The sequence below is a fragment of the Corynebacterium sp. 20-84 genome, from assembly GCF_053479455.1.
In genome coordinates this window covers 115,344-171,418 of record NZ_JBRBCB010000003.1, presented here as the reverse complement: position 1 = coordinate 171,418, position 56,075 = coordinate 115,344, and the positions used below count along the sequence as shown (strand labels likewise).

At 63.7% G+C, this 56,075-nt stretch carries 57 protein-coding genes and 1 pseudogene (2 of these 58 cut by a window edge); 9 read left to right on the top strand and 49 right to left on the bottom strand.

Annotated features, from left to right (window positions below):
• On the top strand, positions 1-704 hold the 3' portion of the coding sequence (locus ACUY2Y_RS03490) for a PspC domain-containing protein (RefSeq protein ID WP_448324819.1). Its footprint begins 475 nt before the window's first position; only the last 704 of its 1,179 coding nucleotides appear in the window; the start codon falls outside the window, past its left edge; it ends in the stop codon at positions 702-704.
• 90 nt (positions 705-794) lie between these two features.
• Here ACUY2Y_RS03490 and guaA read toward each other — a convergent pair whose 3' ends face one another.
• Positions 795-2,399, bottom strand: coding sequence for a glutamine-hydrolyzing GMP synthase (gene guaA, locus ACUY2Y_RS03485; RefSeq protein WP_448324818.1), 1,605 nt, complete (start codon positions 2,397-2,399; stop codon positions 795-797).
• Positions 2,400-2,518: 119 nt separating this feature from the next.
• On the opposite strand from guaA, the gene ACUY2Y_RS03480 reads away from it, so the two are divergent.
• The gene (locus tag ACUY2Y_RS03480) at positions 2,519-3,205 is read left to right on the top strand and encodes a metal-dependent transcriptional regulator (RefSeq protein WP_448324817.1); all 687 of its coding nucleotides are present in this window, start codon (positions 2,519-2,521) and stop codon (positions 3,203-3,205) included.
• Here the strand turns inward: ACUY2Y_RS03480 and ACUY2Y_RS03475 are convergent.
• From ACUY2Y_RS03475 to guaB, 5 genes are all read right to left on the bottom strand, one after another.
• Entirely contained in the window at positions 3,155-4,054 is a 900-nt protein-coding gene (locus ACUY2Y_RS03475) for a metal ABC transporter permease (RefSeq protein ID WP_448324816.1), read from the bottom strand. The two genes, ACUY2Y_RS03480 and ACUY2Y_RS03475, sit on opposite strands and share 51 nt — an antisense overlap.
• Complete coding sequence (locus ACUY2Y_RS03470; protein ID WP_448324815.1) at positions 4,051-4,731, bottom strand: metal ABC transporter ATP-binding protein; 681 nt, start codon at positions 4,729-4,731, stop codon at positions 4,051-4,053. Before ACUY2Y_RS03470 ends, ACUY2Y_RS03475 begins: the two co-directional genes overlap by 4 nt.
• Before the next feature lie 101 nt (positions 4,732-4,832).
• Positions 4,833-5,711, bottom strand: coding sequence for a metal ABC transporter substrate-binding protein (locus ACUY2Y_RS03465; RefSeq protein WP_232745304.1), 879 nt, complete (start codon positions 5,709-5,711; stop codon positions 4,833-4,835).
• A 273-nt stretch (positions 5,712-5,984) separates the two neighbouring features.
• Positions 5,985-7,199 (bottom strand): GuaB3 family IMP dehydrogenase-related protein, encoded by a 1,215-nt coding sequence (locus ACUY2Y_RS03460; RefSeq protein ID WP_448324814.1) that lies wholly within the window; start codon positions 7,197-7,199, stop codon positions 5,985-5,987.
• Between the two features lie 48 nt (positions 7,200-7,247).
• On the bottom strand, positions 7,248-8,771 hold the full coding sequence (guaB, locus tag ACUY2Y_RS03455) for an IMP dehydrogenase (protein WP_448324813.1): 1,524 nt from the start codon (positions 8,769-8,771) through the stop codon (positions 7,248-7,250).
• 177 nt (positions 8,772-8,948) lie between these two features.
• Here guaB and ACUY2Y_RS03450 point away from each other — a divergent pair, with 177 nt between their 5' ends.
• Positions 8,949-9,320, top strand: a complete 372-nt coding sequence (locus tag ACUY2Y_RS03450) for a DUF5319 domain-containing protein (protein ID WP_259900255.1) — start codon at positions 8,949-8,951, stop codon at positions 9,318-9,320.
• Positions 9,321-9,332: 12 nt separating this feature from the next.
• On the opposite strand, the gene ACUY2Y_RS03445 is transcribed toward ACUY2Y_RS03450, so the two are convergent.
• A complete protein-coding gene (locus ACUY2Y_RS03445) occupies positions 9,333-10,265 on the bottom strand; it encodes a hypothetical protein (RefSeq protein ID WP_448324812.1) in 933 nt (310 codons plus the stop codon).
• Positions 10,266-10,296: 31 nt separating this feature from the next.
• Positions 10,297-10,911, bottom strand: coding sequence for a sigma-70 family RNA polymerase sigma factor (locus ACUY2Y_RS03440; protein WP_448324811.1), 615 nt, complete (start codon positions 10,909-10,911; stop codon positions 10,297-10,299).
• 559 nt (positions 10,912-11,470) lie between these two features.
• Between ACUY2Y_RS03440 and ACUY2Y_RS03435 the strand changes: the two genes are divergently transcribed.
• Entirely contained in the window at positions 11,471-11,782 is a 312-nt protein-coding gene (locus ACUY2Y_RS03435) for a WhiB family transcriptional regulator (protein ID WP_259900421.1), read from the top strand.
• A 144-nt stretch (positions 11,783-11,926) separates the two neighbouring features.
• On the opposite strand, the gene groL is transcribed toward ACUY2Y_RS03435, so the two are convergent.
• The 11 genes from groL to glmS all read right to left on the bottom strand — a co-directional run bounded on the left by groL (position 11,927) and on the right by glmS (position 21,734).
• Positions 11,927-13,534: a chaperonin GroEL gene (gene groL, locus ACUY2Y_RS03430; protein ID WP_448324810.1), complete on the bottom strand. Its 1,608-nt coding sequence runs from the start codon at positions 13,532-13,534 to the stop codon at positions 11,927-11,929.
• 21 nt (positions 13,535-13,555) lie between these two features.
• Positions 13,556-13,858: a co-chaperone GroES gene (gene groES, locus ACUY2Y_RS03425; protein WP_076599172.1), complete on the bottom strand. Its 303-nt coding sequence runs from the start codon at positions 13,856-13,858 to the stop codon at positions 13,556-13,558.
• 194 nt (positions 13,859-14,052) lie between these two features.
• Entirely contained in the window at positions 14,053-14,502 is a 450-nt protein-coding gene (locus ACUY2Y_RS03420) for a hypothetical protein (protein ID WP_259900259.1), read from the bottom strand.
• A gap of 54 nt (positions 14,503-14,556) precedes the next feature.
• On the bottom strand, positions 14,557-15,642 hold the full coding sequence (gene tsaD / locus ACUY2Y_RS03415; RefSeq protein ID WP_448324809.1) for a tRNA (adenosine(37)-N6)-threonylcarbamoyltransferase complex transferase subunit TsaD: 1,086 nt from the start codon (positions 15,640-15,642) through the stop codon (positions 14,557-14,559).
• The gene (rimI, locus tag ACUY2Y_RS03410; RefSeq protein WP_448324808.1) at positions 15,639-16,187 is read right to left on the bottom strand and encodes a ribosomal protein S18-alanine N-acetyltransferase; all 549 of its coding nucleotides are present in this window, start codon (positions 16,185-16,187) and stop codon (positions 15,639-15,641) included. The genes tsaD and rimI overlap by 4 nt, the downstream gene beginning before the upstream one ends.
• A complete protein-coding gene (gene tsaB, locus ACUY2Y_RS03405) occupies positions 16,188-16,937 on the bottom strand; it encodes a tRNA (adenosine(37)-N6)-threonylcarbamoyltransferase complex dimerization subunit type 1 TsaB (protein WP_448324865.1) in 750 nt (249 codons plus the stop codon). It abuts the gene before it with no gap.
• A 20-nt stretch (positions 16,938-16,957) separates the two neighbouring features.
• On the bottom strand, positions 16,958-17,494 hold the full coding sequence (locus ACUY2Y_RS03400; RefSeq protein ID WP_448324807.1) for a hypothetical protein: 537 nt from the start codon (positions 17,492-17,494) through the stop codon (positions 16,958-16,960).
• A 10-nt stretch (positions 17,495-17,504) separates the two neighbouring features.
• Complete coding sequence (tsaE, locus tag ACUY2Y_RS03395; protein WP_448324806.1) at positions 17,505-18,005, bottom strand: tRNA (adenosine(37)-N6)-threonylcarbamoyltransferase complex ATPase subunit type 1 TsaE; 501 nt, start codon at positions 18,003-18,005, stop codon at positions 17,505-17,507.
• Positions 18,002-19,123 carry an alanine racemase gene (gene alr / locus ACUY2Y_RS03390; protein WP_448324805.1) on the bottom strand — a complete coding sequence of 374 codons (1,122 nt, stop codon included), beginning with the start codon at positions 19,121-19,123 and terminating at the stop codon, positions 18,002-18,004. The genes tsaE and alr overlap by 4 nt, the downstream gene beginning before the upstream one ends.
• A 25-nt stretch (positions 19,124-19,148) precedes the next feature.
• Positions 19,149-19,808 (bottom strand): hypothetical protein, encoded by a 660-nt coding sequence (locus tag ACUY2Y_RS03385; protein ID WP_448324804.1) that lies wholly within the window; start codon positions 19,806-19,808, stop codon positions 19,149-19,151.
• Between the two features lie 54 nt (positions 19,809-19,862).
• Positions 19,863-21,734 (bottom strand): glutamine--fructose-6-phosphate transaminase (isomerizing), encoded by a 1,872-nt coding sequence (gene glmS / locus ACUY2Y_RS03380; RefSeq protein WP_448324803.1) that lies wholly within the window; start codon positions 21,732-21,734, stop codon positions 19,863-19,865.
• Between the two features lie 111 nt (positions 21,735-21,845).
• Here glmS and ACUY2Y_RS03375 point away from each other — a divergent pair, with 111 nt between their 5' ends.
• Entirely contained in the window at positions 21,846-22,697 is an 852-nt protein-coding gene (locus tag ACUY2Y_RS03375) for a poly(ethylene terephthalate) hydrolase family protein (protein WP_448324802.1), read from the top strand.
• 36 nt (positions 22,698-22,733) lie between these two features.
• On the opposite strand, the gene ACUY2Y_RS03370 is transcribed toward ACUY2Y_RS03375, so the two are convergent.
• The 10 genes from ACUY2Y_RS03370 to eccCa form a co-directional block, all read right to left on the bottom strand.
• Entirely contained in the window at positions 22,734-22,982 is a 249-nt protein-coding gene (locus ACUY2Y_RS03370) for a hypothetical protein (protein WP_210573876.1), read from the bottom strand.
• Entirely contained in the window at positions 22,982-24,475 is a 1,494-nt protein-coding gene (locus ACUY2Y_RS03365) for a hypothetical protein (RefSeq protein ID WP_448324801.1), read from the bottom strand. Before ACUY2Y_RS03365 ends, ACUY2Y_RS03370 begins: the two co-directional genes overlap by 1 nt.
• A complete protein-coding gene (locus tag ACUY2Y_RS03360; protein ID WP_448324800.1) occupies positions 24,468-24,770 on the bottom strand; it encodes a hypothetical protein in 303 nt (100 codons plus the stop codon). The genes ACUY2Y_RS03365 and ACUY2Y_RS03360 overlap by 8 nt, the downstream gene beginning before the upstream one ends.
• 110 nt (positions 24,771-24,880) lie before the next feature.
• Positions 24,881-26,224 (bottom strand): phosphoglucosamine mutase, encoded by a 1,344-nt coding sequence (gene glmM, locus ACUY2Y_RS03355; protein WP_448324799.1) that lies wholly within the window; start codon positions 26,222-26,224, stop codon positions 24,881-24,883.
• A 180-nt stretch (positions 26,225-26,404) separates the two neighbouring features.
• The gene (gene rpsI / locus ACUY2Y_RS03350) at positions 26,405-26,980 is read right to left on the bottom strand and encodes a 30S ribosomal protein S9 (RefSeq protein ID WP_246875023.1); all 576 of its coding nucleotides are present in this window, start codon (positions 26,978-26,980) and stop codon (positions 26,405-26,407) included.
• The gene (rplM, locus tag ACUY2Y_RS03345; RefSeq protein ID WP_210573880.1) at positions 26,980-27,423 is read right to left on the bottom strand and encodes a 50S ribosomal protein L13; all 444 of its coding nucleotides are present in this window, start codon (positions 27,421-27,423) and stop codon (positions 26,980-26,982) included. The genes rpsI and rplM overlap by 1 nt, the downstream gene beginning before the upstream one ends.
• 431 nt (positions 27,424-27,854) lie before the next feature.
• A complete protein-coding gene (locus ACUY2Y_RS03340) occupies positions 27,855-28,142 on the bottom strand; it encodes a WXG100 family type VII secretion target (protein ID WP_087117191.1) in 288 nt (95 codons plus the stop codon).
• Between the two features lie 90 nt (positions 28,143-28,232).
• The gene (locus ACUY2Y_RS03335; protein ID WP_087117190.1) at positions 28,233-28,556 is read right to left on the bottom strand and encodes a WXG100 family type VII secretion target; all 324 of its coding nucleotides are present in this window, start codon (positions 28,554-28,556) and stop codon (positions 28,233-28,235) included.
• Positions 28,557-28,696: 140 nt separating this feature from the next.
• Positions 28,697-29,734 carry a type VII secretion-associated protein gene (locus ACUY2Y_RS03330; protein WP_448324798.1) on the bottom strand — a complete coding sequence of 346 codons (1,038 nt, stop codon included), beginning with the start codon at positions 29,732-29,734 and terminating at the stop codon, positions 28,697-28,699.
• On the bottom strand, positions 29,731-33,378 hold the full coding sequence (gene eccCa, locus ACUY2Y_RS03325; protein ID WP_448324797.1) for a type VII secretion protein EccCa: 3,648 nt from the start codon (positions 33,376-33,378) through the stop codon (positions 29,731-29,733). The genes ACUY2Y_RS03330 and eccCa overlap by 4 nt, the downstream gene beginning before the upstream one ends.
• A gap of 279 nt (positions 33,379-33,657) precedes the next feature.
• On the opposite strand from eccCa, the gene eccD reads away from it, so the two are divergent.
• Together eccD and ACUY2Y_RS03315 are read left to right on the top strand one after the other, a co-directional pair.
• Positions 33,658-34,986, top strand: coding sequence for a type VII secretion integral membrane protein EccD (eccD, locus tag ACUY2Y_RS03320; RefSeq protein ID WP_448324796.1), 1,329 nt, complete (start codon positions 33,658-33,660; stop codon positions 34,984-34,986).
• Positions 34,986-36,212, top strand: coding sequence for a S8 family serine peptidase (locus ACUY2Y_RS03315; RefSeq protein WP_448324795.1), 1,227 nt, complete (start codon positions 34,986-34,988; stop codon positions 36,210-36,212). The genes eccD and ACUY2Y_RS03315 overlap by 1 nt, the downstream gene beginning before the upstream one ends.
• A gap of 54 nt (positions 36,213-36,266) precedes the next feature.
• Here the strand turns inward: ACUY2Y_RS03315 and eccB are convergent, their stop codons facing one another.
• The 20 genes and pseudogenes from eccB to ACUY2Y_RS03215 form a co-directional block, all read right to left on the bottom strand.
• Positions 36,267-37,562 (bottom strand): type VII secretion protein EccB, encoded by a 1,296-nt coding sequence (gene eccB / locus ACUY2Y_RS03310; protein ID WP_448324794.1) that lies wholly within the window; start codon positions 37,560-37,562, stop codon positions 36,267-36,269.
• A 98-nt stretch (positions 37,563-37,660) separates the two neighbouring features.
• Entirely contained in the window at positions 37,661-39,823 is a 2,163-nt protein-coding gene (locus ACUY2Y_RS03305) for a DUF6541 family protein (RefSeq protein WP_448324793.1), read from the bottom strand.
• A 48-nt stretch (positions 39,824-39,871) separates the two neighbouring features.
• Positions 39,872-40,792, bottom strand: coding sequence for a tRNA pseudouridine(38-40) synthase TruA (truA, locus tag ACUY2Y_RS03300; RefSeq protein WP_448324792.1), 921 nt, complete (start codon positions 40,790-40,792; stop codon positions 39,872-39,874).
• Between the two features lie 299 nt (positions 40,793-41,091).
• The gene (gene rplQ, locus ACUY2Y_RS03295) at positions 41,092-41,679 is read right to left on the bottom strand and encodes a 50S ribosomal protein L17 (protein ID WP_448324791.1); all 588 of its coding nucleotides are present in this window, start codon (positions 41,677-41,679) and stop codon (positions 41,092-41,094) included.
• A 50-nt stretch (positions 41,680-41,729) separates the two neighbouring features.
• Positions 41,730-42,743 carry a DNA-directed RNA polymerase subunit alpha gene (locus tag ACUY2Y_RS03290; RefSeq protein WP_210573898.1) on the bottom strand — a complete coding sequence of 338 codons (1,014 nt, stop codon included), beginning with the start codon at positions 42,741-42,743 and terminating at the stop codon, positions 41,730-41,732.
• A 147-nt stretch (positions 42,744-42,890) separates the two neighbouring features.
• Positions 42,891-43,496 (bottom strand): 30S ribosomal protein S4, encoded by a 606-nt coding sequence (gene rpsD / locus ACUY2Y_RS03285; RefSeq protein WP_259900282.1) that lies wholly within the window; start codon positions 43,494-43,496, stop codon positions 42,891-42,893.
• A 30-nt stretch (positions 43,497-43,526) separates the two neighbouring features.
• Positions 43,527-43,934, bottom strand: coding sequence for a 30S ribosomal protein S11 (rpsK, locus tag ACUY2Y_RS03280; RefSeq protein ID WP_210573900.1), 408 nt, complete (start codon positions 43,932-43,934; stop codon positions 43,527-43,529).
• A 3-nt stretch (positions 43,935-43,937) separates the two neighbouring features.
• The gene (gene rpsM / locus ACUY2Y_RS03275; RefSeq protein ID WP_005286639.1) at positions 43,938-44,306 is read right to left on the bottom strand and encodes a 30S ribosomal protein S13; all 369 of its coding nucleotides are present in this window, start codon (positions 44,304-44,306) and stop codon (positions 43,938-43,940) included.
• Positions 44,307-44,561: 255 nt separating this feature from the next.
• Entirely contained in the window at positions 44,562-44,780 is a 219-nt protein-coding gene (infA, locus tag ACUY2Y_RS03270; RefSeq protein ID WP_259850028.1) for a translation initiation factor IF-1, read from the bottom strand.
• A 190-nt stretch (positions 44,781-44,970) separates the two neighbouring features.
• Positions 44,971-45,792 (bottom strand): L,D-transpeptidase, encoded by an 822-nt coding sequence (locus tag ACUY2Y_RS03265; protein ID WP_448324790.1) that lies wholly within the window; start codon positions 45,790-45,792, stop codon positions 44,971-44,973.
• 62 nt (positions 45,793-45,854) lie between these two features.
• The gene (map, locus tag ACUY2Y_RS03260) at positions 45,855-46,652 is read right to left on the bottom strand and encodes a type I methionyl aminopeptidase (RefSeq protein WP_448324789.1); all 798 of its coding nucleotides are present in this window, start codon (positions 46,650-46,652) and stop codon (positions 45,855-45,857) included.
• Between the two features lie 75 nt (positions 46,653-46,727).
• Entirely contained in the window at positions 46,728-47,273 is a 546-nt protein-coding gene (locus ACUY2Y_RS03255) for an adenylate kinase (protein ID WP_210573904.1), read from the bottom strand.
• A complete protein-coding gene (gene secY, locus ACUY2Y_RS03250) occupies positions 47,273-48,607 on the bottom strand; it encodes a preprotein translocase subunit SecY (RefSeq protein WP_210573906.1) in 1,335 nt (444 codons plus the stop codon). Before secY ends, ACUY2Y_RS03255 begins: the two co-directional genes overlap by 1 nt.
• Positions 48,608-48,996: 389 nt before the next feature.
• Positions 48,997-49,434 (bottom strand): annotated as a pseudogene (gene rplO / locus ACUY2Y_RS03245) (50S ribosomal protein L15); the annotation flags it as partial.
• A gap of 8 nt (positions 49,435-49,442) precedes the next feature.
• Positions 49,443-49,628: a 50S ribosomal protein L30 gene (rpmD, locus tag ACUY2Y_RS03240; RefSeq protein ID WP_210575049.1), complete on the bottom strand. Its 186-nt coding sequence runs from the start codon at positions 49,626-49,628 to the stop codon at positions 49,443-49,445.
• 5 nt (positions 49,629-49,633) lie between these two features.
• Positions 49,634-50,317 carry a 30S ribosomal protein S5 gene (gene rpsE / locus ACUY2Y_RS03235; RefSeq protein WP_210575065.1) on the bottom strand — a complete coding sequence of 228 codons (684 nt, stop codon included), beginning with the start codon at positions 50,315-50,317 and terminating at the stop codon, positions 49,634-49,636.
• 38 nt (positions 50,318-50,355) lie between these two features.
• Positions 50,356-50,763, bottom strand: coding sequence for a 50S ribosomal protein L18 (gene rplR, locus ACUY2Y_RS03230; RefSeq protein WP_246875142.1), 408 nt, complete (start codon positions 50,761-50,763; stop codon positions 50,356-50,358).
• Positions 50,764-50,766: 3 nt separating this feature from the next.
• Positions 50,767-51,303, bottom strand: coding sequence for a 50S ribosomal protein L6 (gene rplF / locus ACUY2Y_RS03225; RefSeq protein ID WP_210575047.1), 537 nt, complete (start codon positions 51,301-51,303; stop codon positions 50,767-50,769).
• 17 nt (positions 51,304-51,320) lie between these two features.
• Positions 51,321-51,719, bottom strand: a complete 399-nt coding sequence (rpsH, locus tag ACUY2Y_RS03220) for a 30S ribosomal protein S8 (protein ID WP_210575045.1) — start codon at positions 51,717-51,719, stop codon at positions 51,321-51,323.
• Positions 51,720-52,087: 368 nt separating this feature from the next.
• Positions 52,088-53,629, bottom strand: a complete 1,542-nt coding sequence (locus tag ACUY2Y_RS03215; protein WP_448324788.1) for a lipase family protein — start codon at positions 53,627-53,629, stop codon at positions 52,088-52,090.
• Positions 53,630-53,822: 193 nt separating this feature from the next.
• Here ACUY2Y_RS03215 and ACUY2Y_RS03210 point away from each other — a divergent pair, with 193 nt between their 5' ends.
• Positions 53,823-55,202, top strand: coding sequence for a glycoside hydrolase family 1 protein (locus ACUY2Y_RS03210; RefSeq protein ID WP_448324787.1), 1,380 nt, complete (start codon positions 53,823-53,825; stop codon positions 55,200-55,202).
• A gap of 6 nt (positions 55,203-55,208) precedes the next feature.
• Positions 55,209-56,075, top strand: partial view of an MFS transporter gene (locus ACUY2Y_RS03205; protein WP_448324786.1) — the 5' portion only. 420 nt of this gene lie beyond the right edge of the window; the window shows 867 of its 1,287 coding nt (coding positions 1-867); its start codon is at positions 55,209-55,211; its stop codon lies off the right edge, out of view.

Sequence of the window (56,075 nt, the reverse complement as noted above, 5' to 3'; positions counted from 1 at the left end):
CGGCAGCAGATCCCCACCCCGGTGTTCAATATGGCCACGGTGCGCAAGGGTTTTACGGTGCGCCCGGCAGCCACGATGCTCACGGCTATCACCCGGCGGCTGAGCCTGAACTACCGCACAATCCATACACTCCAACTGGACCCGGCTACCCCACGGGAGTTGGGGCTGGGCACCCGCCGCATTCGCCGTACACACCTCAGGGTGCTTACCAGGCTGGGGCTTACCAAGCCCCCAACCGGAACCGCCGCCGACCGCTAGTCACTACCGGGGAACAGCCGCCGGAGAATCCAGAGCGAATGTGGAAGAACATGGTGACTGCTTTGGCCATCATCACTGTCCTTGGGATGGGCACCTCCATCACGTTCCGCGCTCGGGAAGCGGGGTGGGTCGGGCCGAAGGAAGAGTTCATCACGGACCCAGAATCAATCCCAATCCATCCTGTGAAGAACGCGTTCGGCAGCATCACGGTAGACCTCACGGGGCTTTGGCCGTTGGATGAGCCAGCGACACTCGATGTGAATGGCATGGTCGGGTCGATTGAAGTCCTCCTTCCGACAGAAGGAAGCCCAGTCGATGTCAGATGCCACACAAGCATCGGCGAGACCGACTGCCCCCACGAACGAGTGGACGGCGATGGCCAAGTTCTCACGCTGAATCTGAACCAGAAAATCGGCGATATCCGGGTCGTGGAAAACGCACAGTGACAATGCGCTGAATATAGGCCGAATTGGCCGGTCTGGCTAGCGCAGCTGCCCAGACCGGCGGAATGCGTGAGCCCAGCTGGGGCTGGGGCGCTACTCCCACTCGATGGTGGCCGGTGGCTTGGACGTGATGTCCAGGACGACGCGGTTGATGTCTTCGACCTCGTTGGTGATGCGGGTGGAGATGGTTTCCAGGACCTCGTAGGGGATGCGGACCCAGTCGGCGGTCATGGCGTCTTCGGAGGCGACGGGGCGCAGCACGATCGGGTGGCCGTAGGTGCGGCCGTCGCCTTGGACGCCGACGGAGCGGACGTCGGCAAGCAGGACGACGGGGCACTGCCAGATCTGGTCGTCGAGGCCGGCCTTGGTCAGCTCCTCGCGGGCGATGGCGTCGGCGGCGCGGAGGGTTTCCAGGCGCTCCTCGTTGACTTCACCGATGATGCGGATGCCCAGGCCGGGGCCCGGGAAGGGCTGGCGGTTGACGATTTCCTCGGGCAGGCCGAGTTCGCGGCCGACGGCGCGGACCTCGTCCTTGAACAGGAGGCGGAGGGGCTCCACGAGTTCGAATTCGACATCGTCGGGCAGGCCGCCGACATTGTGGTGGCTCTTGATATTGGCGGTGCCGGCACCGCCGCCGGATTCGACGACGTCCGGGTACAAGGTGCCCTGCACGAGGAAGTCGACGGGGGCGTCATCGCCGGATTCGGTGAGCACACCGGCAACAGCGCGCTCAAAGGAGCGGATGAATTCCGCACCGATGGCCTTGCGCTTGGCCTCCGGCTCGGTGACGCCGGCGAGCTTGTTCAGGAAGGCCTCGCGCTCATCGACGGTGACGAGCTTGGCGCCGGTGGCGGCGACGAAGTCGGTCTCGACCTGCTCGCGCTCACCCTTGCGCAGGAGGCCGTGGTCGACGAAAACACAGGTGAGGCGGTCGCCGATGGCGCGCTGCACCAGTGCGGCGGCAACGGCAGAATCGACGCCGCCGGACAGGGCGCAAATGGCGCGGCCATCGGGGCCGATCTGCTGAGAGACTGCGTCGATAAGCTGGTCCGCGATATTGGACGCGGTCCAGGTCTGCTCGAGGCCGGCGATCTCCGTGAGGAAGCGCGTGAGCACCTCCTGGCCGTGCGGAGAGTGCATGACCTCCGGGTGGTACTGAACACCGGCCATGCACTTGTCGGTGTTCTCGAAAGCGGCGACGGGCGCACCCTCAGAGGTGGCGGTGACGTCGAAGCCCTCCGGAGCCTCGGTCACGGAATCGCCGTGGCTCATCCACACCGGGTGGTTGGCATCCAGACCATCGTGGAGGACGCCGCCGCGGACATCCATGGCGGTGCGGCCGTACTCGCGGGAGCCGGTCTTGGCCACGGTGCCGCCCAGCGCCTGCGTCATCACCTGGAAGCCGTAGCAGATACCGAAAGTGGGCAGGCCGAGCTCGAAAATCTCCGGATCGAGCTGGGGTGCGCCGTCCTCGTACACGGACGACGGGCCACCCGAGAGCACGAGTGCCACCGGGTCTTTAGCCTTGAGTTCTGCGGCCGTGATCGTGTGCGGCACGACCTCCGAATAGATGCGTGCCTCACGCACACGACGTGCGATGAGCTGCGCATATTGCGCGCCGAAGTCCACAACGAGGACGGGGCGCGGGTGGGCGTTTGCGGGCGGGGTCTGCTCTGGTGCGTTCGCGGAGGTAGTCACGGTTTCAGAGTCTAACTCATGGCCTGAATAGACTGAACAGTCGCAACTGTGCAGGGCGGATTGCGGGTTCACGGCGGCGTCGATAAGCGTGCTCCCGGAAGGTAAGTAGAGTTGAACGCATGTCGGTGAGCGAATTATCCACCTCGACCCAGAACTATTTGAAGGTCATCTGGAGTCTCACGGAATGGTCGGCAGAACCCGTGACGGCGACCCTGATTTCGAAGCAGACGGGGCTGCGGATGTCGTCGGTCTCGGATGCTGTGCGCAAGCTCGCCGCACAGGGGTTGATCGTGCACGCCCCGTACGGCTCGGTGGAATTGACCGAGAAGGGCCGCGGGTACGCAGTGGACATGATTCGGCGCCACCGGCTCATCGAGACGTTCTTGGTGGAGACTCTCGGGTACACGTGGGACGAAGTGCACGATGAAGCGGAGCACTTAGAGCACGCAGTCTCTGACTACCTGGTGGACAGGCTGGACAAGCTGCTCGGCCACCCCACCCGCGACCCGCACGGGGATCCGATCCCGACCGCCGAAGGTACGGTGCCCGCTTTGGACGCATGCCGCCTCACGGATGCTGGGGCGGGCGCCGGTGCAGCGGGGACGACGGTCACTGTCGAGCGGATCTCCGATTCGGACCCGACCCTGCTGAAGTTTTTCGAGGAGAATGGCATCGTTGTCGGCGCCGTCCTCACGGTCACAGAAGGTGCACCGTTTTCGGAGTCGCTCGATGTGAAGGTGGACGGGGCAAAGAACTCAGTTCCGCTCGGCCGCACCGCTACCGATGCGCTGTTCGTCTCCAATTAGCCGTGCCGTTCCGCTCCGGCGCGCACGCGCTGTGACGATCCCTTGGCTCGGGCTGAACAGGTACACCAGCAGGAATGCGATCCCCTGCGCCATGACCACGAGTCCGCCAGGCGAAGCGTCGAGGTAGTAGCTCGCGTACAGCCCCGCGACGGAGCATACGGTGGCCACCGCAGGAGCGATCAGCAGCATGCGGCCGAAACTGTCGGTCAAAAGGTGCGCGGTCGCACCCGGAATGATCAGCATCGCCACCACGAGGATCACCCCGACGGCTTGCAGCCCCACCACGCAGGTGAGCGCGAGCAGGGCGAGCAACACTGCCCCAATCAGCTTCGGCCACAGACCAATCGCGTGAGCATGCACGGGATCGAAAGCGAAAAGCGTGAAATCGCGGCGCTTGAGCACGAGCACGGCCAGCGTGGCCACGCCCAAAACGAGGATCTGCACGAGATCAGCTTTGGAGACGCCGAGCAGGTTACCGAAGATAATGTGATTGAGGTCGGTGTGCGAGGGCGTGACGGAGATGAGCACGAGCCCGAACGCGAAGAGCGTCGTGAAGACGATTCCGATCGCAGCGTCTTCTTTGACCCGGCTCGTATCACGCACGACGCCGATCAATCCCACGGCGAGGAAGCCGAAGACCACTGCCCCGACAGCGAAGGGAACGCCGGCGATATACGCCAGCACCACGCCGGGGAACACCGCGTGGGACACGGCATCGCCCATCAGCGACCAGCCGACGAGGACCAGCCAGCACGACAGCACCGCGCACACGATGGAGGAAATCAGGCTCGTGGCGAACGCGCGGACCATGAAGTCGTAGGCGAACGGGTCGACAAGAAAAGAGATCATCGTTTCATCACATCCAGCCCAAAGGCAGCGGCGAGATTATCGGGTTGCAGGACATCCTTGGGCGAGCCGTGCATGAGCACATGCCGGTTGAGCAGCATCGCTTCATCAGCCAGCTCAGGCAACGCAGGGAGGTCGTGCGTGGAGACGAAGACGGTGGCACCGCCGTCTGCAAGCTCACGGAACAGCCGGGTCATCGTCGCTTCGCTGCGCTTATCGACGCCCGCGAAAGGCTCGTCCAGCAACATGATCCTCGCCCCCTGGGCAATGCACCGGGCAACAAAGGCGCGTTTCCGCTGGCCGCCGGAAAGTTGACCGATCTGACGTGAGGCATAGTCCGTGAGCTCCACACGCTCGAGTGCATGGTTGACGGCTTCGATATCAGTCCGGCGAGGCCGGCGCGTGAAACCGAGTTGTCCGTAGCGACCCATCATGACCACCTCCCGCACGCTGACCGGGAAATCCCAGTCCACTGCCTCGCGCTGAGGCACGTACCCGAGCACACCGGTGCGGCGGGCAACCGCGGGGTCATCTCCGTTGACGGCGACGGTCCCGGAATCCGGCCGGGTCTGCCCCATGATCGTTTTGAATAGCGTAGATTTCCCGGATCCATTCATTCCGACGAGTCCGCACACGCGTCCCGGCGCAATCTCGAGGGATGCACCGTCGAGCGCGAGCACGCTCCCATAGTGAACGGTGACATCGTGCACGGATATCGCGGGAGTCGCATTCGACGAAACGGCCGCCGCGGGTGATGACGTTTCCTGTTGCACCGTGGCACCTACTTCTTACCCGTCAACGCCTGCGTGATTACGTCGGCGTCGTGCTTGATCAAGTCGAGGTAGGTCGGAACCGGACCGTCTTTTTCCGAAAGGGAGTCGACGTACAGAGTGCCGCCGAAGGTGGCATCGGTTGCGTCAACTACCTGCTGCATTGGTGCGTCCGAGACCGTGGACTCGCAGAATACGGCCGGCACGTCGTTCTCCTTGACGAATTCGATGGCACGGGTGATCTGCTGCGGAGTTGCCTCATTCTCGGAGTTCACGGCCCAAATGAACCGTTCCTCCAGACCAGCGTCGCGTGCCATGTAGGAGAATGCGCCCTCGCACGTCACCAGTGCGCGATGCTGCTCAGGCAGGTTCGCCAACTCAGTGACCATGCCGTCCTGGACCTCTTGCAGCTCCTTTTTGTACTGCTCGCCGTTCTGCTTGAAGTCCTCAGCATGGTCCGGATCGAGTTCGCTGAAGGCGGTGACCATATTGTCCACGTACTTCTCCACCTCGACCGGGCTCATCCACGCGTGCGGGTTCGGTTTGCCCGCGCCCTCGTCCTCGGTGATGTCGATCGGGTCCACGCCGTCGCTGACGGTGACGTGGGGCGCGTCGACGTCCTCGACGAATTGCGCGAACCAGTTCTCCAGGTTCAGGCCGTTATCCAGAATGAGGTCGGCATCCGACGCGCGGCGGATATCAGCCGGCGTGGGCTCGTAGCCGTGGATCTCCGCCCCCGGCTTCGTCAAAGAATCCACAGTCAAGTGTTCCCCCGCGACATTCTGGGCGATGTCCTGGATCACAGTGAAAGTGGTCAGCACTTTCGGCTTTCCGCCGTCTGCACGATCCTCCTCCGGCGCGCACGCTGTGAGCGCCGCCGCGAGAATCATCGCCATCATCGCGGCTGCTGCCACGAACAGTGCTGATCGTGGCGCCTGCTTTTCCGACCGAATCATTGAGTTTTCCTTTCCTGAAAATATATTTTGCCAAGACTTTTCTACAAGTTACGCCTAGACGTACTTTTTATTCTGGCCATACTTTAGTCGGGCTTGCAGGAGAGTCAAGATGACTCGTCCGTGACATCCGCCTCACCCCGTAGACATGAAAAACGCCCGGGGATCTTTGAAGATCCACCGGGCGTTGTCGGCCGCGAAAGTGCGCAGCTAGCTGGTGAGAGTGATGTCCACCTTTTGGAAGCTCTTGATGTCGGTGTAGCCACACTTCGCCATTACACGACGCAGGCCACCGGCGAGGTTGTGGCCGCCCCACGTGCTGGTGCTCGGGCCGTGCAGAATCGTTTCCAGGCTCGGGCTACCGGTGCGGAGCTGTTTCATGACGTCCTCGGTAGCACCCGGGTCGTCGAGGCCCCAGCCGAAGCTGAAACCGCCGTCGACACGAGCGATGACACCGCGCGGGAAGCGCGGGTGCGCTGCCTGCGATTGCCAGTAGTAGCCACCTGCGGCCGCCTCGGACGCAGCGGCGAGAGGCGTGCCGAGCATGACGGCGTCGGCGCCACAGGCGACTGCACGGGCAATATCGCCACTGGTCACGATACCGCCGTCGGCGATGATGTGCACGTACCGGCCCTCGGTCTCGTCGAGGTACTCGCGGCGGGCGGCAGCGGCATCGGCGATCTGGGTCGCCATATGGGTGCCGATGCCGAGCGCGGCGTCCGAAGTCGTCGCGCCCTGGCCCACGATGATGCCGGCGGCACCGGAACGCATCAGGTGCAACGCGGTCGTGTAGTCGGCCACACCGCCGGCGATCACGGGAACGTCGAGGGAGCCGATGAACTCCTTGAGGTTGAGCGGTTCGCCGCCCTCCTGGACGTGCTCGGCGGAGATGATCTCGCCCTGGATGAACAGGATCTCTGCGCCAGCTTTGACCACGACGGGCGCGAGTTCGTGGGCGTGCTGCGGGCTCACACGGACCGCGACGGTGACACCGGAGTCGCGGACCTGGGCGATGCGCTCGGAAAGCAAGTCCTGGTCGAGCGGGGCCGCGTGGAGCTCCTGGAGTGTCTTCACCGCGCTGTCTTCAGCAGCAGTCGACTCCGGATCGACGTGATCGGCTTCGAGCGTCGCTTTGATCACCTTCGCGATCGCGCCGTCGAGGTCGGCGTGGCGGCCCCAGAGACCTTCAGCGTTGATCACGCCGAGGCCACCCTGCTTGCCCATTTCGATGACGAACTCGGGGCTCGCCAGAGCGTCCGTCGGGTGGGAAGCGAAGGGAATGTCGAACGTGTAGGCGTCGATATTCCAACTCAGGTCCACGTCCTTCGAAGAACGTGTGCGGCGGGCAGGCACGATGCTGATATCCCGCAGGTAGTACGCGCGGCGGGCCTCGCGGCCGATGCCGATCTCGACGTAATCACGCATGGTGTCTTCCTTCTTTGTCTACGTGGGAAACGTGAGCGAAAGCGCTATCTAAGCGCGGTAGTTCGGCGCCTCGACGGTCTGGGTGATGTCGTGCGGGTGGGACTCGCGCAGACCGGCAGTGGTGATCTGGACGAACTGCTTCGTCTGCAGTTCCTCGACCGAACCGGAGCCGGTGTAGCCCATTGCCGCGCGGAGTCCGCCGACGATCTGGTGGGTGATGGAATCGATCTCGCCGCGGTACGGCACGCGGCCTTCGATGCCCTCCGGCACGAGCTTGTCTTCGCTGGTGACGTCAGCCTGGAAGTAGCGGTCCTTGGAGAAGGAGCGCTTCTCCCCTGTCAGGCCGCGGCCCTGCATCGCGCCCATGGAGCCCATGCCGCGGTAGCGCTTGTACTGCTTGCCGCCGACCACGACGATGTCGCCGGGAGCCTCAGCGGTGCCGGCGAGCATCGAGCCGAGCATGACGGACGATGCGCCGGCGGCGAGAGCCTTGGCGACGTCGCCGGAGTGCTGCATGCCACCGTCGGCGATGACCGGGATGCCGGCCTTGTGGGCGGGAACGGAGGCCTCGAGGATCGCGGTGATCTGCGGGGCACCGACACCGGCAACGACGCGGGTGGTGCAGATGGAGCCAGGGCCGATGCCGACCTTGATGCCGTCGGCGCCGGCGTCGACCATGGCCTGTGCTGCCTCGCGGGTGGCCAGGTTGCCGCCGATGACGTCGATACGGTCGCCGAAGTCGCGCTGGACTCGGTTGACCATCTCGAGCACGCGGTTGTTGTGGGCGTGAGCCGAATCGACGATCAGAGCATCGACGCCAGCTTCAACCAGCAGGCCGGCGCGGTCGTAAGAGTCCTCGCCGGTACCGATACCGGCGGCGACCAGCAGACGACCCTCGGCGTCCTTGGAGGCGTTCGGGAACTGCTCCGTCTTCACGAAGTCCTTGACGGTGATCAGGCCAGTGAGCTTGCCGGCATCGTCGACAATGGGGAGCTTCTCCACCTTGTTGGAGGACAGCAGGTTCAGCGCCTCTTCCTTGGACACGCCGTCGCCAGCCACGACCAGCGGCATCGGGGTCATGACCTCGGAGACGGGGCGGTTGAAGTCCCGCTCGAAGCGCATATCACGGTTGGTGATGATGCCGGTGAGCACACCATTTTCGTCGACAACAGGCAGGCCGGAAATGCGGAAGCGGGCGCAGAGCGCGTCAACGTCGTTAAGCGTCATGTCCGGCGAGGCCGTGACGGGATCGGTGACCATGCCCGACTCCGAGCGCTTCACCACGTCCACCTGCTCAGCTTGGTCCTGCGCGGAAAGGTTGCGGTGCAGCACGCCGATGCCGCCCTGGCGCGCCATGGCGATGGCCATGCGGGATTCGGTGACCGTGTCCATTGCGGCGGAGGCGATCGGAATGCCCAGCTTGATATTGCGGCTGAAGTTCGTGGAGGTATCCACTTCGCTTGGCACGATGTGCGACTCAGCCGGCAGAAGCAGCACGTCGTCGAAGGTCAGGCCGCGGAATGCGACCTTGTTCGGATCGTCTCCGCCAGTATGGATTCGCTCGTTGGACATGATCACTCGCTCCCTTTCTCCGCTGCGCGGGACGTGCCTACGGCGCCGTTGCGCACGCCGCTGCCTGTACCCCTGTCAGCATAGTGCGTCGCGCAAATCGGGTGCCGGGTCAGGGGCGGGCAAATAAAACCGCACGAAAATTGAACTTCTCCGCCGCCGGGCCATAAGGTTGGAGACGTGAATTTTGACTCCATGATGCCGCGCGACCCGTTCGCAGACGATCCCAACGATCCCGCATCCTTCATCGAGGATGACGAAGTCGTGGAGCCGCTCAGCCCTGAAGAGCGCCAGGCGGTCCTGCGCGATCTTGCGCAGACCCGCGAGTTCAAGCTCGTGCTCGAGCCCCGCGGAATCCTCGGCATCCACTTCCTATGTGAGGACTGCGAGGAAGTCCATTATTACGACTGGGACATCATGATCACGAACATGATTGCCAGCTTGCAGGGCGAGTTGCCGCCCGTGCACGAGCCCAGCGCGGAGCCGAATCCGCGCGCGTACGTGCCGTGGGATTACGCGTTGGGCTACCTCGACGGGCTCGACGAGCGCTAGCCGAAACCGAAACTACTGGGAGGACTGCTCCGCTTGCTGCGGGGCGCCGAGCTGCTTAGTCGTCGTCGGGATCGTCGGGGTCGTCGACGTGGAGCGCGCGCTTGACGACGCCTCGCCCCCGTTCCCGCCTGACGACGGCGCCGTCTCAGTGACCGTCACCGTTTGAGTGACGGGCTCCGGAGTGACCGTGACCGTCGCCGGTTTCGCCTCCTTGGCCGGCTGCGGCTTCTCCTCCGGTTTCGGGTCATGGGTGACCGTCACCGTTGACGGCGCCTTCACGACCTGCGCTTCACCGTCATCCTCGGACTGCTTTGCACGCTCGGTGCGATCCTGGTTGAGGGAGTCCCTCAATTCATCAATAAGCAGGCGGGCCCCGGCAATATCGCCGGATTCCGTCTTGCTGTCGATCTCGTCGAGGGCGCTGGCGAATTCCACCGAATTGGTGCGCTCACCGAAGACCGACTCAGACGGACCCCCCGGTGATGAGTGGTAGAGCGCCGCGCCGGTACCTGCAACCATGACAGTCGCTGCGGCAGCGCCGACGAGGCCGGCAAGCCACGGGTTGGTGCGGAAGCTCTTCCCTTTGCCGGTCGTGGCCGCAGCATGCGAGTGGCGGCCACGCTTCGCACGACGCTGGTCGAGGGACGCTACTGCCGGGTTCTCCTCCGTCACAGCCTCGCTCGTGGAGACAGTATTTCCTTTGAAGTCCTCCCCGAACAACTCCGGGAAGTCCGCCGGGTCCGGAGCCGCCGGCATCGGCGCCTCCACCTCGTCGCGCAGCCCAAGCAGCAGGGCAGCCAATTCATCGGATCCACCTGCAGGATCTACACCGCGCGACAGATCCGTCAAGAATGCATCACTTGCCGACAGCTCATCCATGTTCGCCGTGTAATCGGCGTCGCCGGCGTTGCGGTGTCCCCCGCGGCTAGTGAATTTCGGTTCCATGGCTACCCTCCTCGCTTCTTCTCGCTCCGCTTCACCCCGGCTGTTCGTGCCGGCTCTTTCGCGGTATTCGTTCTTCTTGTTGTTGTTCTTGTTCGACGGCTTTTCGCATCGTGGCTAGCGCACGGTGCTGGGCGACACGCACCGCTCCCGCGGTACTGCCGGTGATCTCTGCTGTCTCTTCGGCGGAGAGTCCGACGAAGATGCGGAGAACCACAATCTCCCTTGCCTTCTCACTAAGCAGATCGAGCAATTCGCGCACTCTGTTACTTCCCACCTCGACCATGGCTGCATCTTCGGGGGTACTGCCGAGAAATTCCTGGTCAGGGACGTCATCAGTGGGGCTAGATTTATCGCGGGATAGCGCGCGGTGAGCATCGGTGACCTTATTGAACGCGATGCCGTACACGAATGCCATAAACGGCTTGCCCGTGTCTTTGTATTTGTGCACGGAGGTGGCCACCGCGAGGCAGATTTCCTGCGCCACGTCTTCCGCCGTGGGGGTGCGACCGCCGCTAATGCGGGCGCGGGCATAACGCAGCACCGTCGGGTGCACGATCTTGATGATCTCTTTCAGTGCGCGCTGATCGCCATTCTGCGCTAGGGGGACGAGGGAGGCGAGGCGGTCGTCGGCATCGTGTGCGGCCACGTCTCTCCTTCGCGGGTCCTCGTCGTTTACCTTGGCGGTCCTTGCATTTCCCCGTGCGCTCCCGCGCAGTCCCGGGGAACACCTGCCAGTGAATCCCTTTCGGGAAGAATCTAGTGCAGACTACGCCAGATCACCGGCATTTGGGCGAGTCCATAGTACGTCCTCGACGATGTACAGCATAAATGCGTCAGCCACGCCCTCCACCGATCCCACACCGTCACTGCACCGCATCCAATACACACCCCCAGACGTTTACATTTTTGGGACGTTTGTGACTCATGAGCCGTTGTGAGACGACGCGCGGGCGGTCACCTATAATTCACCGACCTTTAACCTGTGGCGGTTCCTACAGTTCACAGCGATGCTGCACCCGCGAAATCCCTTAGTTCAAACTGTGGGACACCTGGCAGAAACCAGTTGTTTACCCGCCCCCTGCACACTCCTATCTCGTGCTTCACAGCGCCCCGGCTTTTCAAACGGCTCATCCAGCTGCGCCGGCGCGCAAGAAGCGGTTGTTCGAAGTTCACCAGTCTGAGGAGATTTTCACTCAATGCCCACGATGTCCATGCCGCAGCAGCTGCCGGGACCGAACGCCGACTTCTGGGATTGGCAGCTCCACGGAGCTTGCCGCGGCGAGGCTTCCGATGTTTTCTACCACCCGGACGGGGAGCGTGGCCGTGCCCGCACCAACCGCGAGAACCGCGCTAAGGCGATCTGCTTCGGTTGCCCTGTCCTGGAGCAGTGCCGCGAGCATGCTCTCGCCGTCGCTGAGCCGTACGGCATCTGGGGCGGTATGAGCGAGTCCGAGCGCCAGGCTGCACTTCGCGGCACCACCAACCGTCGCGCGAAGACGAAGGTCGCCGCCGTCTAAAACTTAAGGGCTGGCTGCCCGAATAGAGAAGACCCCGCCTCCCACACCCTTCTGGAAACTGTTCCGATCTGGAGACTGTTCCAGGTGGTGTGGGAGGCGGGGTGTTTCTTCTATCGCGCTGCGCCTCGGTGAGGCGGCGAAGAGCTAGTGGCTGTGGCCGTGCTCCTCGTCGTCCTCTTCCGGCTTATCCACAACGGATGCCTCAGTGGTGAGGACCATGCGGGCGACGGATGCGGCGTTGACCACTGCGGAATGCGTGACCTTCACCGGGTCGATGATGCCCTGCTCGATGAGGTTGCCGTACTCGAGGGTGGCGGCGTTGAAGCCTTCACCGTTCGGCAGATCAGCAATCTTGGACACCACGACGGAGCCGTCGAGGCCGGCGTTTTCCGCAATCCAGAAAGCGGGCTTGGTCAGTGCGCGGGCGACTGCCAGCACGCCGACCTTCTGCTCGCCGTCGAATTCATCGGCGTAGGTCTCGAGCTGCTTCGAGATCTGCACCAGAGCGGAGCCGCCGCCGGCGATGATGCCTTCCTGCGCAGCCGCACGGGCAGCGTTGATGGCATCTTCGACGCGGAGCTTGCGCTCGTTGACCTCGGTCTCGGTCGGGGCGCCGACGCGGATGACGGCGACACCGCCGGACAGCTTGGCCAGGCGCTCTTCGGCCTTCTCCTTGTCCCAGGTGGAGTCGGTGTTCTCGATCTCGCGGCGGATCTGCTGGCGGCGGTTCTCCACTGCCTCAGCGGAGCCGGCGCCGTCGACGATGACGGTGTCGTCCTTGGTCACCGTGACGCGGCGGGCGCTGCCCAGCACGTTCAGCTCGGCGTCCTTGAGGTTGACGCCGACCTCTGGGTCGATGACCGTCGCGTTGGTCACCACTGCGAGGTCGTCCATGAAGGCCTTGCGGCGCTCGCCGAAGTACGGGGACTTCACGGCGGCGACCTTCAGGGCACCACGGATGGTGTTGACCACGAGGGTCTGCAGCGGCTCGCCCTCGATATCCTCGGCGATGATCAGCAGCGGACGGGAGGTGCCCACTGCCTTCTCCAGCAGCGGAAGGAATTCCGGCAGGGAGGAGATCTTGTTGCGCACCAGCAGGATCAGCGGCTCTTCGAGCACTGCCTGGCCGGCCTCCGGGTCAGTCATGAAGTAGGGCGACAGGAAGCCCTTCTCAAAAGAGATGCCTTCGGTGACATCCACGTAGGAGTCGATGGACTGAGATTCCTCGACGGTGAGGACACCGTCCTTGCCCACCTTGTCCATAGCGCCGGAGACCATCTCGCCGACGACCTCGTCGCGGGAGGAAACCGTGGCCACATTGGCGATCTCCTCGGAGGAGGAGACGTCGGTGGCGCGAGCCTTGAGCTCCTCAACGGTCTTCTCGGCTGCGGCGGAAATGCCCTTGTTCAGCTCGATGGGGTTGGCACCGGCTGCGACGTTGCGCAGCCCTTCGTCGATAAGCGCCTGCGCGAGCAGCGTCGCGGTGGTGGTGCCGTCGCCTGCGATGTCGTTGGTCTTGACCGCGACGGACTTGACCAGCTGCGCACCGAGGTTCTCGAAGGGGTCCTCAAGATCGATGTCGCGGGCGATGGTCACACCGTCGTTGGTGACGGTCGGGCCGCCGAAGGCCTTGTCCAGCACCACGTTGCGGCCGCGCGGGCCGAGCGTGACACGCACGGAATCGGCGAGCACGCCGACACCGCGCTGGATGCCCTCGCGGGCCTCCTGATCAAATGCAATCAGTTTTGCCATTGGGAGTCAGTTCCCCCTTCTTTACTTCTCGACGACGGCCAGCAGGTCACGAGCGGACAGAAGCAGGTACTCCTGGTCGCCGTACTTGAGCTCGGTGCCGCCGTACTTGGAGAAGATGACGGTGTCGCCTTCCTTGACGTCGACCGGAATGCGGTGCTCGCCCTCATCGTCCCAGCGGCCCGGGCCGACAGCGATGACGGTCGCTTCCTGCGGCTTCTCCTGCGCGGAGTCCGGGATGACCAGGCCGGAGGCGGTGGTGGTTTCAGCCTCGACGATCTGGACGAGGATCTTGTCCTCGAGGGGCTTGATGTTGACGTTTGCCACGGTGAAAACCTTTCTTGAAAGTTGTTCTTCTTTGCCGAGGTTTCGCGATGCGCAGCCGTCGTCGCGGGTGAACAAACTGTGCCCAAAACCTGATTAGCACTCTACCTACGTGAGTGCTAGACGACAACAAGGCCGGGCATTAACGCCCAGCCTTGTGTGATCGTCGCAGTTATTGCTGCATGAACAGCACTGTTTTAAACCTGCGGGGTGCCCAGGTTCAGCACCGCATTGCGCCAGAGCTGGTATTCCTCTTCGTTGTCCTGGCGGTAGTTGCGCACAGCGCGGATGGTGTTCTTGATCCCCTCGACAACTTCATCGTCGATGCTCTTGCCCTCGCGGCCGGTGAAGATCACCGGGCCGGAGATGGCGGTGGACGGGTCCTGCAGGAACGCAGGGTTATCGGTGGCCGCGGTGTTGCGCGCCATCGACGCGACCGGGTTCGGGTCTGCGCTTTTCTCCTTCGCCTCGGGCGAGAAGTACGCGTCGTAGGTCGGACCGTCCTGTTCGAAAGCCACCTTCACGCTCTCCTGGACGACCGGCCCAAGAAACTGATTCGCGCTGTCGATATCAAAGACGATGCGGTGGAAGGTCAGGTCGGGATTGACGAGCAGCCCGAATTTCTCGTTGTCGCTGTGGATCGCCATACTCTCATCCTTTGGTGCGTGGTCGGTAAAGGCAACGCCCCTAATCGTACGTGGTTATTGACCGGTTAGCTCGGCACCGAAGCCGGCCCCCGCCCCAGCGAGCGGGATCTCCACCTCCAGCGAGGTGTCCGTGGCGGTATCCAGGCCTGATGGTTGCGCACCCTCGTGAATCAATTGGGCGGCCAGCGCGGCGATCATGACTCCGTTGTCGGTGCACAGAGCGAAACGCGGAACGCGCAACTCAATTCCTTTGTCAGCGCAGCGCTGCTCCGCAAGCTCGCGTAGACGCGAGTTCGCGGCCACTCCGCCTCCGAGCAGCAGCGTTTGTGCGCCAGTGTCCTCGCAGGCCATGACCGCCTTAGTAGTGAGGACGTCGACGACTGCTTCCTGGAAGGACGCGCAGACGTCCTCGACGCTGATCACCTCGCCGTTGCGTTCTGCCGCTTCGACGTAGCGTGCCACCGCGGTCTTCAGTCCGGAGAAGGAGAAATCGTAGCGGTGCTCGCCACGCATGTCTTCTGCCCGGGACAAGCCGCGGGGAAAGCGGATGGCGTTCGGGTCGCCCTGCTTCGCCAGCCGGTCAATCACCGGGCCGCCGGGGTAGCCGAGTCCCAAGAGGCGGGAGACTTTGTCGTAGGCCTCGCCGGCAGCGTCGTCAAGCGTGCTGCCCAATTCCTTCATCGGGCGCCCCACGGCATCGACCTCGAGGAGCTGCGTGTGGCCACCAGAGACGAGCAACGCGATCGAGTGCGGAAGTTCCTCTCCCCCGTCGAGGTTGGCCACCGCGACATGGCCTCCTAAGTGGTTGACGCCGTAGAACGGCACGCCCCACGCCGCGGCGTACGCTTTCGCGGCCGACGCGCCGACGAGCAACGCGCCCGCCAGGCCCGGACCGACAGTTGCCGCGACAGCATCGGGCTTATCGACGCCCGCTTCGGCCAGCGCCTTCTCCATCACCTGCGGCATGGCCTCGAGGTGGGCGCGGGACGCGATCTCCGGGACGACACCACCGAAGCGCGCGTGCTGTTCCATGGAGGAGGCGACGACGTCGGCACGGATCTCCATGGCGCCGTCGGGCGACAGCTCGATGATGCCCACGCCCGTCTCGTCGCAGGAGGATTCGATCCCTAAGACGATCATGATGTGCTCCTTTCAATCGGCCCGTTGCTGCCGCCGGTCTTTTCGTTCCCGCCGCGCTCGCTAATGCTCGGCCGCATCATCGTGTATGCGTCCGCGCCGGTGGGCTGGTAATAGCCTTTGCGCACGCCGATCTGGGTGAAACCGTAGCTTTCGTACAACGCGAGCGCGGCGGTGTTGTCGGTGCGCACTTCGAGGAACATCTGGCCGTCATACATGTCCGCGGCGTTGACGAGCTGGTCCATGAGCACCCGGCCGATGCCGCGGCCCTGGTGCTCTCGCGCCACGGCGATCGTGTGCACCTCGAATTCCGGGTCTTCCGGCGGGCCGAGCTTAGCGAGCCCGGCGTAACCGATGAGCTCACTGTCGTCCCCGTCGCTGTCATCAGCACCGCCGCCGTCCTCGAACGCGCCGACATAGAAGGTGTACGGGTGGGCGAATTGCACGGCGAATACGTCTCGCGACCAGGGGGTTTCGCCCGCGAAAACGTCTGCTTCGATCGTTGCGGTCGCAGCTGCATCGGCAACGGTCAGCTCGCGCAGTTCCATCTACTCCCCCTTCGCGTCGTCCCCACCGGTGCCCGCCGGTGAACCGTTAAGGCCCGCAACGTCGGGAATCGCCGGGGATTTCGGTGTCGGCGCCGGTTCTTTCGCATCAGGTCGACGCAGGTAGAGAGGAACGAGCGGCTCAGGCTCACCCGTCAAATCGGCCACGGCCACCAGGCCTGTCGGGCGTGGCGCGACGTAGGTGATGTCAGCGGCGTGAATATCGGCGGTAAGGACCTGTTCGCGGAGGTTCTCCGGCACGCTCAGCACGTCGACTGCGTCTGCATCGTCGATGCGAAGCTCCGCAGGTGCCACGACATCTGGTCCGGCAATGCGCGCGCCGTCGCGGTAGTGCGCCCAATACACTTCGCGGCGGCGTGCATCGGTGACGACAAGGCAGGATTCCCCTGCCCCATCAGCGTGAATCAGCTGAGCCACCGCATCGTGAGTGCACACGCCATGGACGGGAATGCCGAGGGCCTGGCCGAATGCGGAGGCGGTGGCCATGCCGACGCGCAAGCCGGTGAAGGGGCCGGGGCCGCAGCCGACGACGACGGCATCGAGATCGGAAAACTCACGGCCAGCCTCGGCGAGCAGCTCCACCACGGTGGGAACGAGCAGCTCATTGTGCGAGCGCGTCGCCACCACCCGCTCGGCCAACGCCGTGGCTGATTGCGGCTGCTGCCCGTCGCGCACCTCCACCAGGCCGGCAACGAGGTCGGTGGTGGCAGTGTCGATAGCTAAGACGAGCATTCCTGACACGTCAGGCCCTTCTATTCAGCGCGGAAGCCGAAGCGCCAGATGTTGTTCTCCTGGTCCCAGTGCACCGGGTAGCCCTGGTCAGTGCTAAAGAACTGGTCGAAGTAGCTCCCGTTGCACAGATCCAGCACGTCGGACGGAACAGCATCGACGATGGAGACGCCCGCCTGCGGGTCCTCTGTCACCATCATGTAGTTCTCGCCGTTTTCAAAGGTGACCTTGTCGGCGTGCTCGCCGGCGGCCTCAAGCTTGGCGTCGATGAGTTCCTGCGGCTCATCGGAGCACACCGGGACAAATGCGGCGATCTCTTCGCCGTACACGCGGCGCAGATCGATCATCTCGGCGACGACTTCGTTGCTGTTCGTAGGCTCCATGGCCTGCAGCGTCTCGGCGAGGGAACCGGTGGCAGCCCCGTCCGGGGCAGCAGCAGCCGGAGTCGCCGAACCCGTGCTCAGCTTCGGCAGAACAAAGATCATCGCGGCGAGCGCCATGATCCACAGTGCGATGACGATTGCGAACCAGCCTTTTTGGGCACCTGTGAGCTTAAGCATGGCCACAACCCTACTCGGAAGGTGTCCACGAGATGATGCGACCCTGCGATTCGGGGTCCTCGCTTGCGCGTGTCTCGCGGTCGAGCTCCACCAGCAGATAGCGCGACGCGATCTGCTCGACGAGCCCGCCGCCCCATTCCGCCACGACGACAGAATCGGTCAGTTCCGTGTCCAGGTCGAGGGCATCGAGCTCGCCCAGCGGATCCACCGCGCCCGTGCCGCCGACGCTGTCGAGCAGCCGGTACGCGTCCACATGGACAAGCGCAGGGCGCCCGCTTATCGACGCTTTATGCTCCCGCGCAATGATGAATGTCGGGCTGGTCACCCGGCCTTTGACCCCCATGCCCCGGGCGATTCCCTGGGTGAGCGTGGTCTTTCCCGCCCCCAACGGGCCGTCCAAGATGACAACGTCGCCGGCTTCCAGCACCGCGCCGAGGCGTTCACCGAATGCTTTCGTGTCCTCGGCTGTGTCACACTCGACGGTCCCTTTTTCCGTGAACGGCGGTTTCATTGCTCCTCGCCCTTTCGCTTCTCGACGTCTTCTGCGCCCACATATTCCCTGCGCACCCTGCCATGCGGTGCGCACACCACTTCATAGTGAATCGTCCCGGCGCGGTCCGCTAGTTCAGCAGCACTCATTCCGCCAGCGCCGAAGATGACGGCCTCATCGCCGACGGCCACATTGTGCTCGTTATCCCCGAGCCAGATGATGAACTGGTCCATGCACACGCGCCCCACCTGCGGGTAGCGGACACCGCCAATGGTCACTTCCACCGCGTCCTGCCACGAGCGAGGCAGCCCATCTGCGTAGCCCACTGGGACGACGGCGGTCCAGCCGTCAGCCGGAGCAGTCCATGTCAGCCCGTAGCTGGCGCCTTCACCCTGGTTGATCCGCTTCACAGCAGTCAGGCGGGCGGACCAGGTCATGGCGGGGGTGAGCAAGGCGGCGTCGATAAGCGTCGCGCTCTTTTCTGCGACGGGGTTGAGGCCGTACAACGCGACCCCCGCGCGGACCTGCTCGTACGCGAATGCTGCACTGGTGAGCGTACCCGGCGAATTAGCGAGGTGGTTGCGCGTTGCGGCGAACCCCGCATTGCGGGCTGCAGCGATCGCGCGGTCGAACGCGGCGTGCTGCTTCATGTTGTAGGGATGTTCCGGCTCGTCCGCGCACGCGAGATGCGACATCACGCCCACGATATTGAGCCCCGCTTTACGCGCCTGAGCGAACGCGCGCTCCCAGTCTTCCTCATCGAGCCCCGAGCGGTTCATGCCCGTGTCCACCATGATGTGTACCGATGTATCGACGGGATGCTCAATAAGCCACGCGAGGTGCTCCATGCCCGGGACAGCGATCTCGACCCCCTCAGGGATCTCCTCCCCCGGCTCCCACAACCACGCGAGGACCGGCTTGTCGGTGAGCCCGCGCACGCGCCGCGCTTCATCGAATGTGGCCACCCCGAATGCGTCCGCGCCTGCCTGATCCATGATGGGAACGACGTGCTGCGCACCGTGGTTGTACGCATCAGCCTTGACCACGCACATCAAGCGCGCGTTGCCCAGCTGCTCTTTGATGAGGCGCGTGTTGTGCGCGATCGCGCCCAGATCAATGCGCACGACAGAAGAACTCATGGGAAATATTGTGCCACTGCGCGAGCTAGACCATGTGGATGGTGCCCAACACGACGAGCAGCAGCGCGACCGCCCACGTGGCGCCGAGCGAGACCTTCTCCGAGTTCTCGCGCGCGGCGGCGAATACGCGGCCTGCCGGACTCTGCGGCGCGCGGCGCACCCACCCGACAGCGAGCGCGCACAGCGTGGGCAAGCTGAGCGCGATCGTGGCGTAGAGCACGAGGAAGGCATAGCGCACCGCCACATCCACCCCGGCCGCCGACAGCACAGCCAGTCCACCGTAGAACGGCACCGATGTCGCCGACTGGATCAGGCCGAGCACGAAACCGACCACGACAGTCTTCGCCGACGGTGTCTTCAGCGGCTCCAAAATGCGGTTGACCAGGCCTGAATTATCCCCACCGCGAAGCGCCAGCAGGCCAGTGAGAATGCCGGTGGCGATGAGCAGAATGCCGAAAATCGGCCCTTCGACAAAGCGCTGGACCACATCCCCCAGCCCATCGAAGACGACGAGCATGAGGAAGGCCAGCGCGGCCACGCCGCACCAGTCACCCGCAACCAGCAACGCCGTGGTCTTCGCGTACCTGCGGCTGCCCCGGGGCACCATCACGCCGACAGCGACGATCACACCGATCAACAGCAAGTTGATCGAATCGACGAATGCGAACTGGACGGCGTGCAGCATTCCGGGACGTGGCTACCTGTTCTGGTTGTGCGGAGTTGTGCTGTGAGGGCTGGTTTATTCGACGGTGACCGACTTGGCCAGGTTGCGCGGCTTGTCGATGTCCTCGTTGCCGCACTGCTCCGCGATGAACGCGGCCAGGAACTGCAGCGGGACAGTAGCCAGAAGCGGCTGCATGATCGTCGGCGACTGCGGGATGCGCAGCAGCCAGTTCGCGTACGGCTCCACGGCGGTGTCGCCTTCTTCCGCGATGACGATCGTCTTTGCGCCGCGGGCGCGGATCTCCTGGATATTGGAGACGATCTTGGAGTGCAGCTGGGACACGCCACGCGGGCTCGGCACGATCACCACGACCGGCAGGTCGTCCTCGATCAGTGCGATCGGGCCGTGCTTGAGCTCGCCGGCGGCGAAGCCTTCAGCGTGAATGTACGCCAGCTCCTTGAGCTTCAGCGCACCCTCGAGCGCGATCGGGAAGCCCACGCCGCGGCCCAGGAAGAGCATCGTCTTCACTGCGCCGAGGGTCTCCGCGATATTTCCGCACTCCTCGTGGTTGGCCAGCGCCTGCTCGACCTTCTCCGGGATAGCTTCCAGCTCGTCCCAGATCGCTTCGATCTCATCCGGGTACTTCGTGCCCTTTGCCTGCGCGAGCGCCAGGCCGACGATGTAGTTCGCCGCCACCTGCGCCAAAAATGCCTTCGTGGAAGCCACACCGATCTCCGGGCCGGCGTGGGTGTAGAGCACCGCATCCGATTCACGCGGAATCTGGGAGCCGTTGGTGTTGCACACCGCGAGCACCTTCGCGCCCTGTGTCTTGGCGTGGCGGACTGCCTCGAGGGTGTCAGCGGTCTCGCCCGACTGGGAGATCGCCAGCACCAGCGTGCGCTCATCCAGCACCGGGTCACGGTAGCGGAACTCGGACGCCACCTCGATCTGCACCGGGATGCGCACCCAGTGCTCGATCGCGTACTTCGCCGCCAGACCGGAGTGGTAGGCAGATCCGCAGGCGACCACGAAGACTTGGTCGAAAGCCTTCAGCTCTGCTTCGGAAATCGAGTTCTCGTCCAGCACGATGCGCTGGCCGTCCCAGTGGCCGGCGAGCGTGTCGCGCACAGCGGCCGGCTGCTCGTAGATCTCCTTCATCATGAAGGAGTCGTAGCCGCCCTTCTCAGCTGCCTCGAGATCCCAGTCGATGGTGAACGGCTTGCCGGCGCCCGGGGTGCCGTCGAAATTCAGGACCTTGTACTCGTCGGCGGTGATCACCACGACCGAGTCGGACTCCAGCTCGACCGCGTCCTTCGTGTACTCGATGAACGCAGCGACATCGGAACCGAGGAACATCTCGCCCTCGCCGACGCCCACCATCAGCGGGGTGGATCGACGCGCGGCGATGATCTTCTCCGGGTGGTCAGCATGGGTGAACAGCAAGGTGAACGCACCCTCGAGGCGGTTCAGGACCTTGAGCGCCGATGCTTCGAAATCGCCCTTGGTGGAGCCGTCATCCACACCGTTGTAGGCGCGTGCGACGAGGTGCGCCGCGACCTCGGAGTCCGTGTCGGAGACCAGCTCGATGCCCTCGCGCTCGAGCTCAGCGCGCAGCGGCGCGAAATTCTCGATGATGCCGTTGTGGACGATCGCCGCACGGCCGTCGAACGACAGGTGCGGGTGCGCATTCTCATCCGTCGGACGGCCGTGGGTGGCCCAGCGCGTGTGGCCGATCGCAGTCGTGCCGCTCAGCGAACCCTCGCCGAGCTCAGCGATCTTGTCTTCCAAGTTCTGCAGCTTGCCTGCACGTTTAGCGACGTTGAGCTCTCCCCCGCCCGCTACTGCGATGCCTGCCGAGTCGTACCCGCGGTACTCCATCCGGCGAAGCGCCTCCAGTGCGATCGGCAAGCCCTGCTGGTTACCTACGTATCCCACGATTCCACACATGCGGACAAGGATAATGCATGCGGCAAAGACGCTCCGCACTAACAGCGCTCCGCTGCCCGCAACGTGCTGATCTGCCGCACCCGCGCACGTCGATGCAGTATCCTGTTCTTCGTGTCTGCGAAGTTGAAGAAGCTCAGCGAATTATCCAAGCGTGGCCCTCACCGGGTCATGGAAGGCGACCTTGGCTACACCGGCCTGCCTGGCAAGGTGTACGTCCCCGCCGACGGGAAGGCAGTCCCCGGCGTCGCTTTCGGCCACGATTGGATGAAGAGCGCCAAAGATTATGAGAAGACCCTGCGCCACCTGGCTAGCTGGGGCATTGCCGTGGCTGCTCCCGACACGGAGTGCGGCTTCAAGCCGAACCACGCCGGTTTCGCCGCCGACCTGGAGACGGCTCTGCAGATCCTCGGTGGCGTGAAGCTGGGCAACGGCAACACCACCGTCAGCCCGGGCAAGCTCGGCGTGATCGGCCACGGCATGGGCGGCGGTTGCGCAGTCCTCGCGTCCGTGAACAACGAAAAGGTCAAGGCCGTCGCCCCGATCTACCCGGCCTCGGTCGCCCCGTCTGCGGATAACGCTGCCCGTTCCTTGTTCCTGCCCGGCCTGATCATCGGCCCCGATGAGGACGCGGACGCAATCTTCGACCCGGGCAACCCGGCCAAGCTGGCCTTCAACTGGTCCGGCCCGGTCGCCTACCGCACTGTCGAGGATGGCAACCAGAAGTCCTTCAGCGAAGACGGCTTCAAGAAGCTCCTGCTCGGTCAGGGCCGTTCCAAGGCCAGCGTCCAGGAGACCGTCCGCGGCCTGGTCACCGGCTTCCTGCTGCACCAGCTGGACGGCGACAAGACCTACTCCGCTTATTCGGAGATGGATGCTGCCGGCAAGGGTGTCGAGTCCGTCTTCGGCAAAGAGCTCGCTGACCGCGCGGATTTCGCCCGCGGCGATGTGAAGAGCATCTTCTAGCTGAAGAGCACCCTCTAACGTCCGCCTGCGCTGCCCTTAGGCGCGCCGCTGCTCCGTCGGCCCTTCTTTCCGGAGCACTCCCTGCACCCGCCCGTGCCTGGCCCCGCGGTATGTTCCGCGCGGTGTCTGCACGGGCGGTTTTTGCACGTTCATCTCCCTGGCCAGCGCCTGCTGGCGCGCCGATTGCTCCATTTGCCGCTGGCTTTCTTTGAGCACCCGCTCGAATTCAAGCATGCGCCGCGCCGTACGGTCTTTGAACTGTTCCGCGAACTGCTGAAAATCCATTACCATCCCCCTGTCTTACGTGCCCGGTGGCCCTCGCCTGCCTGTTCAGGATGCGCCTTCTCCGTCGGCGCATCCGCCGGTTCCTCCACAACTGGCGCCTCCACCTGCATCTCCTGCTGCTCCGGCACCGCTTCCGCGCCGCTGGCTGCAGCCGCTTCCATCAATGCCTTCTTCGGCGGTGGCGACGGTTCTTTCACCTCAGCCAACTCAGGCGGCGGCGGGATTGTCCCCTCCGGGCACTCGGGCTGCTCCTGTACTGGCTCCGGTTTCTCCTCCGGACAGTCCGGCTCGGGTTTCGGCTCCGGTTCCGGTTTCTCCTCTGGACAATCCGGTTCCGGTTCCGGCTCAGGTTCTGGCTCCGGGCAATCCACGACTGGCTCGACTGGGCACTCGATCTGCGCCAGGCACTCTGCAACTGATTGGCCGAAAGCTTCGAGTCCGGCGATGACGTGCTGGACCACGCAGTCGCCTGCGGGGCCGATAGGCGGGACTGCCGGTGGGGCGGGAACGAGCGAGCTCGGGCACTGGGCAGGGACCGTCTGCGCTACCGGCGTCTGCTGGAGAGTGCCGTCCGCGCCCAAGGTGACATCGACGTCAACATTGACGTTGATATTCACGCCAGCATCGAGCCCCGCGGCCGCAGGAACAGTCACCTGCGAAAGAGCTGGCGCGTCAGCTACAGGTTCAGGTAGTTCAGCTGGCCGTGGCGCCTGTTCCGGCGGGCACTCGGCAACCGGAGGTGCGGGAACGGGTTCCGGGGCAGGGTGCGCAGGCGGTGCCGGCGGACAGGCCTCCGGCACCGGCGCGGGCGTAGGCGGGCATTCGCCAGAAGGCGTGTACTGCTTGGTGGCGGGCGGGGTGGTTGCACCAGCGCCGTCGCAAAGCTGCTCCAACCCGTCGTAGCACTGATCAATCGAATCATTGCGATCATCGACGGTGCCCTCAATGCACACCAAGCCCTCCAGAATCGGGGCGAGGACGGTGGAGCCGAGCGCCACCAATGGGCAATCCTTCAGGGCGGCAAGCAGATCGAGAATCACATCAATCGTCGCCTGTATGCCGCAATCGGCTGACTCATCGATGTCCTTGACGGAATCGGCACAGTCGCAGGACTGCTGGTGGAGATCATCCAGTACATCAGAATGCGTGCCCTGCTCCCCATCCAGGTCATTCTCATGGCTGGCCACACCGACGCTGCACAGCCACTCCTCCGCCCCGGAGGCCAACTCCGTCAGCATGGGCACGGCAGCGAGAACACCGACGATGCCCACGAGACTCCCCGGCGAGGAAGCGGCACACGCCGGCTTAGGGTTCAGCGATTCCACCTGCGGCGGAACGGACGCGATGTCCATCCCATTCGTCTTGTCGATCTTCGCGGAAATGGACGAGACCTTCTGCCCCACAAACTCCACATCCGTGAGCGGGACTCCCGGTAGTACGGCTACGGTGCGTGCAATCTCCCCCAGACCTTCTTTGAGCTTCGCATTAGACATCCTGGTTGAACCCCGCAGCATTCTCGCGGTCAACCCCGTCCACATCCGCGGCCAACCGCAACATCTCCTCAAACTGGTTGACGCGTGCGCGCAGGCGGTCCACCGTCCGGTCATAGACACGGTCCACCGCCGAGGAAATCCTGTCCCCGCGATCCGAGAACCCCTCCCCGAACACACCGCTGTCCACCGACGGTTTCGCTCGCTCTAGACGGTCAATCGCCTCGTTATAACTGTTTATCCTCGTTACCAATACTTCCCGGAGCTCGTCCGGTTCTAGGTGCAACTGCTCGGCCACACTCATCACTCCCCCAGCGTGGTTGAAGCCGCAAAAAAGCGGCAGCCTTCATCTTCCACAGACTTAGACTGCCGCTAGGCCGGTTCGGTTCCCTCGAACCGAAAATTTGTTTACACCGCTGCGACCACCGCGGCCAAACGGCCCGCGACCTTGCGGGCGTGCTCCTCCTCGGAGGCTTCCACCATGACGCGGAACAGATCCTCCGTGCCGGACGGGCGCAGCAGCACACGGCCACCCGTGCCCAGCTCCTCTTCTGCTTCAGCGATAGCGTCCTTGACCTCCTGGCTTTCCAGAATGCGGGACTTATCGGAAACAGGAACGTTGATGAGCACCTGTGGCAGCACCGTCATCACGCTCGCAAGCTCCTGCAGGGTCTTGCCCGTCTCCGCCATGCGCTCCATGATGAGCAGGCCGGACAGGGTTCCGTCGCCCGTCGTCGCACGCGCGGGCACCACGATGTGACCAGACTGTTCGCCGCCGAGCGAGAAATCGCCCGCATTGAGCTCCTCGAGCACGTAGCGGTCGCCGACCTTCGTCTCACGCATGGCGATGCCCTCTCGCTGCATGGCAATCTTCAGGCCAAGGTTGCTCATCACAGTCGCCACCAGCGTATTTTCGCGTAACGACGACTTCTCCTTCATCCCCAGCGCCAGCACGGCCATAATCTGGTCGCCGTCGACCACATTGCCCTCTGCATCAACGGCCAGGCACCGGTCGGCGTCACCGTCATGAGCCAAGCCCAGATCCGCGCCGTGCTCCAGGACAGCCTTCTGGACCTGGTCGATGTGGGTGGAGCCGGAGTTGTCGTTGATGTTGTACGCATTCGGCTCGTTGAAGATCGCCACGACCTCAGCGCCCGCCGCGGCGTACGCTTCCGGAGCGATTTTCGATGCCGCACCGTTCGCGCAATCCACCACGACCTTGATGCCTGACAGCGATGTCGTCATCGACTCCGCCAGGTGCTCGAGGTAACGCACGTGCGCATCAGGCGACTCCTCGATAATGCGGCCGATTCCGGTGCCCGTCGGACCACCGGGTTCCAGGTTCTCCATGGCGCGCTCGATCTCATCTTCCACTGCGTCGGCGAGCTTCTTGCCTCCGGCGGAGAAGAACTTGATGCCGTTATCCGGCATCGGGTTGTGCGATGCGGAGATCATCACACCGATATCGGCACCGTAATCGTCGGTGAGAAACGCCAGACCCGGTGTCGGAATCACGCCCACACGCAGCACGTCCACCCCCTTCGACGCCATTCCGGCCGCCATTGCCGCGGCGAGCATCTCGCCGGACACACGCGGGTCACGCCCAATGATCGCGGTGGGCCGCCGCTGCTCCGAACGCTTATTCTGCGTCAGCACCGTCGCCGCTGCCTGCCCCAATTTCAGGGCGAGCGGCGCCGTCAGCGCTTCGTTAGCGAGCCCACGAACACCGTCAGTACCAAACAGTCGAGTCATAAAAGATAATTATGCCGTACACGCTGTGTTTCGCTCGGTGAGGGTTTTCATCCCGTTCTCAAGAGCCGACTGCGTGGGTCGGAGCGTCGATAAGCTGCTTTTCTTTCGCCCCCCTGAAAAGCAGAACGCCGCCGCCCCGACATGCGGGAGCAGCGGCGTAAAGCCTGCGTACAGCAGCGATTAACGCTTGGAGTACTGCGGTGCGCGACGGGCCTTGTGCAGACCAGCCTTCTTGCGCTCCACGGCACGAGCGTCACGGGTGAGGTAACCGGCCTTCTTAAGGGTCGGGCGCTCAGCCGGGTTGTAGATGTTCAGCGCGCGGGCGATAGCCAGACGCAGTGCGCCAGCCTGGCCGGTCGGGCCGCCGCCGCCGATGTTCGCCTTGATGTCGAACTGGTTCTCACGCTCGAGCAGCGTCAGCGGGGACAGGATGTCCTGCTGGTGCAGCTTGTTCGGGAAGTAGTCCTCGAGGTCGCGGCCGTTGACGGTGATCTTGCCCTCGCCCTCGACGACGGTCACGCGTGCGATGGCGCGCTTACGACGACCGACGGTCTGGATCGGACCCTCGTGGTAAACGGGAGCCTCGACGACCTCGTCCTGGGAGTCGTCCTCGCCAGCGACTGCGTCACCGATGGTGTAGTTGAACTCCTCGGTGGCAGCGGTAGCCGCATCGATATCGGTCTGGGTAGCCTCGACGCCCTCAGTCTGGTCAGCGGCGTTCGTGGTCTCTTCGGTGATGTTGTTCGGCTCGGTCATTACTGCGCCACCTGCTTAAACTCGAAGTTCTCGGGCTTCTGCGACTCGTGCGGGTGCTCGGAGCCGGTGTAAACGTGAAGCTTCTTAATGGACTGACGGGAGAGGCGGTTGTGCGGCATCATGCCCTTCACAGCCTCTTCGATCACGCGGTCCGGACGCTCGTCGAGAGCACGGCCCAGGGTGATGGACTTCAGACCACCCGGGTAACCGGAGTGGCGGTAGCGCATCTCGCGCTCGCGCTTGTTGGACGAAATGTGGACCTTATCGGCATTGATGACAATGACGTGGTCGCCGGTGTCAGCGTTCGGCGCGTACTGCGGCTTGTGCTTACCGCGCAGCAGGTCTGCGACGGTGGAAGCAAGCTTGCCCAGCACCACGTCGGTAGCGTCGACGACGTACCACTTGCGGGTAATGTCACCGCTCTTCGGGTGGTAGGTAGACATGTTTGACTCCTTGAAGTCTTTATCTAGAGGCTGCCGGCCATGGTGCGCTCAACCTTGCCCTCCCCTGTTCCGGCGGCCGGTGGAGACCCGGTGGGGCGGCCCGGGGACGAACACCTGATTGGACACCGCTCGCGCGGCGGGCATGGTTCATCCACGGTGGGTAAAACACACAGGCCTTAAACCTTAGAGCACGCCCTACTCAGACTCCAAAACGCGACTTCCGCTTCTGCGCTGGTGCGTACTGCGGGGACAGCACGACAAATGCGTGCGCCCCACCTGCCCATGGTGGTGCGCACGCACTGGAATCGAAACGCTCTTCAGTAGGGCGGGCCGTTCGCCGCGTCTGCCCTGCGGGATGCTGGGTCAGATCAAAAATTGGCCCGCTTTGTAGATGAGCGGTTCAGTACTTGTGTTTGTGTTCGTTCGTCGTTTTACCCCCAGCTATTCGCGGCGGCGGTGTTGACGGACTGCATGCGGTCGTTGCCGTCCTCGACGGCGCGGCCGATGGCCGAAAGGATGTCGTTGAGGTCCTGCGCCGCGGTGTCCCACTTGTTCTGGTGCTCCTGGTAGCGGTCAGCTGCTTCGCCTTCCCAAGAGGAAACCATCGGCTTGAGCTGGTCTTTAAGGTCCTCCAGCTGGCTGCCGATATTGCGGGACGAGGTCTCGATGTCGGATGCAGCGTCGGCGAGTGAACCGAAGCCGTACTTGATCACTGTCACTGTGTGTTCTCCCTGAGTCAGATCTATGTGGTGGTGTGTGCGTGTTGCGGTGTGTGGACCGGTCCGATGCTTGTGGCGTTGTTTCGAGCGCTACAGCGCAAGGCCGCCGGCTGGTGCGATGTTTGCGAAGGCGTCGGAATTCGTTGCGTCGACGTCTTCGAAGTTGCTGGCGTTGTCGCGGATATTCGACGCGATGTCGCCGAGTGCTTCGCCAAGGCGGCGCTCCGCGTCATCGAAGCGGACCATCAAATCGTCGAAGCTGGCCTGCGCGCTGCCGGACCAGTAATCGCGCGTGGACTGCGCGACATCTTGAAGGCGGTTGAGCTCGGCATTGACCGAGTCGTTGGTGTCGTCTACGTTGTTCGCCGCGTTGCGCATGACGTCGGCTTCTGTGCGGAATTGAGCGGTGCTCATATTTCCTCCCCCGATATTGTTGTGTGCAATGGATTGTGGACGTGGTCTGCGGCGCTGAGGCCGTTTGTGACCTTTCCACCCTTATTGGACTGTTCTTCACCCTGTTTCGGTTCCCTGAGAACCGGAACTTTTTTCGCGCCTCAGCCGGGCGGGGTGAAGCGGGCGGATTCGTTGGCCATGGTGCACGTGGCTAATTGGACAGTGGTGGGCGCAGTACGTGTGTGGCAGCCGATGGAAATCTGCACGTCACGGTCGGTCCAGGTGGACCACAATGCGTGGGATCCGTCCGGAAGCGCATGCTCGTAGCGGACGCTGACCTCGTCACTTTCGGTGTGGCGCAGTTCCGGATCCTCCTCGATGTCTTTTTTCACCTGCCGCATGATGTCTTCGGGCGGGACGCCGTAGAGCGGGTCCACCGCGAGCTGCAGGCGGAAATCCGGGTCAGGTCCGGTCGCGCGCCACATGTCGCCGTCGGGCTCGAGGCGAAAGCCGACGGGCAGTTCCACGGTCAAACCGTCTTGTTCGAGGACGACCTTTTCTACTTTCGGTTCAGCGGGATCCGGATCAGGTGCGGGCACCTCACCGGGATCATCGCCGACGCTGCCCGTCGGCAACGCCGCACCTGCCGAATCGCGGGAGACTGCGATGTCTGCATTACTATTCTCGTCTCCTTCTTCATCGCTTCCCCGTCCGGCGACGAACCAGATCGCTACGGCGCAGACCGTGGTAACCAGACCGACCGCGCCGACAAGCGCATAGCCTGATCGGCCGAAGCGTTCCTGCCGACGTGGTTCCAGCGCTGGACGCCGGATCGGGATTTCCCGGATTTCCTCCCATTCGTCAGTCGAGGGGTGGGTGTCGGTGTCATCGGCCTCGTCCAGCGACTCGCAGGTCAGCTCGACTTCGTAGTCGCCGAATGCGCAGATGAGCTGCTTGAGTGACGCATCAGTCGCGACGAGATGCACGGGTGTCCACTTCGGGTGTTCGCCGAGCACACTGCGGACATAACTGACGATCTCGCCGGCGGACGGCTTGTCGTAGCGGTGCACATTGGCCAGGCCGGAAAAAACAGTGCATTCATCATCGACGGTGACGGTGAGAAGGGCGTTAGCGCCCGGTTCTGGTGACGTGTCGGCGGCAGCGGATGAGCGGCTGCCGCTGACGTGGGCGGTGGTCATGGGGTCTCCTCGGATTGGGGTGCGGATGGGACGTCGATAAGCGTGTTTTCTGCGATGTGGATCGGGCCGATCTGCTCGTTGTCGCGGACGAAGATGCCGCGGCCGGGGCGCAACGGCAGTGGGCGAACGCCGAAGAGCGCGCCTTCGTCTTTGGTGCCGGAGAAGAGCACGACATCGGGCAGTTGGTCCTTGAGGGCGCTGAGGAACGGCGCGAGCAGAGCACGGCCCGTGCCGCCGAATTTGCGGGCGGCGATGATGTGCAGGCCAATGTCGTGCGCATGCGGGATGAGCGGCAGCAACGGGCGAAGATTCTCTTCACCAACGAGTTCAAGATCGTCGACGACCACGTAAATATCCGGTCCCGTCCACCAGTTGCGCGCGGCGAGCTGTTCGGCAGTGATATCGGGGCCGGGCAGACGCCCAGTCAGGGTCGTCGCGGTATCCGCGAGCGCGGCCTTCGCGGCATCGGTCGACCCGCCGTAAGCCGCGACCATCGGGTGATCCGCGTGCCGCAGATGGGTGCGACGCGGATCGATCACCACCATGCGGGCTCGCTCACGCGGCATCGTCGCAAGCTGCCCGATCACCGTTGCCACCAGCGTGGACTTTCCTGCACCGGAAGCACCGACGGCGAGCAGGTGCTGGCGGTCGAAGGTGACAGGTTCCACGTCGCGCCCGCCGATGCCAAGCAGGATCCGCCCGCGGCGCTTTGCCGGCACGGACTGCGCGAGCTCGTCGATGGCAATGCGCGCCGGCAGGACCTTCAGCTTCGGCACCGGGGTCTGGTCCGCCGCCTGCGCGGCGATGTGCGCGATGTCTTCCTTCGCGGTCGCGGCGATGAGCATGCTCTTTCCAGCAGCGGTAATACCGCGGCCCGGCGCGGCAGGCAGCTTCTCCTGCAATTTCCGGTCCAGCAGCGAATCCATCGGCTCAGTGAGTTTGAGCTCCAGACGCGTGCCAATGAGGTCGCGCACATTCGGCCGCACCGCATTCCACCGCTGCGTGGTCACCACCAAGTGCACACCCGCAGCCGGACCTTCCGCAGCGATCGTGGCCAGCGCATCTTTCAGATCCTCCAGCTTCGAATCGGCGGCGATGAGCGAGTGCCAACCATCGACGACCAGTACGGTCCGCGCGGGAAACGCACGTCGCTTATCGACGATCCCCAACACCTCATCCACCACCCTTTTCACCTTCTCCTCATCGCCGCGCCCGGCCACACCGGCAACGTGGGGCAGGGATTCAAGCACGTCCGAGTCCCCGCCACCGGCGTCGATGACATAAAAGCCCAGTTGGTCTGTGGTGTGCGTCGCCGCCAAGGAGGCAATGATCGTCCGCACCGCCATCGATTTGCCGGTCTGCGGCCCGCCCGAAAGCGCCACATGCCCACCGGAGACACCGAGATCGATGGTCAGGGGGTGTTGGCGCTGGTGATACGGGTCGTCGATAAGCCCAATGCTCGCTTTGAGCTCCCCGCTGTCCTCGCACACTTCCGGAAGTCCCACGCGTGGCGGTAACGGCGGAAGCCACACGGTGTGCGCGCTCTGTCCGCGCGCTGCCGCTGTCTTCTGCGCGGCGCTCACAACCTCGGCGAGCAGCGTCGTCGTCGGATCAGGAAGAGCCGCCGCGACCGCGGGCTCATCAACCTCGTCCCATCCCGCGAACAACCTGACCTGCGGTGCTGCCCCTGGGCTCGTCGGCTCAGCCGGACGCATGAGCGGGCCGGAGACATAGGACGCTTTGAAGCGTGTGAGCTCCGTCGACGCTGTCTTGATATAGCCCGCGCCTGGGTCCGCCGGCAGTTCGTAGGCATCTGAAACCCCGAGCACCTGGCGCGATTCCGCCGCGGAAAATGTGCGCAAACCGATCCGGTACGACAGATGCGAATCGAGCCCGCGCAGCTTGCCCTCTTCCAGGCGTTGCGAAGCGAGCAGAAGATGCACGCCCAGCGAACGTCCCAAACGCCCCACCGCGACGAAGAGATCCGCGAAATTCGGGTGCTGGCCGAGCAGCTCCGAGAACTCATCGACCACGATCACCAGCGACGGCAACGGGTCGAGATCCGGCCGGGTGCTCGTGCGCGCTGCGTTGTATTCAGTAATATTGGCGAAATTTCCCGCCGCGCGCAGCAGCTCCTGCCGGCGGTTCATCTCGCCGGAGATCGCATCAAACATGCGCTCAACCAGCACCGCCTCGTCCTCGAGGTTGGTGATCACTGCTGACGTGTGCGGCAATCCCTCGCAGCCCAGGAAGGTCGCGCCGCCCTTGAAATCGACCAGCACCAGGTTGAGCTCGTCCGGCGAATGCGTCGCCGCGAGCGCCACGACGAGTGTTTTCAAAAGTTCTGATTTTCCGGACCCCGTCGCGCCGATGCACAGCCCATGCGGCCCCATGCCGCCGTGCGCCGATTCCTTCAGGTCTAGATAGACCGGCCCGCCGTTCGGGTCCACGCCGATCGGGACGGTGAGACGCTGCCGGCTCCCCTCGCGTCCCGGCCACATGGCGGGCCCGGCGAGATGGTCGATGTCGTCGATGCCGAGCAAGTCCAGCAGTCCCCCGCCACGGGGTGTGTTCCCATTTCCGTTGTCTGGCCTGCGGTAGAACGCCAGGTTGCGGTAGATGAATTCGGCGGCGCCCGCGCTGAACGTGTCGGTCTCGCCGAGCCTCTCGACACCGGATGTGGTCACCGCGTCGATCTCGTCGCCGCACAACAGGTGGAGTGCATCGTCGTGAACGAACGCGTCCGTGTCCTCGGTGACGGCGAGAACACAGTCCGCTTCCCCATAGGCCATGGCCTTCGGCGACGCCGCATCCACGACCGCCACCGTGAAACCGGCTGCGCCCGGGTCGCGGGTATGCGGCAGCCATTTCGCCGCCTCCAACCCGGGGGCGCTGATTTCCAGCCCGACTGCCTCCGGACCATGGAAGAACGCCAGTTGCGCCACGATCGACCGCGCCACCTCGTGCGCCCGCGGGCCAGCCAGAGTGAGCAGCGGAAATGCCTCCAGTTGAATCACGATAGGCATGCGCGGCACTGTGCTGACCGCGGCGACTGTGCGGCGCAGACTCACCGCGCACACCGGATCCAAGTCCTCCGGGGAACCTGGATCTGCGACCTCCACCGGAGTGCACAGAGATGACCTGCCTGTGCCGACTCGAACCTCGTATGCCCGCGGGTCTTTGCTCGTGCGCTCCCACACTCGTTCCGCATCCACGGCGTTGACTAGGTGATCCGGGTGCGGGTGGAAGAATTCCACGTGCTCGCGCTGCTGGGCGGCATTGCTCCGCGCACGCTCCGCTAACGCATCCAGATGGCGCAGATACACTCGGCGCGACTCGTCGATATCGCCGGCTTTTTCCGGCGGGTTCAACGTGGTCAGAAGGCCCATGATCATCATGAGCGGAAAGACCATCATCATGGGGCTGATCCCGCGCCCGCTGAGCGCGAAGATAGCCACCATCGCTCCGATGGCCGCGACCATCACCACGGGCATGATGATGCGCATGAGTGGCTCCGGCGGTTTGCGCACCGCCTGCGGCACGCTCTCCGCGTCGAGCTGCCCCGTCGGCAGGGGCGGTGCCGTCTGCGCAGTAGTCCCGGCAGCCGGCGGCGCTTGAATCGGGTCGTTATCGAGCCCCAACATTCGTGATTTCTCCCCCCTCGAGAATTCGCGCACCCCACACCTTTACGGTTTTGTCCGCACGTGCGGTTCTTTGGTCAGGGAGCCCCCCGGCTTCCCTGTCCACCACAGCGTGGCGGTGCGTCGATGATTCCGAATCATAGGCAACAACCCCGCACCGCGCGCACCGAAAAGTCCCGAAAACGGCGCATTGTCTACTGAAGTAGACATCGATGGCCCCCACGCACCCCCGTGACGGGGCAGACTGGAACAGAACAACCAATCGTGAATCCGGGAGGAATCATGGTCGCTGCATCGACCCATCATGTTGTCCGCGTGACCGTGCGCATCAGCGCGGCACCGATCTACCGTTCCGTCGACGTGAGTTTGCCCACGTCATCGACACTCAGCGAAGTGCTGCCCGAATTGGCGCGGCTGATTGAGCTGCCGCAAACAGCCGGCCGACCATGGGAGTTCGCCACTGCGGCGGGCGCGCCGCTGGACCCGCATGTTCCGCTGCACAATATGCGGCTTCGCGACGGCCAGGTCCTCGCCCTACGCCCGCACGAACCCGTCGATCCGCCAGTGGTGCGCGATGCCGCAGAGTCATTGGCGGCGGCAGCTGCGGCCACCACTCGTTCGGGGATTGACACTGCCGCGACCTTCGCCGGTGCCACAGCCGCAGGGATCCTCACCGCATCCTTGTCCGCTCCGCTAGCTGGCGCGGCAGTTACTGCATTGCTCCTGCTCGTGATTGCTGTAGCTGCCCGGTCCCGCGCTGTCTTTCCCGCCGCGGCATGCGCCGCCAGCGCAGTCTGCGGTGCGTGGGTGAGCGAGATCCACGACGAAACCGGTACCTGGCCGCCCGCGACCGATCTCGCATTCGGCGCGATGACTGCATGTGTGATCGCGGCCGCCCTGACCGTGGGCGGTGCGGTGCTTGGACTCGCCGGCCCACGCGTGACATCGGCGGTGCTGACCAGCGCGGCTCTCATTCTCGCGGGCTCGCTCGCAGTCTGGCTGCCCTCCCCGACAGCCCCGTACGCCGCGGTGGTACTCGCCGGGATCACCGCGGTGATGCTCACCCCGTCGGTGGCCACGCGCGCTGCGGGCTTGCGCATTCCGCGGGTCCCCACCGCCGGGCAGGAATTCGGCATCGCGGACGATTACCAGGATGATGTGGACGCGCGCTCGGACGCCGCCCGCGCCATCACCGCCGGCATCAGCGTCGCCGCCGCGCTGTGCGTCATTCCGGCGCTCCTCGTACTCGCTCGCTCCGGCGGCGGATGGGTCTTCGCGTTGTGCCTGTGCACCGCGGGCGCGCTCATCGTCCACGCATCGCGCCACCACGGCACGATTCCGCGCCTCAGCCTCGGTAGCACCGCGATGCTGGCGCTGGCCTGCGGTGTCACGGCCGTTGCAGTCGTCGACAGCGCGCACCCGGCGCTACTCATCGCTGCCGGGTTCACCGCTCTTACTGCCGCTACTGCCGCGCTGTGGGCTGCCCGTGTGCCGGATCTCGAGCCGACCACGCTCGTCTGGCTTGAACGCGCCGAGGCCGCCGCGATCATTGCCGTCATTCCGCTCGCGGTGAAGCTCACCGGCATCTTCGATCTCATTCGGGGGCTGTAATGCGCGCATTTTCTCGCCTATCGACGTCCCTTGCCGCCCTTCCCTTCCTCCTTCCCGCCATCTCCTGTCCGCACCTCGCTGCTGCTCAAGACATCACCTGCGCCGTCGGCGCGCCCGCGGGTGAAACAGATGACATCCATACGAGCGAGGCCGCTGAGGCCCGCTCCCAATTGCATCGTCTCGCCACCGGAGCCGGCGTCAAAGTGGCTGTGATCGACACCGGTGTTGCCGGTCATCCGCAGTTGAACCAGCTTTCCGGTGGCGCCGACTTCGTCACACCCGATACCCCGGAACCGTTCAAGGATTGCGATGCGCACGGCACCGTCGTCGCCGGCATCATCGCCGGAACTGACGCCGGGATCGCTCCGGACGCGGAGATTCTGTCCATCCGCCAGTCCTCAGCCCACTACCGCTCACCTGCTCCCCGCGGGGAAGATGCTCCAGCCGCCGCCACCATCGGTGACCTGGAGACGCTCACGCGGGCGATCCACAACGCGCTCGACGAGAACGCAAAGGTCATCAATATTTCTGTGGTTTCCTGCGTCGAACCGGAACTCGCGCCCCGCGTAGATACCCGCGGTCTGAAAGACGCTCTCGGCCGCGCCGAACACGCAGGTGCTGTGGTGGTCGCCGCCGCCGGCAACCTGTCACGCGAGTGTCCTGCCGGTTCCACTGTCTTCCCTGCGCATTTTCCTACAGTCCTCGCTGTCGGTGCGCGTGCCGATTCCCACTCCATCGCCGATTACTCCCTCCCCGTTCCTGAAGGCGCCACGCTGCTCACCGCTCCGGGCACCGTCGAGCGCGCTTCCGCCCCAGGTGTCAGGGGCTGGTCTGTGGGCAAGGCAGGCGAGCGCGGCGAAATCGAACCATTCGCCGGGACGAGCTTCGCCGCACCTGTGGTCAGCGGCACCGTCGCCCTCCTGCGTCAGCGCCATCCGCATGCCACACCTGCCCAGCTCCGTGACATGATCACCGCCTCCGCGGAACCGCACGGCGGTGCCATCGACCCGCTGCGGGCTGTCTCTTTCGTCGAACGCGAGCAGAGCCCCGACACCGCACCGCTGCGTGCGCGCCCAATTGAGACCATTGATTCCGCTGCCCCACACCGAAGCAGTTTCACGGTCGCAAGCGTCGTGCTCGTCGCCGCCCTTGCTGTCGCAGTGGGCGCTTTTCGACGGATACTCCTCCAGGGCCGGCCCCGACATCGCTCCATTCACCACGGCTAAAACTCGTCGCGAAGGTGGAGCGCCGAGACCAGATTGACTGGCGCCGCAGCGCTATCAGTAGGTCGCGGTCAGCGCTGCCTCGCGTGTAAGGGCTGGGCCTTCGGGCAGGAGACTGAGAATGCTCCACGGAACGGTGTCCACGTGCAGTGCGCCGACGACATCGAGATTGTCCCTGGTATCCACCAGATGGCGCTGACCTGAAGCGGACACGACGTGGTAGCCGGCACCGGTGTCGACGCCGACAGCACCGGAGGCTAAGCCGACGAAATGGGTCGCGGGGCTATCACCGGACAGCTCGACCGATCCTGCGGTCAAAACATCCGAGTCTGGGGCAACGAGTGCAACAGAGCCTGACTCCGTCACGCACACGGCCGATCCTTGTGGATCCACCCACTCCGGCGCTTTCTCCGGAACGGCGATATCTAGCGGGACTTGGGCATCCGGATACGCGGCGATCTGGGAGGGGGAAGAGGTTGAGGTGGGGGCGGCAGCGTCGATAAGCAACTGCTTCTGCAATTCCGAAACGGGCTGAATGCCGCCGTGCTGGGTGACAGCCCATGCTTCATCGGTGCCGTCGGCGAGCAACAGGCGCGGCAATGGGTGTGGCAGGCGGACCGGCGGAAGTTCGCGAATCGCGGACAGCACCGGCGCACTGATGTCTACGCGGACGACGTTCGCGTCAATGCCCAGGGCACGTCGGATCAGCCTGCCCTGTGCATCGCTGTCTGACGGAAGTTTTGCACGCCCCTCATTGGTGAGCATCCACTCGTTGCCGCCTTGAGTCACCGCGACAGCCTGACCGTCGGCGAGCTGCTGCACCGGTTCCCCGGCGACAACCGTGACACGCTCCTCCCCCTCGCACGCCGACCACACAGCATCCACCGCATCGCCCGGCGCGAACATCGCCGGCGCCGTGGCGATGCCCAACGGCACACCGCGCGGCATCTCGGTGAGCCGCTCCTCCCCCACGCGCTGCGGCTCCTCCGCGCTGCCTGCGATCAGTCGCGCCGACGTCAGGTTCGTCACCGGGTGCACCACCTCCCCGACCCGCACGTACATCGCCCCGTCATTGGCCCGCAGAATCGCCGCCGTGCCCGGATCCGGATTCGGCCGCAACCACGCGAACAGTCCTGAACCCGCCGCGATGAGCGCCACCGCGACCATCCCGAAAATCGCCGAGCGTCGCCGTGCCGCCAATGGATCATGAATCATCCGGATATCCCCGTAGATGAGCCCGTGTTCCACGCGCCGGCGCATGAAACGGTGCCCGGACACCTGTGAACGCGTCGTCGGCAGCAGCCTGCGCGCCTGCTTTGTCTCCCCCGAAATGACATGAGTGTGCTGAGCCATGTGGACGCCCCCCGTCGATTAGCAATGGCTTCTTTACACGAAGCTAAGCGCATGCGGCGCGGGCTTCAACCCGAAAATGCGCACTACAGTGCGCAACGCTATTCGACGTCCGCGGCCGCCAGCTCCTCACTCGTCGGAGTCAGCTCAGGCAGCTCGGTAGAGCCACCGTTGGCGACGGCGTCGCGCTGAAGCTCTTTGATCTCAGCTGGGGTGAGCTGTGCGTTGACGGCGAAGATGGTCACGCGGCCGCGCTGGTAGACGGGCGTGACGCCGGGGGTGGTCCACAAGGCCTTGTCCACCTGCCAGTTCTTGGGACCGGGCCAGAAGGTGTTGCCGGAGGAGACGATGAAGCGGACGCCCAGATCGGCAGCGGCGTCGTCGGCGGGCGATTTCTCGTTCGGTCGGCCGCGTTCACCGGCGCCGAGCTGGCCGGCGCGGTCGGCGAGCAAGTTCGAGTCGACGCCCATCCCGCCGTTGGGCCACAGGTAGTGGCGGGCGACGGTGGGGACGCCGTTGATGGCATAGGCCCAGGAGTAGCCATCGGTGGATTCACCCATAACGAGCCCCTCCTGCGCTTCCGGGCGGGAGCCGAGCCACGCATAGGCGGTCATCTGGTCGTCGTCGACCATGCGGTCGTTGAGGCGGGAGGCGTCGAATGACATTTCGGCACCGTCGACAGCGACAGTGGACGCCCAGGCGCCAGCGCCCCACCCGGTCAGTGCAGCGAGCACGGCTGATGCGAGCGAGGTGCCCCACACCCACGGGCGGCGGATGCCGTAGCGGGCGGCGATGGGCGCGAGCGTGAAAACGCGGATGATCACAGCCGCACCGACGGCAGCGCCGGCGATGACGGTCAGCGCCACCACGGTGACGATGCGGTGCGCCGAGTTGTAGTGCGGCGCGCCCAGCATGGTCAAAAGCGGTTCCCACATCCCGTCGAACGGATGCAGCGCGTGTGCGGTGGTGGCCACCATGATCCCGTAGAAGACTGGCGCCCAGACCTGCCCGCGCCACACCACCATGGCGATGGCACCGAAACCGGCGAGCCACAGCAAGATGGTGGGATCGAAATCGGGGAAGAACTCGCCCACGTGGCGGGTCTCCATCATGAACGCCTTGTCCCAGGCCTCCTCAGCGGTGACATTCTCACTCGCGTCCCAGGTGTTCACTTCCCCAGACTGAGCCTGGCCGGCGAGCAGCTGCGGGAGGAACGCCACCGTCGCGCCGAGCGCCGGGATGGCCAACCAGAGAACATCGCCGACGCGTGAGCGGTCCGGGCGCCACACCAGGTACGTCGCCCAGTACAGCAGGACCGCGAGCACCACCACGAGTACGGCCGACGGGTGGACCTGCATCATGCCCAGGAAGGCGAACAGCGTCGGCAGTGCCAGTGCCCGGTAGCGCGGCACCTGGTGGAACAGCGCGATGACGAGGCCGGACAGGCCGATCGCCACGATGTACGGGCGCATGCCCACGAAGTCCGGGATCCACACCAGCACCGGCGACGCGTACACGCCGATGGCGGCCAAGCCCGCGGCGATCTGCGCGACCATGCCGTGGCCGCGCGCCATCGCCCATGCCAGTCCCGCGGCGCCGGCGGGCAAAGCGAGGCTCGGCAGAACGATCGACGCCAGGTTCACTGCCTCCACAGGGGCAAGGCCGCCAGCTTTGGCGAACAGCGCTGTCGCCGCGTGGAATGCGGACGGGTAGAACAGGTCGATGTGCGTTTCAGGGTTCTGCAGCTCGCCCATCCGGGTGGGTGAGGCGATGCCTTCTTCCATGATGAAACGCACGGCGTTGACGTGCCATTGGATGTCCCAGCCCTGGACGATATTGTTCAGCTGGCCCGGCACCTTCGACTGGAGCTCGAGCTGTTTCGCGATCAGCATCCACACGCCAGCCACGACACCGGCGCCGGGGAGCACCCACGACGGGTCGGCGATGCTGCCGCGCCGCCAGTCACCCGGCCACAGGCCGCGCACCCAGTTCTTCGCGGCACGCTTTTTCGCCCGTCGCGCGAATGCGTAGCGCCACCCGGCCGCCAGGCACAGCATGAGCACTAAGAAAACGATGAAGGACGGCCACCCGAAGCGGATTCCCATCGCGCCGTACATCCAGCTGCCAAGCCCGACGATGCCGAAGGTCGCGGGCAGGGACGCCGCAGCGGCAGCGGGCAGTTTCGCGCCCGCGACCCACGCGAAGATGAGTCCCGGCAGGGTGAACACAGCGATGGCCAGCCACACGGCGCCGACTGCATCCATGCGTTCTACCTCCGGGCAACTCTTTCGAACGATTCCTGCCCAAGCAGTTTATTCCGTTGCGCGGGGCGACTCGGAGTGCACCTCCGAAGCGTCACGCCGGTCCCGCGTGACTGCCGCGCGAGCTGCGAGTTCGTCGTCCGCCGGATAGTCGACGCGCGTCAAGGTCAACCCGTTTGCGGGTGCCAGGCGCACCGCCGGCGAGCGTTCCTTCGCCCCCAACAGTGCGGCGGCCCAGTCGTCGTCACGCTTGCCGGAGCCGACGTCGAGACAGGTCGCCACGAGCGCGCGGACCATGTGCCAGCAGAACGCGTCGGCGACAATGACCGCTTCGAAGAGTTCCGGTTCCTCGTCGGTAGAGATGTCGCGCCATTCGAAGGAGCGGACTTCCCGGATCGTGGTGGCGTGCGGGCGCGCTTTGCAGAATGCGGCGAAATCATGCAGCCCCACCACCGCATTCGCGAACTGCTGCGCGGCGTCGAGGTCCACTTTCTTCGGCCACACGGCAGTGTCGCGCACACGCAGGGGCAATGCCCCGCCGTCCGCGGTGGTCACCCGGTAGCGGTAGGTGCGCGTCAACGCGGAGAAGCGCGCGTCGAAGCCGTCGGGCGCGGCGGACACGGCCGAAACACGCACATCAGGCTCAAGCAATTTCGCTAATCGACGCACCAACCGCCCCGGATCCCCCTCAATCGACCTCTGGTCCAGCGATGCCACTGGGATATCCGCATGCGCCACCTGACCGGAGGCGTGCACCCCCGCATCCGTTCGGCCCGCCACGGTCAGCTCCACCGGGTAGCGCAGGATCAAGCTCAGTGCGTTCTCAAGCACGCCCTGCACCGTGCGGAGTTCCTCCCCGCCGGTTGGTTTCTGGCGCGCCCAGCCGTGAAAGTCCGTGCCGTCGTAGGCGACATCGAACCGCAGGCGCACCATCTCTTCCCCGTGTGATGCGCGTATGCCTGTGTCAGTCATACCTTCAGAATAAATGGCCCGAAATAGGCAGGTTCACCGAGGGGAGACGGGATTTTGAGAAGTCTCGCCGCTTATCGAGAACGGCAAACTTTGGATGAGAGATCCTGTTATTTCCTATACTCGATGCCGTGGAACTGCCCTGCCGGCTTCGGCACAGCAGTTCGGGCCCCGTTGATTGCTACTGGCGCGCGGGGCCCATTCATGTTCATGAACCAAACTCAAGCAGAAAGCAACGAGAAACGCCCGCTCCCCTTTCAACAAGGGAGCGGGCGTTTAGCGCTTACAGGCGCGAGAAGGTCTTACTTCTCGTCCTCGGCGGTCTCCTGGACCTCCGGAGCCTCAGCGGTGTCCTCGGCGACGGCCTCGTCGTTGGACTCAGCGTCAGCCGGTGCCTCAGCCTTGGTCTCCTCAGCCTCAGCCGGGGTCTGTTCAGCCTTCTCGTCGGCCTCGGCAGCAGCTGCCTCAGCCTCGGCGGCCTTCTCCTTGGAGGCGGCGGCGCGTGCAGCGCGGTTCGCCTCGGAAGCCACGGTCTCCTCGAGAACGAGGGAGATGTTGACCATCGGAGCGTTGTCGCCCTTACGGTTCTCGAGCTTGATGGTGCGGGTGTAGCCACCTGCACGGTTCTCGAACTTGGGGGCGAGCTCATCGAACAGGTACGCGGTGACGTCCTTGTTCGGGATGTCCTTGGCCACGGCGCGGCGGTCAGCGACCGAACCGGACTTGGCCTTGGTGATGATCTTCTCTGCGTACGGGCGCAGAACCTTGGCCTTGGCCTCGGTGGTCTTGATGGAGCCGTTCACGAACAGCTGGCTGGCCAGGTTGGACAGAATGTGCTTCTGGTGGCTAGCCGAACCGCCGAGACGCGGGCCCTTCTTCGGGGTAGGCATTGTTGTACTCCTCGTGTTGTTTGTGTCAGTGCGCTTTGTTTACTCGGCGTTTACTCAGCGTCATCCATGGCGCCGTCGACGAAGTCGCCGGTCTCAGCGTCGTAGCCCTCGAGCTGGGTCGGATCGAAGTCTTCCGGGGCGTCCTTGAGGGTCAGGCCCAGGGAAGCAAGCTTGATCTTGACCTCGTTGATGGACTTCTGGCCGAAGTTGCGGATATCCAGCAGGTCCGATTCGGTGCACTCGGCGAGCTCACCGACGGTGTGGATCTCCTGGCGCTTCAGGCAGTTGTACGAACGCACGGAGAAGTTCAGGTCCTCGATCGGCATGTTGTACGCGGCGATGTACTCCGTCTCCTGCGGGGACGGGCCGATCTCGATGCCCTCGGCGGCGGTGTTCAGCTCGCGTGCGAGGCCGAACAGCTCGACGAGGGTGGAGCCTGCGGACGCGAGGGCGTCGCGGGCGGTCATGGAGTTCTTGGTCTCCACGTCGATGATCAGCTTGTCAAAGTCGGTACGCTGCTCAACACGCGTCGCCTCAACCTTGTAGGAGACCTTCAGCACCGGCGAGTAGATCTGGTCGACCGGGATACGGCCGATCTCGCCGCCGGAGTTAGTCATCGCCGGAACGTAGCCGCGGCCACGCTCGACAACGAGTTCCATCTCCAGGCGCGCCTGCTCGTTGAGCGAGGCGATGTGCAGGTCCGGGTTGTGCACGGTGACGTCAGCCGGCAGATCGATGTCTGCGCCGGTGACCTCGCCCGGGCCTTCCTTGGACAGGTACATGACCACCGGCTCGTCGGAGTCGGAGGACAGGACCAGGTTCTTCACGTTGAGGATGATCTCAGAGACGTTCTCTTTGACACCGTTGATCGTGGTGAACTCGTGGAGCACACCGTCGATCTTGATGGAGGTCACGGCTGCGCCCGGGATGGATGACAGCAGCGTGCGGCGCAGAGAGTTGCCGAGGGTGTAGCCGAAACCAGGCTCGAGCGGCTCGATGACGAACTTCGAACGGTTGGTGTCGATGTATTCCTCGGTGAGCTGAGGACGCTGTGAGATGAGCATGAACTTCTCCTTCCGGCGACCGCTATATGACGCCGTAGAGGGTGCCAGCGAGGTGAGTCGCCGACACGGATGACAGTTGAAAGGGCGCCGTCGATAAGCGATTGCTTGTCGACGCCCCGAAGTACCGCAATGCGCGGAACTTCTACTTTACTTCGAGTAAAGCTCGACGATGAGCTGCTCCTGCAGCGGCACGTCGATCTGAGCGCGCTCGGGCAGCTGGTGCACGAGGATGCGCAGGGTCTCCGGAACGACCTGGAGCCACGCCGGAACGACAGAGTCGACCAGTGCGTCTTGGGCCTCTTCGAACCAGAGCATGCCGCGGGACTTTTCGCGCACGTCAATGATGTCGTACTGGGTCACGCGGTAGGACGGCACGTTGGTCTTCTTGCCGTTGACCGTGAAGTGACCGTGGGACACGAGCTGACGAGCCTGACGGCGGGTACGCGCCAGACCAGCGCGGTACACGACGTTGTCCAGACGGGACTCCAGCAGGATGAGCAGGTTGTCGCCGGTCTTGCCCGGGAGGCGGTTAGCCTCCTCGTAGTAGCGGCGGAACTGCTTCTCCATCACACCGTAGGTGTAACGGGCCTTCTGCTTCTCCTGGAGCTGCAGCAGGTACTCAGATTCCTTGATGCGAGCGCGGCCAGCCTGCCCCGGAGGGTAGGGACGACGCTCGAAGGACATGTCGCCGCCGACCAGGTCGACGCGCAGGCGGCGAGACTTACGGGTAGCAGGGCCGGTATAACGAGCCATGATGTATTACCTCTTTTCCTTTCTCACCAGTTAAACGCGACGACGCTTCGGCGGACGGCAACCGTTGAACGGCTGCGGCGTCACGTCGGAGATCGAGGACACCTCCAGGCCGGCGGCCTGGATGGAACGGATAGCGGTCTCGCGGCCGGAGCCCGGACCCTTGACGAAAACGTCGACCTTCTTCATGCCGTGGTCCATTGCCTTGCGGGCAGCGTTCTCGGCAGCCATCTGAGCGGCGAACGGGGTGGACTTACGGGAGCCCTTGAAGCCGACGTGGCCGGAGGACGCCCAGGAGATCACAGCGCCGTTCGGGTCCGTGATGGACACGATGGTGTTGTTGAAGGTGGACTTGATGTACGCGTGGCCAGCGGCCACATTCTTCTTGGCTACGCGGCGACCGGAGCGGCGCGCAGCAGCGGAGCGAGTCTTCGGTGGCATAGGTTACTTCTTCTTTCCTGCGATGGTCTTCTTCGGTCCCTTGCGGGTACGCGCGTTGGTCTTGGTGCGCTGGCCGCGGACCGGGAGTCCACGACGGTGGCGCAGGCCCTGGTAAGAGCCAATTTCGATCTTGCGGCGGATGTCAGCCTGAACTTCGCGGCGAAGGTCACCCTCGACCTTCCAGGAGTTCTCGATGACATCACGAAGAGCGGCGACCTGATCGTCGGTCAGGTTGTCGGTGCGCAGGTCCGGAGAGATGCCCGTCTTCTCGAGCAGCTCCTTGGAACGGGCCGGGCCAATTCCGTAGATGTAGGTAAGTGCGACCTCCATGCGCTTGTTGCGCGGCAGGTCGACACCAGCTAGACGTGCCATGTGGTACGTGCCTTTCGGGTTGTTTCGGTGGTTTTCTCCCCACTCGTCCACGCCACGCGGCACTTGTGTCCGGTCCGAACCGGACTATTGGGCCGTGATTCACGTGGCTCCAGCCACCGCAGCCGGAGGTTGCATGGAATGCCTCGTCGTACGTCGATGTACGGCGAGCGCGATCCGAGAGTAAGGAGGCTTCAGGTCAGTTGCGACTGACTCACAACGCCTTTGATCCCCTACAAGGGAATTCTCGGTGGAGAATTACTTGTAGCGGTAGACGATACGTCCGCGATCCAGGTCGTACGGGGACAGTTCCACGACGACGCGGTCCTCGGGAAGGATGCGGATGTAGTGCTGACGCATCTTGCCGCTGATATGCGCGAGAACCTCGTGCCCGTTGTCGAGTTCGACACGGAACATCGCGTTCTTCAAGGGCTCGATAATACGACCCTCGACCTCGATTGCGCCTTCTTTAGCCATACACTCCGCTTTCCCGGCACCGTGCAAAACTGCTGGTGCCTTACGTATTTGAGTCAATTGCTTGTAGTGCGCTGGGGATTTCCCCGCACACCACCGATTCACTCTAGCCATCTACCTGCGGAAAAGCAAAATCCTCCCAGGCCCCGGTTCATGCGGGGTCTGGGAGGAGGAGTGCAGGTCCGGTTCCGTCTTAGAAGACGTGGACCTGGTCGCCGATGCGCAGGGTGTTGAAGTAGGTCTGCGCGTCGCCGCGGTACATGCGGATGCAGCCGGCGGACTTGATCGACGGGTCACCCTGGTGGAACGCGATGCCGTTGCTGGTGAAGTAGGTCGCGAACGGCATCGGGGCGTTATTGAACTCGTAGGAGATCTCGTCCTTGATCTTGCGGTTGACGTAGTGGAAGCCCTTCGGGGTCTCCTGCCCCGGCTTACCGGACGCCATGCGGACCGGGCCGTAGGTGATCTTGCCGTTTTCCTGCAGCCAGGTGCGCTGGTTCTTCAGATCGACGCATGCACGTGCCGACGGTGCGCAGCCCTGCGGCTGCTGCGGCTTGGGTGCCGGCTTCGGCTTCGGGGCTGGCTTCGGAGCGGGTTTGGGCGCCGGCTTCGGTTTCGGCTTCGGCTTGGGCTTCGGGGTGTGCTCAGCGATCAGGCCCGGAGCGATGGCCTCAACGAGGCGGTCGATGCCCTCGTGGAGCTGCTTCTCCTGTGCCTTATTGCCGCCCGAGATTGCGGAGGCATTGGCACGCAGGGCGTTGCGTGCGTCCCACACCGCGTTGCGGGCATCAGTCGTGATCGTCATCGACGCAGCCTGCAGAGACTTCTCAGCCTGCTGGAGGAACGGGGAGTTGCTCGATGCCGAGGACAGAGACGGAGCAGCCGGTGCCGCATCAGCCGTGGCCGGGGACACGACGAGCGCGGCAGCAATGCCGGCACCTGCGAGCAGGGAGCCCGCACGGCGGACGAAGCGGGAGGTGGTCGTTTCTTTGGCGTGGCGCGGGGAAGTGAACATGGTGGAAAGTATAACCCTCTTCAAGTAAAAACCGGGATTGAAGCCGTCAGCCAGCGCGGCACTTACCCCTCCCGAGGGGTGAGAATACGCGGGCCATCGGCTGTGGCGGCGACAGTGTGCTCCCAATGGGCGGCCGGCGAACCGTCCGCCGAGACCACGGTCCATTCGTCGTCAAGCACGTTGGAGTCGGTCTCGCCGCCGAGGATCAGCATCGGTTCGATCGCCAGCACGGATCCTTCCGCAATGCGCGGGCCACGGCCGGGGCGACCTTCATTGTGCAGGTACGGGTCCTCGTGCATCTCGCGGCCGATTCCATGCCCGCCATAGCCGTCGAGAATGCCGAGCTTGATGCCGTATTCAGCTTCAGCTTCGCGGGTGGCGCGCTCGAGGGCATGGGAGACGTCGGTAAGCCGGTTGCCGGGAACCATCGCTTGGAGTCCGACGTGCAGCACCTGCTCGGTTGCGCGATTGAGCTTATCGACGTCCGCTGCCAGCTGCCCCACCCCGAAGCTCCACGCCGAATCGCCGACCCATCCGTCCAGTGTCGCGCCGCAGTCGATGGAGACCAGATCCCCCTCTTTGAGCACGACCTTGGCACTGGGAATGCCGTGGACCACGACCTCGTTGACCGAAGAGCAAATGCTGCCCGGGAAACCTCCGTAACCCTTGAATGTCGGAATCGCACCGTGATCGCGGATCACCTGCTCCGCCACCGCATCCAGATCAGCGGTGGTGGCTCCGGGTCGCGCCACCTTGCGCACTTCCACAAGCGCGGCACCGACGATGCGTCCCGCTTCTTCCATCGCGTCGAGCTCCCCCGGCGTTTTCGCCGGAATGGTCTTCTTGCGGCCGAACAACATGAGCGATCTCCTCCAAACAAAAGAAAGCGCTGGCCCAGTACAGGCCAGCGCGAAACGTTGTGAAACGCGGGGTGGTTACTTACCCAGCTGCTCCATAGCGCGGGCGTTGACCTCGTCGACGTCACCCTCGGCGTCGATGTTGATGATCGCATCGCCGTAGTGGTCGATCAGCGGAGCCGTCTCATCGCGGTAGACCTGCAGACGGGTGCGGATGGTGTCCTCGTTGTCATCAGCGCGGCCGCGGGCCAGCATGCGCTCGACCACGACGTCTTCGTTGATCTTGAAGTTGAGCACGCCATCGAGCTTCTGCTCGTTGCGGGCCAGCAGTTCCTGGAGGATCTCGGCCTGCTCAACGGTGCGCGGGAAGCCGTCGAGAAGCCAGCCGTTCGCTGCGTCCTCCTCGTTCAGGCGCTCCTCCACCATGCGTGCGGTGACATCGGTGGGGACGAGCTTGCCAGCATCGATGTACTCCTTCGCCTCCTTGCCCAGCGGAGTTCCTTCACCGATATTCGCGCGGAACAGATCGCCCGTGGAGATATGCGGAATGTTCAGCTTCTCCGAGAGAATCGCTGCCTGGGTGCCTTTGCCGGCACCGGGAGGGCCGAGGAGAACGAGACGCATTATTTCAACAGTCCTTCGTAGTTGGATTGCAGTAGCTGAGATTCAATTTGCTTCACCGTGGTAAGCGCCACGGAGACCATAATCAGGATAGCCGTGCCGCCGAACGCGGACATCGTTCCGCCCCCGCCGCCGCTGCCGCCGATGCCGAGGTCCAGGGCGATATTCGGCAGGATCGCGATCAGGCCGAGGTAGATCGCACCGACGAACAGCAGGCGGTTCATCACGAAGGAGAGGTACTCCGCCGTCGGGCGGCCCGGGCGGATACCCGGAATGAAGCCGCCGTACTTCTTCATGTTCTCTGCCTGCTCGTACGGATCGTACTGGATGGAGACGTAGAAGTAGGCGAAGAAGATGATCAGAACGAAGTACGTCAGGATGTACTGCCAGGACGCCGGGTTCTGCAGCCACGCCATGACGGTGGACATCCACCAGTTATCCGGCGGGGTCGGCTTGTTGGAGTTGATGATCTGGGTGATCAGCACCGGCACGTACATCAGGGAGGACGCGAAGATCACCGGGATAACGCCGGCCTGGTTGACCTTCAGCGGCAGGTAGGTGGAGGTGCCACCGTACTGGCGACGACCCACCATGCGCTTTGCGTACTGCACCGGGATGCGGCGCTGGCCCTGCTCGATGAAGACGATGCCCACGACCAACAGGATCACAGCAGCGATGACGACGCCGAAAACGACCGGGCCGGACTGACGGAAGATATTCGCGCCGTCGGTCGGCAGACGCGTCGCAATACCCGCGAAGATCAGCAGGGACATACCGTTGCCGACGCCCTTTTCGGTGATGATCTCACCGAGCCACATGATGAGCACAGCACCAGACGTCATGACGATGACCATCATCGCCAGCGTCCACAGGTTGCGGTCCTCCACCAGGACGGGCACGCCCTGGCCCAGCAGCTGCTCGCGGTCCGCCAGTGCCACGATGCCCGAGGACTGCAGCAGAGCCAGCGCCACGGTGAGATAACGCGTGTACTGCGTCATCTTCGCCTGGCCGGACTGGCCCTCCTTCTTCAGCTCCTCGAAGCGCGGGATCACCACGGTGAGCAGCTGCACGATGATCGACGCCGTGATGTACGGCATGATGCCGATGGCGAAGATCGATAGCTGCAGCAGTGCGCCACCGGAGAAGAGGCTAATCACCGAGAAGATGTTGCTTTCATCTCCCTGGGTGAGCGCGTTGAGACGCTCCGCGATGATTCCGTAGTCAACTCCCGGGGTCGGGATCTGTGCACCGATGCGGTAGAGAACGATCAGCGCAATGGTGATGAGAATCTTCTTGCGCAGATCGGCATCCTTGAACGCCTGAACAATGGCTGACACGTGGCCTCCTGGCTCCAACCGCCCTGCAGCCGGGGCCGCAGATGGTCTCTGTGGCTGCGCGGTAGGTAGCGGACAGTAGATAACGTACGTTGATGCCTGGTCCGGCTACCCGACGTCCCGCCTGGGCGGACCCGCCGGATAAACGGTAGACATATTTTGACTCGTCCACCCTACCAGGTGGGTATGCGAAACCACGATTCCCCCGGCAAGCTTCCATTTATGAGGTACCGGAAACGAGAAAACTCCCCGCCCGAGCAGTGCGTGAGCACTACCCGCGCGGGGAGTTTTTGAGTTCAGAGCGGACTTGTTTAGTCCTCCTTGGACTCCGTCTCCTCAGCCTTGTCAGCGTTGTCAGCCTTCTTGGCCTCAGCAGCCTTGTCAGCGACCTCGGTGGTGGAGCCACCAGCGGCCGCGATCTTCTCGGCGGCGGACTTGGAGAACTTCTCTGCGGTGATGTCGAGCTTGACGGAGATCTCGCCGTCGCCCAGCACCTTCACCGGCTGGTTCTTACGGACCAGGCCAGCTGCAGCGATGTCAGCGGTGGTGATGGTGCCACCCTTCGGGAACGCCTCAGCCAGGTCGGCAACGTTGACCACCTGGTAGACGATCTTGTTGTTGTTCTTGAAGCCCTTGAGCTTCGGCAGACGCATGTGCAGCGGCATCTGGCCACCCTCGAAAGCAGCGGAAACCTGCTTACGAGCCTTGGTGCCCTTCGTACCGCGGCCAGCGGTCTTACCCTTGGATGCCTCACCGCGGCCGACGCGGGTCTTGGCCTTGTTTGCACCCTCAGCCGGGCGCAGATCATGGAGCTTGATGATGTCAGCCATGTCAGTACCTACTCCCCTGCTACTTCTTCAACGGTGACCAGGTGGGCCACCTTGAGGATCTGGCCGCGGGTCGCGCTGTTGTCCTGCTTGACGACAGACTGACCGATCTTGCGCAGACCGAGAGCCTCGAGGTTCTTACGGGTAGCCGGCTTCTCGCCGACCTTGCCGTGGTGAAGTGTAATTTTCAGTGCCATTGTGCTTAAGCCTCCTGTCCTGCGCGCTGACGCAGCATGCGTGCGGGGGCGACTTCCTCGATGGACTTGCCACGACGAGCGGCAACTTCCTCGGGGCGCACAAGTTCCTTCAGGCCAGCAACGGTGGCCTTGACCACGTTGAGGGCGTTGTCGGAACCCAGCGACTTAGCCAGGATGTCCTGGACGCCGGCGCACTCGAGCACCGGACGGGCAGCGCCGCCGGCGATGACACCGGTACCGGGAGCAGCCGGACGCAGCATGACCACGCCTGCGGCATCCTCGCCCTGAACCGGGTGCGGGATGGTGCCGCCGATCATCGGGACGCGGAAGAAGTTCTTGCGAGCCTCTTCTGCACCCTTCTGGATAGCGGCGGGGACTTCCTTCGCCTTGCCGTAGCCAACGCCGACCATGCCCTGGCCGTCGCCGACCACCACGAGGGCGGTAAAGGACATGTTGCGGCCACCCTTGACGGTCTTAGCAACACGGTTGATGGTGACAACGCGCTCGATGTACTTATCGCGCTCGTCCTGTGCACCACCGCGACGGTCATCGCGGCGGCCACCACGGCCGCCACGGTCGTTGCGGTCATTGCGGCCGCCACGGTCGTTGCGGCCGCCGCGGTCGTTGTTGTTCTGGTTCTTCTGGTCGTCGGCGGATGCTCCGCCGTCACGCCGTTCACGCTCGGCCATGTCGCGATCCTTCCGTTGAGTTTCGTCTGCGGTGGTCATTAGAACTTCAGACCACCTTCGCGGGCGGCGTCGGCAAGCGCGGCGACGCGGCCGTGGTACTTGTAGCCGCCACGGTCGAAGACGACCGTTTCGATGCCGGCTTCCTTGGCGCGCTCAGCGATGAGCTCGCCGACCTTAGCTGCCTTAGCCTTCTTGTCACCCTCAAGGGTGCGCACTGCATCTTCCATGGAGGAAGCGGACACGAGAGTGTGGCCGGCCAGGTCGTCGATGACCTGGACATGCATGTGGCGGGAGCTACGGTGCACGACGAGACGCGGGGTCTCCGGGGTGCCACGCAGGGTCTTGCGGATGCGGTTGTGGCGGCGGACGCGGGCCTCGCGGCGGCGGGTAGCAATGTCCCGGCCGACCGGGGTGCGCTTCTGAGTAGTCTTTTCTTCAGTGCTCATGGATTACTTACCCGTCTTTCCGACCTTGCGGCGAACCTGCTCGCCCTCGTAACGGATGCCCTTACCCTTGTACGGATCATCCTTGCGGAGGCGGCGGATATTCGCAGCGACCTGGCCAACCTGCTGCTTGTCAATACCTTCGATGGAGAGCTTCGTGTTGCCGTCGACGGCGAACGTGATGCCCTCCGGAGCCTCGATGAGGACCGGGTGCGAGTAGCCGAGGGAGAACTCGAGGTTCTTGCCCTTGAGCTGGACACGGTAGCCGACACCGAAGATCTCCATGTTGATCTTGTAGCCCTCGGTGACGCCGACAACGCAGTTGTTGATCAGCGAGCGGGACAGACCGTGGAGCGAGCGGTTGTCGCGGTGGTCATTCGGACGAGAAACCACGATCTGGTTCTCTTCAACGGCTGCGGTGATCGGTTCCGGAACATCGACGGTCAGGGTGCCCTTCGGGCCCTTGACCTCGACGTGCTGGCCGTCGATCTTGGTTTCCACACCGTTGGGGATGGCGATAGGTGCGTTACCTACACGAGACATATCTGTTCAACCTCCCTTTACCAGACGTAGGCGAGGACTTCCCCACCTACACCCTTCTCTTGGGCCTGACGGTCGGTCAGCAGGCCGTGGGACGTGGAGATGATCGCCACGCCGAGGCCGCCGAGAACCTGCGGCAGGTCGTTGGACTTCGCGTAGACACGCAGACCGGGCTTGGACACGCGACGCAGACCAACGATGGAGGTCTGACGCGACGGGCCGTACTTGAGCTCGAGGGTCAGGGTCTTGCCGACCTTTTCTTCCTCGACCTTGTAGTCAGCGATGTAGCCCTCCTGCTTGAGGATCTCCGCGATGTTGACCTTCAACTTCGAGGAGGGCATGGACACGGTCTCGTGGTGCGCATTATTTGCGTTGCGCACGCGAGACAGCATGTCCGCAATGGGATCTGTCATGGTCATGGTTGACCGCTTACCTTTCTCGTTGCGGTTCCCGTGACCCACCTGGTCCATGTGCCCGAAAGCACTTTGAACTCGCGTTTTCCGTGTGTTCTGTCGGGGGCTACTACGAGTGGAAAATTCACCTGACCGGCGTGTTTTCCGACTCAAACAGTGTGGGCGCTCCTTGCCGCTCAATAACGGAAGATGCTCGCCGCCACCCTTCATACGGTCCGCATTTCGGCGGGGGGCCTGCAACAAAGTTGGATGTATACGTTCAATGCGGATCTGGCGCACGCATACCGCGCGCGCAGAACCGTTGGTAAACCATACAGGTCAGGGCAAAGAAAGCACAAATTGCTTAGCGACGCCCCGCCTGCCCCCTTCAACCCCTAAAACTTCAGCATCTGATTCAGGGCCGGCCATGCCGCCCCGACACCGAGACCGATCATGCCGAGCACGGCGATGATGATGGTCGCGAGAATACCTTCCGGCGAGCGGATACCAGAGCCGTCCACACCGGAACTAGGGCCAGATTCCGGAGCATTGTCGGGCACGAGCTTGCTGCTCAGCGGCAGCGACGACAGGTGGGAGCTCATTGCCACGCCCGAACCGTAAGGGTCCTCATTGCCGTTGAAATTCGCGCACACCTGGTCGTCGGCAAGCGGCTTGTCATTGAATCGGTCGATCATGAAGCTGAAGCCGAAGGTCGGGCCGCTCAGCGCCTGCACGAGGTGATTTTTCATGCCGTCTTCAATTTCAGGAACGACGTCATCACGGTAGACCACCTTGGCACCATCGACGGTGCACCACTTCATGGCCAAGTTGCGGGCCTGCCGGTACTCCACCTGACGGTCGTAGCGCCCGCTGATCACCATGACGGGTGCAACGGGAGAGCCGTTGCCGATTTCCTGCTCCCTCATCCTCGCCAGGGCCGGCGCCATGTCGGGCTCTTTGAGGATTTCTTCGAGCGAGCGCCCGTCCTTCGTCCAGTCACGGGTGGTCATGTACGCGTACGGCTCGGAGGTAATCTCATTGGTGCAGGAATCCTTGAAGGTCTCCAGGACCTTCTTCCCGTCTTCGCTCAGGTATTTGTCCAGGAGATCGTCAAAGCCGTCGTACCGCTCGACCATGCCGTTCATCGCGAAGCCGATGGCGCCCGAGAGGTCGGAACCGTCGATATTGCGGGCCACTTCGTAGAGGTTCGCCGGCGGCGCCGAGGCGTAGGCACCGGCGACATTGGCTTGCTCGTCGGCACTGTAGTAATTCCGCGCTTCTTCCACCGCCGCCGCGGAGGCGCCGCCGCCCTGCGAGTGGCCGTAGAAACCGATCTTGCCGAAGTCCTCCTCCCCGACCAGGTTCTTCACCGCACGTCCGGCATCCAGCATCGCGTGCGCCTGATCGAGGCGGTTCATGTACGTGTGCACGCCCTCAGTGCCCATTCCCACGAGGTCGGTGACCACGACGCGGACGCCGTATTTCGACAGCGCGAAGTCGTAGAGGCCCTCCATATTCACCGTGCGCTTCGACTCGATCGGATTCGGTTGTCCGTCCAACGGCCAGTTGCGCGACGGGGCGCACTGGTCGCCCTGGCCCACCGTTCCGCGCCCGATAACGACGGTGGGACGCGGGCCCTTGCCCCGCCATTTAGAGGTCGGCTCGACCACGTACCCGGTCACCGGAACGAGCTCGCCATTCGCGTCGGTCGTGGTGTACATGATCTTGGTCGCTTCATTCGGAAGATCAGAGTCAGCCGAGCCCAAGACATTGGAGTACGGCACCGTTTTCTCTTTCAAGATTTCGCCCGGAGTGCCCGGCGCGACATCGGTGGTGTTGTAGAAGCTGTCCTCCGCCTTTGCGATACCACCCGCGCCCGTCATGACCGACGCGGTCAGAGCCGCAGCGACCAGAATTCCGCCCAATTTCTTCGTCATTGAAACTCCATCTCAACCGAATGAATGTGTCCTGCGACACATTAAGACGGGGCGTGCGGTTTCGTGAGAAAACGCTTATTAGTACCCGAAAATTACTTAGTTTTACCCCCAAACGTAGGTGCGTAAAACATTTTTCGGGGTCGGGTTCCACGGATTCACGTCGGCGTCGATAAGCGGTCTTTAGGGTGAGACCATGCCACGAGGAAGAATGGAGATCCCGCTGAACGGGATGCGCATCGGCACGGCATCGGCCGGCCTGCAGATCGAAGGTTCGCCACGTCCCAGCAACTGGACGCAGTGGGCCAATGCCGGACATATCAAGGACGGCACCAGCCTCCACCCCACCACCGATCACTGGACACGGTGGTGGGAGGACAACGAACTCATGGCAGAACTTGAATTCGCCATTGCCCGCGTCGGCGTTGAATGGTCCCGCATCGAGCCCGAACCCGGGGAATACGACACAGAAGCGCTCGAACGCTACGCCGAGGAATTCCGCGACCTCAAAGCGAAAGGCATCGAACCGCTGGTCACCCTCCACCACTTCGGGCAACCGCTGTGGCTCGAGCGCCGCGGCGGTTGGACCAACCCGGACATCGTGGAGAGGTTCCTCGCGTACGTCGACGTTGTGCTCGACTACTTGGGGGAGCTTATCGACGACTGGGTCACCCTCAACGAGCCCAATGTCTATGCCTCCGAAGCCTTCTTGTTCGGATCCCAACCCCCTGGTTCCGGCGGTTTTGTGAAGATCAGGAAAGTCCTGCAGAACATGGCTGCGACGCACCTGCTCGCCTACGAGCGGATCCATCAGCGCCTCGACGCTCCGGGTCGCACCGTCCGCGTCACCTTCGCGCACCATAAGCGCGTTTTCGCCCCGATGAACCCCCGCAACCCGATCCATCGGTTCATCACCCCGATCGTCGAGCACCTCTTCCAAGGCGCGATGGAAAAGGCTTTTTACCGCGGCATTTTCCTGCCGCTCATCGGCCGACCCAAAGCACTCGACAAGGACTTCATCACCCGCGCCAAAGCCGCTGCCGCGCTGACTCGAACGCCGAAGACGACGAAACGCTTCGTCGACGCCATCGCCATCAATTACTATTCCCGCACCGCCGTCAAAGGCTTCGACGACGCCACCTTCCCCGGCCGCCCCACCAACGACCTCGGCTGGGAAATCTACCCGCGCGGCATCGTCGACGTCTCCACCCACTTGGCTAAAGAATTCGCCCTGCCGATCTGGATCACCGAAAACGGCACCGCCGACAACAGCGAGTCCTTCCGGTGCGGCTTCATTCTCGACCACCTCGAGGAGCTCGCCCGCTTGAATTCAGGCTTGGACGCACCCGACGGCACACCGCAGTCCCGGGTGCCCGTCGAGCGCTACTACCACTGGTGCTTCGTGGATAACTGGGAGTGGTCCGAGGGCATGGCGCAGCACTTCGGGGTCGTTGGACTCGACGAGAACCTCGACCGGCACGTCAAACCCGCCGCGCGCATGTTGCGCGACATCATCCGCGCCGATGCTTTGACTCCGGCGATCGATGCGCAGTACCGCGAAGCCACAAGTAGGTAAAACACTGTGACTACCACCGTGACAACCACTGCGACGACCATCGCGGAACGCCACCCAAAGGCCTTCTTCTGGAAATTCGCGCTCGCCTATATCGGCACGTGCCTCGTGTGGGCCGGCCCGTCGCAACTGCTGCTGGCCAACCAGATGCTCGCGGTCCGGCCCGGCAGCCACGAGGGCGCGCTCGCACTTCTCATGATGTGCGGCGGCGCATCCTCCGTGGCCACCAGCCTCGTCGTAGGGTTCATTTCCGACCGCTCGCGCTTATCGACGAAATCTGCCTGGGCCCGTCGCTGGGGCAAACGCTTCCCGTGGATCTTGGTGACGGTACCGCTGGCGTCGATAGGCATGCTCGCGATGTCTGCGACTCCCGGTTATTGGGCGTTGGTCGCCCTGTGGTGTCTGGTGCAATGCTTCGTCGCGTTCATGACGAACAACCTGTTCACCATCACTGCCGACGTCGTTCCGCAGAAGCATTTCGGTGCCATCTCCAGTGTCCTCGGCGTCACCTACGTTCTCGGGCTGGTGGGCGGAACTGCGCTCGCGAGCCTTCTCCCTCTGAACTGGGCGTACATCGTCATCGCGGGACTCGCTTTCGGGATGGTGATCCAACTCGGTTTCGGCCCCGGCGCGATCGATGCCGCCGCCAACCAGTCGACCCTCGACGACCAGGCTGAGCTCGGCACCGTCGTCTTCGACCCGGATGCCGAGCTGGAGCGACTGCCGCTCAATGCCTACCGGAACTACGCCACCGTGTTCCTCGCGCGCTTTGTCATTCATGCCACGCAATACACCGCGTTGTTCTACCTGCTTTATTACCTCCGCGACCACATCCGCGTCGCTGACCCTGATATCTGGGTCCTCATCCTCACCGTC

Bases quoted from the DNA above. Each gene is read 5' to 3' on its own strand.
- ACUY2Y_RS03475 (WP_448324816.1), bottom strand. From the start codon at position 4,054: ATGATCTCTTTTCTTGTCGACCCGTTCGCCTACGACTTCATGGTCCGC.
- tsaB (WP_448324865.1), bottom strand. From the start codon at position 16,937: ATGCTCGTCTTAGCTATCGACACTGCCACCACCGACCTCGTTGCCGGC.
- ACUY2Y_RS03210 (WP_448324787.1), top strand. From the start codon at position 53,823: ATGCCACGAGGAAGAATGGAGATCCCGCTGAACGGGATGCGCATCGGC.
- rpsK (WP_210573900.1), bottom strand. From the start codon at position 43,934: ATGCCACCGAAGACTCGCTCCGCTGCTGCGCGCCGCTCCGGTCGCCGC.
- eccD (WP_448324796.1), top strand. From the start codon at position 33,658: ATGGTCGCTGCATCGACCCATCATGTTGTCCGCGTGACCGTGCGCATC.
- rplR (WP_246875142.1), bottom strand. From the start codon at position 50,763: ATGAGCACTGAAGAAAAGACTACTCAGAAGCGCACCCCGGTCGGCCGG.
- rimI (WP_448324808.1), bottom strand. From the start codon at position 16,187: ATGGAACTGCGCGAGCTGACCGTTGCCGATGCAGCTGCGACCGCAACG.
- ACUY2Y_RS03255 (WP_210573904.1), bottom strand. From the start codon at position 47,273: ATGCGTCTCGTTCTCCTCGGCCCTCCCGGTGCCGGCAAAGGCACCCAG.
- eccB (WP_448324794.1), bottom strand. From the start codon at position 37,562: ATGGCTCAGCACACTCATGTCATTTCGGGGGAGACAAAGCAGGCGCGC.
- ACUY2Y_RS03465 (WP_232745304.1), bottom strand. From the start codon at position 5,711: ATGATTCTCGCGGCGGCGCTCACAGCGTGCGCGCCGGAGGAGGATCGT.
- ACUY2Y_RS03435 (WP_259900421.1), top strand. From the start codon at position 11,471: ATGTCCATGCCGCAGCAGCTGCCGGGACCGAACGCCGACTTCTGGGAT.
- map (WP_448324789.1), bottom strand. From the start codon at position 46,652: ATGTTGTTCGGCCGCAAGAAGACCATTCCGGCGAAAACGCCGGGGGAG.
- glmS (WP_448324803.1), bottom strand. From the start codon at position 21,734: ATGTGTGGAATCGTGGGATACGTAGGTAACCAGCAGGGCTTGCCGATC.
- eccCa (WP_448324797.1), bottom strand. From the start codon at position 33,378: ATGTTGGGGCTCGATAACGACCCGATTCAAGCGCCGCCGGCTGCCGGG.
- ACUY2Y_RS03335 (WP_087117190.1), bottom strand. From the start codon at position 28,556: ATGAGCACCGCTCAATTCCGCACAGAAGCCGACGTCATGCGCAACGCG.
- rplM (WP_210573880.1), bottom strand. From the start codon at position 27,423: ATGTCTACCTACCACCCGAAGAGCGGTGACATTACCCGCAAGTGGTAC.
- rpsE (WP_210575065.1), bottom strand. From the start codon at position 50,317: ATGGCCGAGCGTGAACGGCGTGACGGCGGAGCATCCGCCGACGACCAG.
- ACUY2Y_RS03305 (WP_448324793.1), bottom strand. From the start codon at position 39,823: ATGGATGCAGTCGGCGCCGTGTGGCTGGCCATCGCTGTGTTCACCCTG.
- rpsH (WP_210575045.1), bottom strand. From the start codon at position 51,719: ATGACCATGACAGATCCCATTGCGGACATGCTGTCTCGCGTGCGCAAC.
- ACUY2Y_RS03370 (WP_210573876.1), bottom strand. From the start codon at position 22,982: ATGGATTTTCAGCAGTTCGCGGAACAGTTCAAAGACCGTACGGCGCGG.
- ACUY2Y_RS03420 (WP_259900259.1), bottom strand. From the start codon at position 14,502: ATGGCGATCCACAGCGACAACGAGAAATTCGGGCTGCTCGTCAATCCC.
- alr (WP_448324805.1), bottom strand. From the start codon at position 19,123: ATGAGTTCTTCTGTCGTGCGCATTGATCTGGGCGCGATCGCGCACAAC.
- rpmD (WP_210575049.1), bottom strand. From the start codon at position 49,628: ATGGCACTGAAAATTACACTTCACCACGGCAAGGTCGGCGAGAAGCCG.
- ACUY2Y_RS03330 (WP_448324798.1), bottom strand. From the start codon at position 29,734: ATGACCACCGCCCACGTCAGCGGCAGCCGCTCATCCGCTGCCGCCGAC.
- infA (WP_259850028.1), bottom strand. From the start codon at position 44,780: ATGGCTAAAGAAGGCGCAATCGAGGTCGAGGGTCGTATTATCGAGCCC.
- truA (WP_448324792.1), bottom strand. From the start codon at position 40,792: ATGACTGACACAGGCATACGCGCATCACACGGGGAAGAGATGGTGCGC.
- rpsI (WP_246875023.1), bottom strand. From the start codon at position 26,980: ATGACCGAGCCGAACAACATCACCGAAGAGACCACGAACGCCGCTGAC.
- guaB (WP_448324813.1), bottom strand. From the start codon at position 8,771: ATGTCCAACGAGCGAATCCATACTGGCGGAGACGATCCGAACAAGGTC.
- groL (WP_448324810.1), bottom strand. From the start codon at position 13,534: ATGGCAAAACTGATTGCATTTGATCAGGAGGCCCGCGAGGGCATCCAG.
- glmM (WP_448324799.1), bottom strand. From the start codon at position 26,224: ATGACTCGACTGTTTGGTACTGACGGTGTTCGTGGGCTCGCTAACGAA.
- ACUY2Y_RS03460 (WP_448324814.1), bottom strand. From the start codon at position 7,199: ATGCGTGATTACGTCGAGATCGGCATCGGCCGCGAGGCCCGCCGCGCG.
- tsaE (WP_448324806.1), bottom strand. From the start codon at position 18,005: ATGAAACCGCCGTTCACGGAAAAAGGGACCGTCGAGTGTGACACAGCC.
- tsaD (WP_448324809.1), bottom strand. From the start codon at position 15,642: ATGATCGTCTTAGGGATCGAATCCTCCTGCGACGAGACGGGCGTGGGC.
- ACUY2Y_RS03400 (WP_448324807.1), bottom strand. From the start codon at position 17,494: ATGCTTAAGCTCACAGGTGCCCAAAAAGGCTGGTTCGCAATCGTCATC.
- ACUY2Y_RS03365 (WP_448324801.1), bottom strand. From the start codon at position 24,475: ATGTCTAATGCGAAGCTCAAAGAAGGTCTGGGGGAGATTGCACGCACC.
- ACUY2Y_RS03265 (WP_448324790.1), bottom strand. From the start codon at position 45,792: ATGTTCACTTCCCCGCGCCACGCCAAAGAAACGACCACCTCCCGCTTC.
- ACUY2Y_RS03290 (WP_210573898.1), bottom strand. From the start codon at position 42,743: ATGCTCATCTCACAGCGTCCTCAGCTCACCGAGGAATACATCGACACC.
- ACUY2Y_RS03215 (WP_448324788.1), bottom strand. From the start codon at position 53,629: ATGACGAAGAAATTGGGCGGAATTCTGGTCGCTGCGGCTCTGACCGCG.
- ACUY2Y_RS03385 (WP_448324804.1), bottom strand. From the start codon at position 19,808: ATGCTGCACGCCGTCCAGTTCGCATTCGTCGATTCGATCAACTTGCTG.
- rpsD (WP_259900282.1), bottom strand. From the start codon at position 43,496: ATGGCTCGTTATACCGGCCCTGCTACCCGTAAGTCTCGCCGCCTGCGC.
- rpsM (WP_005286639.1), bottom strand. From the start codon at position 44,306: ATGGCACGTCTAGCTGGTGTCGACCTGCCGCGCAACAAGCGCATGGAG.
- ACUY2Y_RS03315 (WP_448324795.1), top strand. From the start codon at position 34,986: ATGCGCGCATTTTCTCGCCTATCGACGTCCCTTGCCGCCCTTCCCTTC.
- rplQ (WP_448324791.1), bottom strand. From the start codon at position 41,679: ATGCCTACCCCGAAGAAGGGCCCGCGTCTCGGCGGTTCGGCTAGCCAC.
- ACUY2Y_RS03480 (WP_448324817.1), top strand. From the start codon at position 2,519: ATGTCGGTGAGCGAATTATCCACCTCGACCCAGAACTATTTGAAGGTC.
- rplF (WP_210575047.1), bottom strand. From the start codon at position 51,303: ATGTCTCGTGTAGGTAACGCACCTATCGCCATCCCCAACGGTGTGGAA.
- ACUY2Y_RS03445 (WP_448324812.1), bottom strand. From the start codon at position 10,265: ATGGAACCGAAATTCACTAGCCGCGGGGGACACCGCAACGCCGGCGAC.